General features: G+C 35.2%; 41 protein-coding genes and 1 other RNA gene (1 of these 42 running past the window's edge). 25 read left to right on the forward strand and 17 right to left on the reverse strand.

The features are described 5' to 3' along the window. Nucleotides 1–105 precede the first annotated feature (105 nt). Nucleotides 106–474: a hypothetical protein gene (locus ACRD62_RS15175; protein WP_430820956.1), complete on the reverse strand. Its 369-nt coding sequence runs from the start codon at nucleotides 472–474 to the stop codon at nucleotides 106–108. A gap of 8 nt (nucleotides 475–482) precedes the next feature. Then, complete coding sequence (locus ACRD62_RS15180) at nucleotides 483–992, reverse strand: hypothetical protein (protein ID WP_430820957.1); 510 nt, start codon at nucleotides 990–992, stop codon at nucleotides 483–485. 281 nt (nucleotides 993–1,273) lie between these two features. On the opposite strand from ACRD62_RS15180, the gene ACRD62_RS15185 reads away from it, so the two are divergent. Beyond that, nucleotides 1,274–1,465: a hypothetical protein gene (locus ACRD62_RS15185; RefSeq protein ID WP_430820958.1), complete on the forward strand. Its 192-nt coding sequence runs from the start codon at nucleotides 1,274–1,276 to the stop codon at nucleotides 1,463–1,465. Nucleotides 1,466–1,520: 55 nt separating this feature from the next. Here the strand turns inward: ACRD62_RS15185 and rocD are convergent, their stop codons facing one another. Further along, the gene (gene rocD / locus ACRD62_RS15190; protein ID WP_430820960.1) at nucleotides 1,521–2,744 is read right to left on the reverse strand and encodes an ornithine--oxo-acid transaminase; all 1,224 of its coding nucleotides are present in this window, start codon (nucleotides 2,742–2,744) and stop codon (nucleotides 1,521–1,523) included. A 293-nt stretch (nucleotides 2,745–3,037) separates the two neighbouring features. On the opposite strand from rocD, the gene ACRD62_RS15195 reads away from it, so the two are divergent. From ACRD62_RS15195 to ACRD62_RS15235, 9 genes are all read left to right on the forward strand, one after another. Further along, the gene (locus ACRD62_RS15195) at nucleotides 3,038–3,736 is read left to right on the forward strand and encodes a DUF554 domain-containing protein (protein WP_430820961.1); all 699 of its coding nucleotides are present in this window, start codon (nucleotides 3,038–3,040) and stop codon (nucleotides 3,734–3,736) included. 13 nt (nucleotides 3,737–3,749) lie between these two features. Then, nucleotides 3,750–5,186, forward strand: a complete 1,437-nt coding sequence (locus tag ACRD62_RS15200) for a RapZ C-terminal domain-containing protein (protein WP_430820962.1) — start codon at nucleotides 3,750–3,752, stop codon at nucleotides 5,184–5,186. Between the two features lie 212 nt (nucleotides 5,187–5,398). Continuing rightward, entirely contained in the window at nucleotides 5,399–6,112 is a 714-nt protein-coding gene (locus ACRD62_RS15205; protein ID WP_430820963.1) for a sugar phosphate nucleotidyltransferase, read from the forward strand. A gap of 2 nt (nucleotides 6,113–6,114) precedes the next feature. Beyond that, a complete protein-coding gene (gene nhaA, locus ACRD62_RS15210) occupies nucleotides 6,115–7,467 on the forward strand; it encodes a Na+/H+ antiporter NhaA (protein WP_430820964.1) in 1,353 nt (450 codons plus the stop codon). A gap of 90 nt (nucleotides 7,468–7,557) precedes the next feature. After that, complete coding sequence (locus ACRD62_RS15215) at nucleotides 7,558–8,337, forward strand: ABC transporter ATP-binding protein (protein ID WP_430820965.1); 780 nt, start codon at nucleotides 7,558–7,560, stop codon at nucleotides 8,335–8,337. 6 nt (nucleotides 8,338–8,343) lie between these two features. Continuing rightward, a complete protein-coding gene (locus ACRD62_RS15220; protein WP_430820966.1) occupies nucleotides 8,344–9,984 on the forward strand; it encodes a hypothetical protein in 1,641 nt (546 codons plus the stop codon). Nucleotides 9,985–10,079: 95 nt separating this feature from the next. Then, nucleotides 10,080–11,060, forward strand: coding sequence for a phosphotransferase (locus tag ACRD62_RS15225; protein ID WP_430820967.1), 981 nt, complete (start codon nucleotides 10,080–10,082; stop codon nucleotides 11,058–11,060). Further along, nucleotides 11,060–11,914, forward strand: coding sequence for an inositol monophosphatase family protein (locus tag ACRD62_RS15230; RefSeq protein ID WP_430820968.1), 855 nt, complete (start codon nucleotides 11,060–11,062; stop codon nucleotides 11,912–11,914). Before ACRD62_RS15225 ends, ACRD62_RS15230 begins: the two co-directional genes overlap by 1 nt. A 319-nt stretch (nucleotides 11,915–12,233) precedes the next feature. Continuing rightward, complete coding sequence (locus ACRD62_RS15235; RefSeq protein WP_430820969.1) at nucleotides 12,234–12,917, forward strand: porin family protein; 684 nt, start codon at nucleotides 12,234–12,236, stop codon at nucleotides 12,915–12,917. Nucleotides 12,918–12,978: 61 nt separating this feature from the next. Here ACRD62_RS15235 and ACRD62_RS15240 read toward each other — a convergent pair whose 3' ends face one another. Genes ACRD62_RS15240 through ACRD62_RS15255 form a run of 4 tightly spaced genes read right to left on the reverse strand, consistent with a single transcriptional unit; the run spans nucleotide 12,979 to nucleotide 19,232 of the window. Beyond that, nucleotides 12,979–13,539, reverse strand: a complete 561-nt coding sequence (locus ACRD62_RS15240; RefSeq protein WP_430820970.1) for a GNAT family N-acetyltransferase — start codon at nucleotides 13,537–13,539, stop codon at nucleotides 12,979–12,981. A 36-nt stretch (nucleotides 13,540–13,575) separates the two neighbouring features. Beyond that, entirely contained in the window at nucleotides 13,576–14,886 is a 1,311-nt protein-coding gene (locus ACRD62_RS15245; RefSeq protein WP_430820971.1) for a TolC family protein, read from the reverse strand. 18 nt (nucleotides 14,887–14,904) lie between these two features. After that, a complete protein-coding gene (locus ACRD62_RS15250; RefSeq protein ID WP_430820972.1) occupies nucleotides 14,905–18,093 on the reverse strand; it encodes an efflux RND transporter permease subunit in 3,189 nt (1,062 codons plus the stop codon). Between the two features lie 14 nt (nucleotides 18,094–18,107). After that, on the reverse strand, nucleotides 18,108–19,232 hold the full coding sequence (locus ACRD62_RS15255; protein WP_430820973.1) for an efflux RND transporter periplasmic adaptor subunit: 1,125 nt from the start codon (nucleotides 19,230–19,232) through the stop codon (nucleotides 18,108–18,110). Between the two features lie 149 nt (nucleotides 19,233–19,381). On the opposite strand from ACRD62_RS15255, the gene ACRD62_RS15260 reads away from it, so the two are divergent. Next, a complete protein-coding gene (locus tag ACRD62_RS15260; RefSeq protein ID WP_430820974.1) occupies nucleotides 19,382–20,290 on the forward strand; it encodes a DMT family transporter in 909 nt (302 codons plus the stop codon). Here the strand turns inward: ACRD62_RS15260 and ACRD62_RS15265 are convergent. After that, on the reverse strand, nucleotides 20,282–20,749 hold the full coding sequence (locus ACRD62_RS15265; RefSeq protein ID WP_430820975.1) for an SRPBCC family protein: 468 nt from the start codon (nucleotides 20,747–20,749) through the stop codon (nucleotides 20,282–20,284). The genes ACRD62_RS15260 and ACRD62_RS15265 overlap by 9 nt on opposite strands. Nucleotides 20,750–20,906: 157 nt before the next feature. Here ACRD62_RS15265 and ACRD62_RS15270 point away from each other — a divergent pair, with 157 nt between their 5' ends. Next, nucleotides 20,907–21,758: a restriction endonuclease gene (locus tag ACRD62_RS15270; RefSeq protein WP_430820976.1), complete on the forward strand. Its 852-nt coding sequence runs from the start codon at nucleotides 20,907–20,909 to the stop codon at nucleotides 21,756–21,758. 27 nt (nucleotides 21,759–21,785) lie between these two features. Here ACRD62_RS15270 and ACRD62_RS15275 read toward each other — a convergent pair whose 3' ends face one another. Beyond that, complete coding sequence (locus tag ACRD62_RS15275) at nucleotides 21,786–22,490, reverse strand: phosphatase PAP2 family protein (protein ID WP_430820977.1); 705 nt, start codon at nucleotides 22,488–22,490, stop codon at nucleotides 21,786–21,788. A gap of 204 nt (nucleotides 22,491–22,694) precedes the next feature. Between ACRD62_RS15275 and ACRD62_RS15280 the strand changes: the two genes are divergently transcribed. From ACRD62_RS15280 to ACRD62_RS15320, 9 genes are all read left to right on the forward strand, one after another. Continuing rightward, nucleotides 22,695–25,187 carry a DUF5686 and carboxypeptidase-like regulatory domain-containing protein gene (locus tag ACRD62_RS15280; protein ID WP_430820978.1) on the forward strand — a complete coding sequence of 831 codons (2,493 nt, stop codon included), beginning with the start codon at nucleotides 22,695–22,697 and terminating at the stop codon, nucleotides 25,185–25,187. A gap of 506 nt (nucleotides 25,188–25,693) precedes the next feature. Next, the gene (locus ACRD62_RS15285) at nucleotides 25,694–26,353 is read left to right on the forward strand and encodes a PQLLE family protein (RefSeq protein ID WP_430820979.1); all 660 of its coding nucleotides are present in this window, start codon (nucleotides 25,694–25,696) and stop codon (nucleotides 26,351–26,353) included. Between the two features lie 266 nt (nucleotides 26,354–26,619). Then, complete coding sequence (locus ACRD62_RS15290) at nucleotides 26,620–36,327, forward strand: T9SS type B sorting domain-containing protein (RefSeq protein WP_430820980.1); 9,708 nt, start codon at nucleotides 26,620–26,622, stop codon at nucleotides 36,325–36,327. Nucleotides 36,328–36,341: 14 nt separating this feature from the next. Further along, the gene (locus tag ACRD62_RS15295) at nucleotides 36,342–37,271 is read left to right on the forward strand and encodes a PorP/SprF family type IX secretion system membrane protein (RefSeq protein WP_430820981.1); all 930 of its coding nucleotides are present in this window, start codon (nucleotides 36,342–36,344) and stop codon (nucleotides 37,269–37,271) included. A gap of 14 nt (nucleotides 37,272–37,285) precedes the next feature. Continuing rightward, complete coding sequence (locus ACRD62_RS15300) at nucleotides 37,286–39,385, forward strand: OmpA family protein (RefSeq protein ID WP_430820983.1); 2,100 nt, start codon at nucleotides 37,286–37,288, stop codon at nucleotides 39,383–39,385. Between the two features lie 42 nt (nucleotides 39,386–39,427). Then, the gene (locus ACRD62_RS15305; protein ID WP_430820984.1) at nucleotides 39,428–40,057 is read left to right on the forward strand and encodes an SPOR domain-containing protein; all 630 of its coding nucleotides are present in this window, start codon (nucleotides 39,428–39,430) and stop codon (nucleotides 40,055–40,057) included. Nucleotides 40,058–40,076: 19 nt separating this feature from the next. Then, an RNA gene (gene rnpB, locus ACRD62_RS15310) (RNase P RNA component class A) lies at nucleotides 40,077–40,459 on the forward strand. Nucleotides 40,460–40,478: 19 nt separating this feature from the next. Beyond that, nucleotides 40,479–41,786 (forward strand): YihY/virulence factor BrkB family protein, encoded by a 1,308-nt coding sequence (locus ACRD62_RS15315; RefSeq protein ID WP_430820985.1) that lies wholly within the window; start codon nucleotides 40,479–40,481, stop codon nucleotides 41,784–41,786. A 379-nt stretch (nucleotides 41,787–42,165) separates the two neighbouring features. After that, nucleotides 42,166–43,533, forward strand: coding sequence for a 3'-5' exonuclease family protein (locus ACRD62_RS15320; protein WP_430820986.1), 1,368 nt, complete (start codon nucleotides 42,166–42,168; stop codon nucleotides 43,531–43,533). 71 nt (nucleotides 43,534–43,604) lie between these two features. On the opposite strand, the gene ACRD62_RS15325 is transcribed toward ACRD62_RS15320, so the two are convergent. The 3 genes from ACRD62_RS15325 to ACRD62_RS15335 are packed head-to-tail and all read right to left on the reverse strand — an operon-like array spanning nucleotide 43,605 to nucleotide 46,270. Then, a complete protein-coding gene (locus tag ACRD62_RS15325) occupies nucleotides 43,605–44,183 on the reverse strand; it encodes a DUF2179 domain-containing protein (protein ID WP_430820987.1) in 579 nt (192 codons plus the stop codon). 26 nt (nucleotides 44,184–44,209) lie between these two features. After that, nucleotides 44,210–44,632 (reverse strand): thioesterase family protein, encoded by a 423-nt coding sequence (locus ACRD62_RS15330; RefSeq protein ID WP_430820988.1) that lies wholly within the window; start codon nucleotides 44,630–44,632, stop codon nucleotides 44,210–44,212. Between the two features lie 60 nt (nucleotides 44,633–44,692). Continuing rightward, nucleotides 44,693–46,270 (reverse strand): peptide chain release factor 3, encoded by a 1,578-nt coding sequence (locus ACRD62_RS15335; RefSeq protein WP_430820989.1) that lies wholly within the window; start codon nucleotides 46,268–46,270, stop codon nucleotides 44,693–44,695. Nucleotides 46,271–46,500: 230 nt separating this feature from the next. Between ACRD62_RS15335 and ACRD62_RS15340 the strand changes: the two genes are divergently transcribed. Further along, complete coding sequence (locus ACRD62_RS15340; protein WP_430820990.1) at nucleotides 46,501–47,358, forward strand: histidinol-phosphatase; 858 nt, start codon at nucleotides 46,501–46,503, stop codon at nucleotides 47,356–47,358. A 35-nt stretch (nucleotides 47,359–47,393) separates the two neighbouring features. Here the strand turns inward: ACRD62_RS15340 and ACRD62_RS15345 are convergent, their stop codons facing one another. The 3 genes from ACRD62_RS15345 to accC are packed head-to-tail and all read right to left on the reverse strand — an operon-like array spanning nucleotide 47,394 to nucleotide 50,989. After that, a complete protein-coding gene (locus ACRD62_RS15345; protein WP_430820991.1) occupies nucleotides 47,394–48,932 on the reverse strand; it encodes an acyl-CoA carboxylase subunit beta in 1,539 nt (512 codons plus the stop codon). 20 nt (nucleotides 48,933–48,952) lie between these two features. Continuing rightward, complete coding sequence (locus ACRD62_RS15350; RefSeq protein WP_430820992.1) at nucleotides 48,953–49,465, reverse strand: biotin/lipoyl-containing protein; 513 nt, start codon at nucleotides 49,463–49,465, stop codon at nucleotides 48,953–48,955. Nucleotides 49,466–49,477: 12 nt separating this feature from the next. Continuing rightward, a complete protein-coding gene (gene accC, locus ACRD62_RS15355) occupies nucleotides 49,478–50,989 on the reverse strand; it encodes an acetyl-CoA carboxylase biotin carboxylase subunit (RefSeq protein ID WP_430820993.1) in 1,512 nt (503 codons plus the stop codon). A gap of 252 nt (nucleotides 50,990–51,241) precedes the next feature. Between accC and ACRD62_RS15360 the strand changes: the two genes are divergently transcribed. Beyond that, complete coding sequence (locus ACRD62_RS15360; RefSeq protein WP_430820994.1) at nucleotides 51,242–51,748, forward strand: ferritin; 507 nt, start codon at nucleotides 51,242–51,244, stop codon at nucleotides 51,746–51,748. A 43-nt stretch (nucleotides 51,749–51,791) separates the two neighbouring features. Here ACRD62_RS15360 and ACRD62_RS15365 read toward each other — a convergent pair whose 3' ends face one another. Beyond that, a complete protein-coding gene (locus ACRD62_RS15365; RefSeq protein WP_430820995.1) occupies nucleotides 51,792–53,600 on the reverse strand; it encodes a glycoside hydrolase family 15 protein in 1,809 nt (602 codons plus the stop codon). A 161-nt stretch (nucleotides 53,601–53,761) separates the two neighbouring features. Between ACRD62_RS15365 and ACRD62_RS15370 the strand changes: the two genes are divergently transcribed. Both ACRD62_RS15370 and ACRD62_RS15375 read left to right on the forward strand, forming a co-directional pair. After that, entirely contained in the window at nucleotides 53,762–55,975 is a 2,214-nt protein-coding gene (locus ACRD62_RS15370) for a bifunctional alpha,alpha-trehalose-phosphate synthase (UDP-forming)/trehalose-phosphatase (protein WP_430820996.1), read from the forward strand. Nucleotides 55,976–56,159: 184 nt separating this feature from the next. Further along, the gene (locus tag ACRD62_RS15375; RefSeq protein WP_430820997.1) at nucleotides 56,160–56,648 is read left to right on the forward strand and encodes a PaaI family thioesterase; all 489 of its coding nucleotides are present in this window, start codon (nucleotides 56,160–56,162) and stop codon (nucleotides 56,646–56,648) included. Nucleotides 56,649–57,190: 542 nt separating this feature from the next. Here ACRD62_RS15375 and ACRD62_RS15380 read toward each other — a convergent pair. Next, nucleotides 57,191–57,671, reverse strand: partial view of a helix-turn-helix domain-containing protein gene (locus ACRD62_RS15380; protein WP_430820998.1) — the end only. 1,574 nt of this gene lie beyond the right edge of the window; only the last 481 of its 2,055 coding nucleotides appear in the window; its start codon lies off the right edge, out of view; its stop codon occupies nucleotides 57,191–57,193.

The following is a 57,671-nucleotide window of genomic DNA, read 5'->3' on the forward strand; positions in this document are numbered from 1 at the left end:
TCCCTTTTAGGGGAGGTTTGGTGGGGTATAATGAAAGTAAAGTTACAATTTGAAAGATTCCTTATTTGCAGAATCACTTTTTGGACACCCTCTTCTTATTAATGCTTATTCTTCTTTGTGAAGCCATAAAACGGCTGCATCTTCGGTAGAAAAATGTTCACGTTTAAGCCGGTTTGTTTTGGGCATCCATGAGTAAAGCATTGTGTATGCAGTAGCTTTAGGATCTTCAACAACAAATGCTGTACGAATGGTTTTTACATTCAAGGTCATCTTTTCAGCCAGATTTGATAATTTACTTATTTCTTCCAAATGCAGGAAAACATTGGCATCACGTAAGTCATATAATATCTTAACGTTAGCCGGTAAATTATCCAACTGAGAAAAGTCTTCCAAAAAACTCACCAGATCTTTAAAATAAATATCTTTCGTTGGTGTAACATGAAGTATGCCATCAATATATGCGTATGTAATCATTGCCCAATTTATCCTTTTTTATTAAGCCAGATCTTAAATTCTGATGATGTTAAGATAGCATTTAGTATGTCAATAGTAGTTTGTCCGGGCAAATCTTTTAAAAATTTTTCAATATCCTGCTTCGAAGTCTTTGAATCCGTAATTAAAGCTTTCAGTTTCTTCGATGCTGCTCCTGTCAGTTCATCTTCAAAAGGTAACCATACAAAACTTAAATTTTTATCATTGTCTGTTTGATCGGTACTTAAATCACTAATTTCAAGTTCTTTTATGATGATGTTAAGAATGCTTTTACATTCGGTTTTAACGGGATCGGTTACACCTGATTCATCTCTAAGAACCCAACTATTGTATTCGTAATTGATTTTCTCAATAGTTTTAAGATGCGGTGAATTTATACCAAAACACGCTTCTATGACTAATGCTGTGGCTTTTTTCCATGAATTAAGATCAAAGCTTTTTTGATCTATCAAAAGCAATTGTTCTTTAAGTAGTGATAGGTATGTTTCTTTACTCGCCATATTAGCAAATTTAATTTTTTTAGGTCTAGCTTACCTAAATTTAGTATTTATATATATGATGAGGAAATAAAATGGTTGATTGTTTTTGATAATATAAGCTATATTAGAGGTAATCATAAAGTTTAATAAGGTGAAAAGCTGGGTGAGTTAATGGTAAACTTGAGTGGTCTCGATCCTGAAATTACTATAAAATTGTTTATTTAGGAGACTCATGCAACCGAAAAGAATATATAGTTCGACATAGTAAATCTGATTGTCTGGGTTCATCTGCTAAGTTGCTTTTGGAAGATGAAACAGTAAATGAAAAGGTTCTACCAATAAATATTGATGGAATTAAAATTGAAACTTGTTTTAATAGTGCAGATATTTATGGCGTAGCAGATGAACTAAGAAGTTTGGGTTTTGAAGTTAAACCGATGGGTTTACCTGTTACTCAGCGTCTGAAAGAGGGATGTGAACAACTGAATTTCTAAGAAAAATGGCACTGAATGTCAGCACCATTTTAAGAAAATTGTAACACGGAATTATTTACTCAAATTGAGCAATTGTATTTTTAATGATAGCAATAGCTTCGCGCAGTTGCTCTTCATTAATAACTAATGGAGGTGCAAACCGAATAATATGTTCATGTGTTGGTTTTGCAATCAAACCATTTTCTTTCATAGCAACACACACATCCCAAGCTGTTTTACCATTTTTAGGTTTGATTACAACAGCATTTAATAATCCTTTACCTCTAACCAACTCGATCATGTCGGATTGAATACTGCTCATTTCTTCACGGAAGATTTTGCCCAGTCGCTCTGCATTTTCAGCCAATTTTTCATCTTTAATAACTTGTAAGGCTGCAATAGCTACTTTACATCCCAAGGGGTTTCCTCCGTAGGTTGAACCATGTTCACCAGGTTTAATTACCAACATAATATCATCGTCGGCAAGAACTGCTGAAACAGGAAATACTCCACCTGAAATGGCTTTACCAAGAATTAGAATGTCCGGACGTACATCTTCATGGTCACATGCCAGTAGTTTACCGGTTCTTGCTATTCCTGTTTGTACTTCATCAGCCATGAAAAGTACATTTTTTGCCTTACACATTTCGTAGGCTTTCTTCAGGTATCCACTATCTGGGACAAATACACCTGCTTCACCCTGAATAGGTTCAACCAAAAAACCTGCTACATTAGGATCTTCCAGTTCTTTAGCCAGAGCATCCAGATCATTGTATGGAACTGTAACAAAACCTGGAGTGTACGGACCAAATCCCTTGTAAGAATCTGGATCAGTTGACATGGATATAATAGTAATGGTGCGTCCGTGGAAATTGTTGGCACATACTATTATTTTAGCCTGATTTTCAGGAATACCTTTTTTGTCGTAAGCCCATTTTCTGCAGAGTTTCAGTGCTGTCTCATCTGCTTCGGCACCTGTATTCATGGGTAATACCTTGTCATATCCAAAATAGTTGGTGATATACTCTTCAAACTCGCCTAAAACACTACTGTAGAAGGCTCGTGATGTTAGAGTTAAAGACTGTGCCTGATCAGTAAGTGCTTTAATGATTTTTGGGTGACAGTGTCCCTGGTTTACTGCAGAATACGCTGACAGAAAATCGAAATATCTTTTCCCTTCTACATCCCAAACAAATACACCTTCACCTTTTTCAAGCACAACGGGAAGTGGATGATAGTTATGTGCGCCATATTTGTCCTCCCTTTTGATATAGTCTGCAGGAGTCATGTTATTGGTCATAATCTTAGATTTTAATTCAGTTTAACTTCTTCTTAGGTAGGTAACAAATATAAATTATTAGCCGAATATTCAATGCTTTAAAAAACTGAGTTTTATCACTTATAGCTGTCTGTTTGCTAACTTTATTTTTTATTGAATGTTATAAAGGTGAGATATAAGATTTTGATGTAACATAGTTTTGATAAGCCACACATTTATTTTTGAAAATAAAATTGAATCATAAAGATTGTTGCAATTATCCTCTACCTTCAAACTATTAATTACATTTATGCGATAAAAATTTATTATTCAAGATGATTCTTCAGGGAACACTGGTAAATATAGTAGCGGTACTCATTGGAAGTACGATTGGGATGGTCGTAGGATCAAGATTACCACAACGAGTTGTGAAAAGTGTTTTTCAGGCAATAGGTCTTTTTACCATCGTAATTGGTATTGTCATGGCATTAAAAGGATCTGAAATGCTGGTGATCGTTTTTAGTCTGATAATCGGAACAATAATTGGTGAACTGTTGCGAATAGATGAAAGCACAGAACGTATGTCGGCCAAAATAAAAAGAATTCTTAAGGTAGGGAATCCTCATTTTTCTGAAGGGCTGATTACCTCATTTCTACTTTTCTGTATGGGGGCAATGACAATACTTGGAGCTATAGATGAAGGTTTGGGTAACGGCTCAGAAATTCTGTTTACAAAATCAATGATGGATGGATTTTCATCTATGGCCCTGGCTTCTGTAATGGGAGTAGGAGTGACATTTTCAATTGTTCCCATGCTCATCTATCAGGGGGGAATTACATTATTGGCCTATTGGCTTGGAGATTTTATGGCTCAGCAAATAATTTCTGAACTAACTGCTGTTGGAGGTATTTTGCTAATTGGATTAGGAATTAATATATTAGAAATAAAACAACTGAAGATAATGAATATGTTACCTGCATTATTGCTGGTAATTTTATTTACATGGATAAAAATTTCTTACTTTCCGAATTAAAGAAAAAAGCAACGTGGAGAAAAATACAAAGCTCTTATTAATTGATATGTTTGAGAAATGGGCCGGAGAAGAGGCCCGTTCGTTTATTATGTTGCCACCATCCGGCTCTTATCGCGAGTATTACAGAATTTCAGGCAGGGAAAAATCTGCTATGGGCGTATATAATTCTGATCAAAAAGAAAATATAGCGTTTATAGAGTTTTCTAATCATTTCCGTCAGCAAGGGCTTTCGGTACCTATGATTTATGGTCAGGATTTAAATCATAATGTTTACCTGCAGGAGGATCTGGGTGATATTACACTTTATGCTTTTTTGCAGGGTATAAGAAAAGGTAATGATTTTCCGGAGGATTTAACGGCTTTTTATAAAAAGACTTTGAAGAGTTTAATTCGTTTTCAGATAGATGGAAATGATGGATTGGATTATGACAACTGTTACCCGCGCAAAGCATTTGATAAGCAGTCGATGCTTTGGGATTTACATTATTTCAAATATTACTTTTTAAAACTGGCCCGTATTCCTTTTGATGAACAATTGTTAGAGGATGATTATCATCACCTGATAAAATTCCTGATGGAAGCAGATCAGGATTACTTTTTATATCGCGATTTTCAGTCGCGTAATGTTATGGTAGTGGATGATGAACCCTGGTTTATTGATTATCAAGGGGGGCGAAAAGGAGCCCTTCAATACGATGTAGCTTCACTACTTTTTGATGCTAAGGCAGATATTCCAAATGAAGTCAGAAAAGAATTGTTCGACTTTTACATTGATGAATTAAGCAAGGTTAAAACTATTGATAAGGATTTATTCAAAAAGCATTATTACGGATATGTATTGATTCGTATCATGCAAGCAATGGGTGCTTATGGTTTCAGGGGATTTTACGAAAAGAAGGAGCATTTTCTGAAAAGTATTCCTTATGCTATTGAAAATCTAAAATATTTGCTATCAATTATTGATTTTAAAGAAAAGATGCCGACGCTATTTGCGGCATTAACCAATGTGACCGAGTCGGAGGAATTAATTAATATCTCTCAGGATAAAGAAATGCTTACAGTCAGGGTTACCAGCTTTTCGTATAAAAGGGGAATTCCTGTTGATATTTCGGGTAATGGTGGTGGTTTTGTGTTTGATTGCAGAGCTATACATAATCCGGGCAGGTATCCTGAATATGCCGATAAGACAGGTAAAGATGAAGAAGTGATTGCCTTTTTCGGTAAAGAGCCAGAGATGGCAGCTTTTTTAAACGATGTTTATTCAATAGTTGATAAATCTGTAGAGAAATATATCGCTCGTGGATTTAAACATTTAATGGTAAATTTTGGTTGTACAGGTGGACAACATCGATCAGTTTTTAGTGCTGAACAATTAAGTGCACATTTACTTAACAAATACAAGGTGAAAGTTGAGTTAAAGCACGTTGAACAGGATATGAAGCGTAAATAACCAAAAAAATGTCTAAAACAAAGTGTAAGGATAAGAATGAACCTAATAAGGTCAAAGATTCTCACAAGTATCAATGTAAAAAATGTGGGGCCAGTTCAAAAAAAGAAGATAAACTGTGTAAGCCCCGCAAAATAAAAGCAGATGCTTAATTTGTGTACCTTTGATCAGTAAATTATTTTTATTGACATAGGTATTCAAAAAACAGATACTGCATGAATGCGATGATTTTTGCTGCAGGTTTAGGAACACGCCTGCAGCCTTTAACAAATAATACGCCAAAGGCATTGGTTGATTTTAGAGGTAAGCCATTGTTGTGGCACGCTATAAGTAATGTAATTGATGCTGGTGCTGAGCGAATTATAGTAAATGTGCATCATTTTGGACAGCAGGTAATAGATTATCTAAATAGTAACCAATGGGAGGCGGAAATTATTATATCAGATGAATCAGAATTATTACTTGATACCGGTGGCGGTTTGGTAAAAGCTAAGTCGTTGTTTATACCTGAAAAGCCCGTTTTGATTCAAAATGCTGATATTTTACTTTCAACTAATATTAAAAAGTTTATACATTCGCATAATAAAGCAGGAAACAGCGCAAGCTTAATGGTGAAAAAGCGGGAGACATCACGTTATTTATTATTTGACGAAGGATTTAATTTATCTGGATGGGAGAATACAGTATCCGGAGAGGTTATTAAAGTAAATGATGTAAAGGTTAAACATAAATTAGGTTTTTGTGGTGTTCATCTGATAGAACCTGACCTTATTAAAGCTATGGGAGAGGAAAGACCATTCTCTATTGTGAAAGCATACCTGAGTTTGGCTGATAAATATAAAATTGGTGGTTATCAAATAAGCGAGGGTGATAAATGGTTTGATGTAGGCACCGTTAATAAATTACATGAAGCAAATTTAAAATTCTAATCATGACGAATCAAGACTCGAAAACTAAGGCCAGTAATCCGTTTGAAGAATTTATTAGTTTTTTAACCAGTGGTAGTGCATTATTAATGTTGGCTACATTTGCTGCAATTATTTGGGCTAACATAAGTCATGAGAGTTATGACCATTTTTGGCATAGTTTGTTTACTATCGAGTCAGAAATTTTTGATATACGTTTAGGACTTCAACATTGGGTTAATGATGGTCTTATGGCTATTTTCTTTTTTGTTGTTGGTCTTGAAATTAAACGCGAATTTCTTGCCGGAGAGCTAAGTTCATTAAAGCAGGCATCATTGCCGATATTTGCCGCTATAGGTGGAATGATTATACCCATTATTTTTTATTTTTCTTTTGGTTTTGAAGGTGGAGCTGCCGATGGCTGGGGTATTCCAATGGCTACTGATATAGCTTTCTCGCTCGGTGTTTTAGCTTTATTAGGTAAACGGGTTCCTTTAGCTCTAAAGGTTTTTTTAACTGCGTTAGCTATTGTAGATGATTTAGGTGCTGTGTTGGTTATTGCTATATTTTATGGTGGAGATCTTAACTGGACTTATTTGATGATTGCCGCCGGTCTTTTAATTATTTTGGTAATTGCAAATCTCAGAAATATACAGAATTTAAAGTTATACACTTTTGTAGGATTCATCATTTGGTACTTTTTCCTAATGTCAGGAGTTGATGGCCCAGGTTCAGGAATTCACTGTACGATTGCAGGTGTGTTAATTGCCTTTACTATTCCGGCACGTCCAAAGGTAAAGGTGGATGAATTTGTTTCTAGAATTAGTTCTGGTTTGCAACGTTTTTCCAATACTGAAAGGAGTTCTAATTATCGGGTGTTGACTGATGAACAGTTATATGCTATTAATGATGTTGATTATAGTGTAAATAAGGTACAAAGCCCATTGCAACGTTTAGAGCATCAGTTTCATGGATTTATAGGAGTTTTTGTTTTGCCAGTTTTTGCCTTATCTAATGCGGGTGTGAGTTTGTTTACTCATGAGGGTGGAGAAGAGGTTTTTACTTCCTTATCGTTAGCGATTGCCTTTAGCCTGGTTTTTGGTAAAGCCATTGGTATAACACTTTTTTCATGGCTTGCTGTACGTTTAGGCTTTGCTGTAAAACCTAAGAGTTCATCTTGGTTGTCTTTTCTTGGATTAGCACTTTTAGGTGGTATTGGTTTTACCATGTCTATCTTTATAGCATCATTAGGGTTTAGTGATGCCCCGGGATTACTTAATCAGGCAAAAATTGGTATTTTTGTTGGTTCTATAATTGCTGGGTTTGCCGGGTATTTTATTCTGAAAGTTTCGCTAAAGAAGGATGAAGAAAGAGTATAAAACTTAAGAAATTATTTAAATACTGTTTAAGGGTGCTTTCATAAGTACCCTTTTTTTATCTTTATAATCTAATGGTAAATCTTAACCCTAATGAATGAATCTGTTATTGTACTAAAAGGATTACGAAAATCCTATGGTAAAGGCTCCGAACGAAAAGAAGTTTTAAAAGGGATTGATCTCGAGATTAAAGGTGGTCAGATTATTGGATATATTGGTCCAAACGGTGCCGGTAAAAGCACAACTGTCAAAATTCTTTGTGGATTATTGAAGGATTTTGAAGGTGAAATTTTAGTTAATGGTCTTGATCTCAAGCAAAATGAGATGGAGATTAAGCGAAAAATAGGCTATGTTCCCGAGACTTCTGCTCTTTATGAAACACTTACGCCCAATGAATATCTTGGTTTACTGTCTACTCTATTTGAAATTCCTGAAGATAAAACAAAAGAAAGGATAGAAAGTCTTCTTAAGTTTTTTGGTATGTCGGAGCATGCCAATCAACGAATGGATTCCTTTTCAAAAGGAATGCGTCAGAAAATCTTAATTATAGCTGGTGTTATTAATAATCCTGAAATTCTTTTTCTGGATGAGCCACTGTCTGGACTGGATGCCAATTCTGTTATCCTGGTGAAAGAGATGCTGACAAAGCTGGCTGCTCAGGGAAAAACCATTTTCTACAGTTCGCATTTAATGGATGTTGTAGAGAAAATTTCAGACCGCATTGTACTGATTAATGAAGGTGTAGTAATAGCCGACGGTACTTTTGAAGAGTTGAAGCTTGATAATTCTTCGTTGGAACAGGTTTTTGCCCGACTTACTGGTAGTACCGAAAATGTAGAAGAGACTAATGCATTATTCGAATCTCTTAATTAAACAGCAATGATTAAGAAGTTTATATTAGTACCACTCTTGAAGGTTTTAGGTGTGAATGCAGATCACTTTTTTGCTTTGTATTCAATAAAGATGAAAATGGATTTTCGTCGTACGCCTAATAGTCTGCAAACATCAGGTAAGAAGCAAACCTTTGGAAAACAGATTTTTCTTTATGGATTAATCGGTTTAATGATGCTGCCAATGATGTTTACATTAAACGACCCTATAGTTGCATATTCATTGTTTTTTGCTGTTATTATGGTTATGACCGGATCAACCATGTTGGTGGAGTTTACCAGTGTTCTCTTTGACGAAAATGAGAATTACATATTACTGTCACGTCCGGTTTCATCACGAACCTTATTAGTGACAAGGTTAGCTCATATCATGACTTATATTTCAATCATAACCTTTTCGTTAAGTATACCTGTTTCAGGTTTTGTTGTGATAAAACATGGAATTAGTGCGATACCTTTTTTAGTAAGTGTTTTTCTGGCATCTTGGTTTACCTTGATGATAGTGGTTGGTTTTTATATGTCAATGGCTAAACTCGTTAATGGTGAAAGGTTTAAGGATATTATTAATTACATTCAGATAGGGCTGACAATTGTAATAATTGGAGGTTACCAAATTTTACCAAGAATCTTTGATATTGAAGGAATAGGCGAAATTACTCTCTCTATGACCTGGTGGACATATTTAATACCACCAGTTTGGTTTGCCGGCCTGGCTGATTTATTTCGTTCTGGGTTGGATATAAATAATGTTATCCTGTCAATATTGGCATTATTGGTTTCAATTGTTGGGGCTGTTGTATTAATACGATTACTTTCTAATGATTTTGATACTGTATTAAGCCAAAATAGTGTTTTCAGTGGTAAGAAGGAGAAAATAAAAAATGTTGAAGGAAAAAGAAGTGGCTATTTGAAATGGTGGAGTAATATTGTTTGTGTTTCTCATATGGAAAAGAAAGGATGGGAATTTGCCAATAATGTTACTAAACGCGATCGTAAGTTTAAACAACAAGCCTACCCTTCTATAGCTTATGCAATTATAATAGCAGTTGTAATGTTGATACCATCAATGAAAAATATGGATAATTTCTGGGTTGAATTAGCTTCTTCTCAAAAATATCTGGGTTTAATATTTGTTGGAGTAGTGAGCATTGTAACAGTGAGCCTTCTTTCTTTTTCAAATACTCCACAGGCATCATGGATTTATAATATTCCTGAAATTAAAAATGTAAATCATCTGCATTCGGGTGCTTTGAAGTTGTTGATATTTAAGTTTTTTGTACCTGTGTATTTTTTTCTAAGTATGCTGGTGTTTTATATATGGGGTGTTAAAGAAGTTGTGTATATATTAATTGGTGCTTCCGCTAATCTATTATGGGCGGTAGCCGGGATTACCATTCAAAAACAACCTTTACCATTTTCAGTTCATTATGACTCCATGAAAAAAGGTGGTTATACTGCAAGGATGATCTTTACAATGATTATTACTGGCGCTATTATAGGTATAGTTTTTGGATTGACTTATCTACCATTTTTTGTTTCGCTGGTTGCGTTATTTATTATAATGAGTTTAATTCCTTTTTCTTACAGTAAAATCAGAAACAGGAAAAAATTACCAAGTGTTGTCACTTAGTTAATAGACAAAGTCATCACAATGGCCAAATGATTAATAATACAGGTCAATTATTGCTTTGATCTTTTTTATATTTGTTGTTAATTTGGTGGATTATGGATATTGCGTTAGAAAAGAGAATTGCCCAAAATATAGGAGCTCAAAGAATTATCCGACAAGAAGTGATCCAGAATTTATGGAGTGGTTATGGTGAAATTGTTCGCTATAAAGTTGAAGGAGCAGATAAGGAAAGTATTATAGTGAAGCATGTTAAGTTGCCTGACTCAACAAAGCATCCTAGAGGCTGGAATACTGATTTCTCACATCAACGCAAAGTGAAATCATATGAAGTTGAAACGCATTGGTACAAGTACTATAGTGTGGGATGCCGTATAGATTGCAAGGTGCCGGAGTGTTATTATAACGAAGAGTTGGAGAATGAAGTGCTGATTGTATTGGAGGATTTGGATTTCTCAGGATTTCCATTGCGAAAGCACTCAGTTAATATAAATGAAATGGAAGCATGTTTAAGCTGGCTCGCTTATTTTCATGCAACCTTTTTAAATAAGAAGCCTGAAGGATTATGGGAGGTTGGTACGTATTGGCATTTGGCAACACGTCCCGATGAACTGGAAGTGATGGATGATCCTTTGTTAAGAGAAGCAGCCCCTTTGGTGGATCAGAAATTAAATGATTGTCGCTATAGAACTTTTGTACACGGAGATGCTAAGTTGGCGAACTTTTGTTTTTCTGATACAAATGAAGTGGCGGCAGTGGATTTTCAATATGTTGGTGGTGGTTGTGGAATGAAAGATGTAGCTTACTTTATTGGAAGTTGTATTTATGAAGAAGAGTGTAAAAGATACGAACAACCTTTGCTGAATTATTATTTTAATCAATTAAAGAAAGCGTTGATCGATATAGGAAGCGAAGAAGATGTGGAGGAGCTGGAAAAGGAATGGAGAGATTTATACCCATATGCCTGGACAGACTTTCATCGTTTTTTGAAGGGCTGGAGTCCGGATCACTGGAAACTTAATAGTTATAGTGAAAAAATGGCCCGGAAAGTAATTAAAGAATTAAGAGTGACAATATAATGCAGTTAGACAAGAATCAACTTGAATATTTAAATAATATTGCTAAAGAAGCAGTTGTTGAAGCCGGTAAGATCATTCAAAGTATGGTTCACACCCATAAACGTTTGAATGATAAAAAAGGTGGGCATAGTGTGGCTTCTCAAGTATTAACTGAGGCAGATTTAAAAGCTCAGGATGTTATATTGAAGAAGCTTCAGCCAACGATTGTTGAATTTGATTTGGGATGGTTGGGTGAAGAGTCTGAGGATGATAAAAGTCGATTCAGAAAAGACTACTTCTGGTGTGTTGATCCACTGGATGGAACCTTGGCTTTCACCGAAGGATATCCTGGTTATGCTGTATCTGTTGCACTTATTTCAAAGCAAGGAGATCCGGTTTTAGGAGTTATATATATGCCCTTTACCGATACCTTGGTTTCATCATTGGAACCGTCCTTAACGGTTGCTGAAAATGCTGATAAGAAACTTTGTCTATATTGTGATAAGAGTTTTTTACGACATCCTAAATATTACTTAATCTTCCGTCAGATGGATAACTATGCAAAAAGCATCGGTTTAAGAGGATTTAAAGTGATTAGTGGAGCAGGAGCAGTTGTAAATGCCATTAGTGTATTTCAACATTCTGATGCCTGTTATTTTAAATATCCAAAACCCGGTAATGGAGGAGGAAGTATATGGGACTTTGCTGCTACTGTTGCAATTGGAAATAGTATCTCGGCATGGGTGAGTGACAGTAAAGGTCAAAAGATGGATCTTAACCGCAAGGAATCTGCCTATATGAATCATACCGGTATTTTATATGCTAGTAATAAAGAACTGGCTGAGTTCATTATCAGATTGGGCGAAGAATTATAGGTAGTTAAAAGCAGTAATTTATTTGCTTTGTATTCTAATCTGGTCTTTAATATTGGTTAATATTCATCAATTAGCATATAGATAAATTCGCTGTGGTGTTTATAAACTAACAGACTTATTTCATAAGTTAATAGCTCCTTTTTGTATTCAAACTAACTTCTTGAGCATATAGAACTGCTTTTTATCATACAATGATAAAAAGTAGTATTGTATAGTATAAATAATTGCTTTCATAGAATAAGCATGATGTTTAGCCACTAATGTTCTAAACTTCGGCTTTAAACATCATATTAATCATGATGAAATATAATTATCAACTATGAAACAATTATTAGAAATGAATTTGCTTAAAAAAAGGAATATTTGGATGATTTTGATAATCGCTTTACCAATCATCTCATCCGGACAAGAGACCGAAAAGGGCAAACTGTCTGTTAGTTTGCATGCAGGAACCGGTAATACAATTAATGGTTTCAGATCATCTGATTATAATGGTTTTTCATTTTATGGTATTACAAATCAATTTACGTATGGGTTAGATGTAAGTTATTTTTTGAGTGATAAACATCGTATAAGAATTGGCGCTGGTTACTTGCAGAAATATTACGGATCACAATGGCCCGCAAATTATGATATGAATTATACCAAAGTAACTCTTTATGGTTATGAGTTGAGTTTAAACTATGATTACAAGATTTACCAGAAAGGTAAATTTCAGTTATTCGCATCTCCCGGTTTGATTGGAGAATTTGTTGTAGAGGCAGATTATCAAAACTTTTTAGATAATGGAGATTCAAACTATAAACTGTATAATATTTATCCTCAGGATGAATATCCAACCGAAAATGTTGGTCTTAATCTATCAATGATTTCAAAATATAAACTGACAAATTGGTGTGGCTTAACGCTAACTCCTTATTATAATGTTTTCCTAAAAAGCTATACTGATTCGAATCCTTATCAACGATTTGGAGTTTCATTAGGCGCTGAATTCACATTTTGAAAATTCCTGATCAAATAAGAATACTCTTCTTAAAATCATATTTAAATACGAAAATTAAGGCTTAAGAGTAGATTTCTTCAGAATTTAAAATTGTCTGATGTACTATTGTTGTTTTACGCGGAAGTACCATGTCGAGATAAGCACCCTTGTTGTTGAAAACTCCAAGGGTGACAAATCCTATTTTTTCATAAAGCTTAATGGCTCTTTTATTACTCTTCTGAACACCACCCCATAGATATATATTCCCTTTATTCATCAAGCTATCGATATCGTTCAGAATATATTGTAAAAATTGACAACCAATACCTTTACCCTGATACTCATCAGCAATTGAAGGAGCCAAAGTGATATCATGATAATTTTCAGTAATACCGTATTTCATCAACCTGGATTTTTCATGATCGAGCCAGCCAATTTTAATGATTGAATAGCCAATCAATTTGTTTTTATATCGGGCAGTATATAATCGGTATCCTTTGTTGTTGGCCAAATTATTAATTGCTTCCAAGGTGAAAGGGTGCGGACCAAATTTCTTTTTAGTTAAGAGGCTTAATCCGCATAGATAGGCCAATAATTGTTCGTTATTTTGTTGCTGATGTATTTCAAATAATACGCCTTTCATTTGTATTGGAGATAGTTAAGAGTGTTAAATCTAAAACTATTCTCCAAATTCTGCAATAATACCTCCTGTAATTCTGATTATGTTTGTGTTAGTTTCAATAAGATTATAAACCGATTGAACTTGTCGTAAGGCTGTTTCAAGGTAGGTTCTTTGAGCATTACGATAATCAAATGATGAAATAGCACCATTACGATATTTTTCTGTTGAAATATCCATGTTAATCTGGGCCGTTTCAAGGTTTTCGGTTTGTAACTCATATAATTCTTTACGAACACTATATAAATCATAGTAATCGTATAATTGATTGGTTAAACGAGACTTCATTTCCTCAATCTGTACTTCACCTATCTGTTCCTGAATTTGAGCAATTTCAATGCTACGATTGACCTGGTTTCCGTTAAATAAATTATAGCTGAGCGAAAGATTTAAAATGGCAGAATAAGATCCACTAAATGCGGCAGCTGTTTCACTGGTATTTAGAGCGTCAGGGTAATAGTTACTTGATATTCCGGTGCTTAATGAAAGAGATGGATATCTTGCCGATTTCTCCAAAGCTAAAGCCCTGTCGAGAACCTCTAAGTTAATATATTGATTCTTAAGGGTCTGATTTTCAGTTTCCATCTTATCTTTTAGAGCAGCAAGCTCATATTCCATGGCAACAGGCTCCAGAATGCCGGTATATTCAATATCTGATTCAGGAGGAAGAGCCATTAAATAGGATAATTGTCTTTTGACAGATTTTACTGTCATTTCCTGATTCAGATAATTAGCTCTGTCGGTAAGCCAGTCTCCTTTTGCTTGTGAAACTTCATAGGTCGACCCAACTCCAAATTCAGCTTTATGCTGAATGTAATCATAACGGTCTTTTGAAAGGTTCATAACCGATTCCAGAACTTTTAACCGTTCCATTTCCAACAGAATGGTATTATAACCTAAAATGATTGCCTGTATTGTATTTTCGACTATGACAGCTGCATTGCCACCACTAATTTGTTCTAAATACTGTAATCGGCTTTTTCTGATATTAACAGCAAAACCATCAAATAATAACCAGTTAGCCATTATTGAGCCAGAAAAATATCCTGTTTCATTGGTCTCATTAAAACGGTCATTGAGTGAGTTATTCATGCCTAGGGAAAGGGTGATTGAAGGCCATCTTCCAGCATTTCCCCATGAATTCTGAATCTTCGATACTTCGTAATTCATTTCACCAACCTTAATATCAAAATTGTTGGCAAGTCCAGTTAAGATGGCATCGTTCAATGTCATCTTTTGCTGTGCAACCATCCAATTTGGAGAGAAGGTTAGAATTGCCGTTACGAAAATATATTGGATATAATTTTTCATTGTAAAAATATCGTTTATCTAATCTTGGTTGTCAGGATGTAATTCTAAATCGCGTTTGTGGTATATAATAGCAGGTTCCACTTCTTCGCGGGTAGGCCATACTCCTGTCTTGACCCATTTAATAAAACGCAGCACATCGTTTAGGGCAAAGATTGTAATAGGAAAAACAGTCAGGATAAAAAAGGTTCCGAAGAAAACCCCATAAGCCAATGCTATAGCCATTGGTATTAAAAACTGTGCCTGACGGCTTGTTTCCAGGATAATGGGATATAAACCGATTGTTGTCGTTAATGTTGTTAGAACAATAGGTCTGAAACGTGATATTCCAGCTTCATAAATTGCATTCTGAACCTTATAACCTTCCTTAATAAGAATATTGTATTTCGAGAGAAATACAACTGCATCATTAACAATTACACCTGATAGAGCAACCATACCCCAAACACTTAACATCGAAACTGGTAATCCATGAATAAAGTGTCCCCAGGCAGCACCAATAAAACCCATTGGTACCATCGAAACAATTATCAAGCCCTGACCAGCAGATCTAAAGTGAATCATGATAACAATAATGATTAAAGCAAATGCTGGCAGGAAGAATGATCTCATAGAGGACATGTTTTCCTGAGCGTTTTTTTGTTGTCCCTGATACATGAAAGTAACACCCGGACTATGAGCTAATATGCCAGGCATTATACTGTCGGTTATATAAGTCTGAATTGGGGGTACAGGAGTTGTTGGGATTACTAAATCAGCTGATACACGAATATCTTTCTTTCCGTTGAATCGATTGATGCTTACCGGTCCACGAGTAATTTCATAATCAACCAGTTCTCTTAATGGAAATTCACCCTGAGTAGTTACGATTTTTAGCTTTTCTAACTGGTTAAATTGTTCCCTATCTTGAGGTGGGTAGCGTACCCATACTCTGATTTCATCTTTCCCTTGCTGCAAACGCTGAGCTTGCGCTCCAAAAAAACTGTTTCGTACCTGGTTAAGAATCATAAAGTCAGTCAATCCCAGAAAATATGCTTTAGGTTTAAGTTTGATTTTTATTTCCTGTGCACCTAATGCATTATCATCAACAACTTCGGTTAATTCTGATATCTTTTTTAGTTCTGTTTTTAAGTTTTCCGAAGCTTTCTCCAGAGCTTGTTGATTATTGCCTAAAAGACTGATTTCAATAGGGCTTCCCCAACGATTTCGCCCTGCAACTGTAAATTTATCAGCACCCGGAACTGTTCCGATCTTCTGACGAACACGACTAGCTATATCAAAGCTGGAGATTGGGCTCTTTTCTAAATTACGCAGGTTCACTGAAACATGACCAGCATGTGTTCCTCTTTCCTGACCGCTAAATGATGATCCGGTATTCAGATATGTGTAAATAATAAAATCAGAAGTGTCTTTATATTCTTCCTTAAGTTCTTCGTTTACTTCCCATGCAACCTGCTCAAAATATACCAAAGCATCATAAGTCTGCTTTTCGCCTTCACCCGGAGTAAAGGCAACATTTATATCAAAATCGTCTGGTGGGATACTTGGGAAAAAGGTTGATTTAATTAATTCACCTGCAAATAATCCTGCCGTAATCATTACTGCAAACACTGGGAAAGCCAGAGCTGGAATTCTCCACTTTAAAATAAATGATAACAATCGGCCATACAATCTGTCGCGAAGAAATGAAACCATTTTTTCCAACTGATTACGTACCTTATTACCAAAGCTTACATGATTAGTAGTTCTTTTTAGAATATGAGGCGTACCAATATGTGCGGGTAGAACAAAGAAAGCTTCTATCAAAGAGAATCCTAGACTAAATACCACAACAAATGCCATCTCGAAGAGAAACTCCATATTTCCTTCAATCAGAAATAACGGAATAAAAGCAAGAATTGTTGTTATTACAGAAGTTGTAACCGCCGGTAGTACTTCCATTGTACCTTCAATGGCTGCCTGCATTGGGGTTTTGCCTTTTTCGAAATGACTGAAAATGTTTTCGGCAATCACAATACCATCATCAACAATAATACCGATAACGAGTATCATACCAAACAATGATATCATGTTGATTGTGATGCCATAAAGGTTTGCCATGATAAACATCGCAAGAAAGGCTGCAGGTATACCCCAGGCAACCCAAAGCGAAAGTCGAAAGCTAAGGAACAGAGCCAATACAACAACAACCAGAATTAATCCCATCATTCCGTTTTTATACAAAAGAGATATGCGGGAATTAAGCATTTCCATAAAATCGAAGGAGATGGTTAATTTGGCGTTAGGATATAACTTATTAAACTGATTTGTATATTCATTCAGGTATTCCGATATATCCGCAAGGTCTTCGGTAATTAGTTTGCTAACCATTATACTTATGGCTGGCTTACCATTAAGGTATGACTTGTTTGGAATATCCTCAAATTGTGTTTTAACTTCACCAACATCTTTGATTCGAACCAGACTACCATCTTGTTGAGCTTTAATGACAGTATTTCCGATTATTTCTGTGTTGATAGTACGATTGCGGGATCGAATATAAATCATTCGATCCTCATTCTTTAACATTCCACTCGAAACATCACGATTTGTTCTTGCAATTGTAGTGCTTATTTCATCCAATGTAATGCCATATCTAATAAGGTTTTCTTCCGATATCTCTACTGCAATTTCAGTGGCTGGTATTCCTGATAAGGTAACCTGACTCATCAATCCTGATGCCAGAAAGTCATCTTCAATCTGATAAGCCAGCTTTTTTAACTTCATCAGTTCCATGTTCCCCGACAATCCCAATCGCATTGCAGGTGTCGTGGTTCTTTGTTTGTAAACGATAGGTCGTTCTGCATCAACAGGCATGCTGGTGATACCATCAACAGCATTTTTAACTTCAGTAAGAGTTTCGTCTATGTCGAACTTACCGGTAGTCTCAATGGTTACCCTGGCGCTGTTTTCTGATGAAGTGGATGTTATTTCTTTAATACCGGCAATGCCCCGAATGGCCTCTTCTATTCTTGATGTGATACCTTCTTCCATCTCAATGGGTGAAGCACCCGGATAGGCAACAGTAACAAATATCATTTTAGATTCCCGTTCTGGAAAGAAGGCCTTACTCATTGATAAAAAACTGATTCCACCAGCCAAAATCAGAATTACTACCACGAGGTTAGCGTAGAAAGGATATTTTACAAATGATTCAACTATTTTTCTCATTTCTTGAATAAGCTTTATTTGATGGATTCAAAATCAATGTAATCTGTAATGCCCATAATGGATTCTGTAACTAATTCAGAATCTTCAGGTACACCTTTGATATACACTGTTTCATTATTGTAAAATACCTTTTCGATTTCTTGATCTACTAATTTTTTATCCTTAAGTATGTGTACATAATTACCATTATAAATAGCATCTCTAGGAATACCAAATACATTTTCGATGGGCTTGCCTTCAATTTCGGCTGATAAATACATTCCATCATACAGAGGGTGTTCAAAGCTACTTGGAATAGAAATGTAAACACTTACTGATTGTGTGGCAGAATTCATTACTTCTGCAACCCGATCAACGGTACCCGTCCAGAATAATTCACCTTCTTTATTCTTGATGTTAACCTTCATGCCTGGTTTAATTATATCAATATTTTCAGAAGCAACCGGTACTTCCAGTTCGAATAAATCAGTACGGGTAAAAGTGCCGAGTTTAGTGCCAGTATTTATAACGGATCCAACTTCAAGAGTTACTTCTTTAAGTGTTCCGTTAAATGGGGCCCGTATCGAATGTTTTTCTAGCCTTACTTCATTACTCTGAATTGAATAATAATCATTCAGGATACTTTTTGCAGCCATGAAAACCCTTTCTTTTGGGTTGGTTATTTCAGGAAGGTCTGGCAGGTTCTTATCAGATCTGATTTTTTCGAAAAAGGCTAGCCATTTGTCGTACGATTCAGGAAAATCAATTTTAATATCAGCCAAACTTGTTGCTAATTTCTGCATAAACTGACTGCGTGTTGCCTGAAGCTGAAAAATAAATTCTTCATTTTCAACTTTAGCAATCAACTCTCCTTTATTAAATGAAGTACCATCCTTGAATAACTTAGATCCGGCTACCAGTCTGCCACTGACCTCGCTGCTAATGGTTATTTCATCAAAAGCAGTGATTCTACCTGATGATTCAATGATGCCCGGAAGGTTAGAGTATTTAACTGTGAGGGTATGTATACCGCGGGTTGCTTTCTGAGGAAGTGCCACCTGAGGTGGTTTTTTTAGACTTTTAAAAAGAAAGAATAACATAACACCTAACGCAATAAAGGAAAGCGTTGATAACAAATTGATTATTTGTTTACGAGACATGGGTTTAAATTAAATGTTCTAGATTAGTGCATAAAAGTATACAAATTACATGTGTTTTTAATTTCAAATTAGTCAAAAACATGTTATTCGTCTGTTAAAAAACAGCTAAGTATAGATTTTGGTTTTAAGTAAAGTATTTACTTTGCGCCATGGAACAAATCTTTCTTTCGCATAAGGGCGAAGTGGCTGCATTATTAACAGCTGTTTGCTGGACTTTTACCTCACTGGCTTTTGAATCAGCAGGTAAAAAAGTTGGTTCGATGTCGGTGAACCTGATTAGGTTGGTTATGGCCATTTTTTTACTTGGAACCTTATCTTATATTCGATTTGATTATTTCTTTCCTTCAGGGGCAACAGCAGATCAATGGTTTTGGTTATCGATAAGTGGTTTGGTAGGATTTGTAATAGGAGATTTGCTTTTGTTTCAGGCTTTTGTTGTGATTGGAGCGCGGATTTCAATGTTAATAATGGCATTGGCACCTCCACTTGCGGCCTTGTTTGGATGGATCATTCTGGGAGAAAGATTAACAATCGGTAATATATTTGGAATGATTGTTACGATTGTTGGTATCTCATTAGTTATTTTAGGAAGACCTGTGAAAGGTAAAAAACTACAGATAAAATATTCTTTGAAAGGTATTTTACTTGCTTTTGGTGGTGCAACAGGACAAGGGTTGGGGTTGGTTCTTAGTAAATTAGGCATGGGTGATTATGATCCGGTATCAGCCACAATGATTCGGGTTATTACGGGTGTTATTGGATTTTCAATAATATTCATTTTTACAGGCCATTGGCCAAAAGTTATTAAGGCTGCTCAATATGGAGCAGCAATGGCACGCATTTCAATAGGTGCATTTTTTGGACCTTTTTTAGGAGTGTCTCTTTCGTTATGGGCAATAAAATATACAACAACAGGCGTTGCTTCGACTATAATGGCTATCGTTCCGGTTTTAATAATTCCTCCGGCCGTCTTGCTTTTTAAAGAGAAGGTTTCTTTTATGGAGATTTTTGGGTCAGTAATTGCTGTGGCTGGTGTAGTAATGTTATTTCTATGGTAAAGGTTTAATAAAAATCTGGTTTAATTTCTTTTCTCGATAATCGAAAATATTTTTTAATTGTCGTTTAATAAATAGAGTGTTAGCGATTCTTCCTAGTAATCCTAATGGTGGACAATAACTAACGATGTCTGTCATTAATATGCCACTTTCAGTCTGCTCAAGAATGTGTTGATGATGCCATAATTTATAGGGGCCAATTAGTTGTGTGTCTATAAAGTAATGCTGGTCTTCAATAGTTGTAATTTCTGTTACCCAGGTACTTTTAATAAAAGGTAAAAGGTTAACTTTATAGGATATAATCATCCCTTCGTACATTTTATCAATGCCCGCTGAAGTTATGGTGAAGTTCATACCTTCTGGTGTTATTTTACTCAAATTGGCAGGCGAAGAAATAAAATCCCAAAGTGTTTTTAAATCTGTATGAATAACTTGCTGTCTTTTAAATTGATAAAATGCCATTGTAATATGTTTAAAAAATAGATAATGAAATGGTAAAAAGGTTAACAATTGGGATTTGGTATTGTTTAATAATTAAATTAAAAAGTTAAACAAAAAATACTTTTAACTGCGATTGGCAATTGATGTGTTTTACTATCTTTATCCAAACATATTTATCATGCATACTAAACCATTAAACGACTTTTTGATACAAAAAGCTTCTGGAGATAAAGTTTATTTTGAGAGTGAAAAGTTGTTGTCCTCACTAAAGCGATCGGGAGCTTCAGATGATGTTGCTCAAGATATTCTAAATGCTGTAGGCATTATAATGCATGATGGCATATCTACTAAGGAAATTTATAATAAAGCATATGATATCCTTAGAAAGCAGGCTAAAAAAACAGCTGTTAATTATCGTTTAAAACAAGCTGTATCTGAATTAGGGCCTTCAGGTTATCCATTTGAACATTTTGTTGGTGAGTTATTCAGAGCACGTGGTTTTGAAGTTGAAGTTGGAAAACTGGTTAAGGGCTATAGTGTTACACATGAAATAGACGTATATGCTCGAAATAGTCACAAACATATTTTTGTGGAATGTAAGTTTCATAATTACCCGGGGACAAAATCTGATGTTAAAGTACCAATGTATATTCGTTCTCGTTTTGATGATATTAATAGAGCACGATCATTTGATGATCAATTACGTAATATTGAAACAGAAGGTTGGATTATAACAAATACACGTTTTACAGAAGATGCTGAAAAGTTTGGTGCCGATTATGGATTAAATTTGTTGGCATGGGATTATCCTGAAAAATCAAGTCTTAAAAAATGGATTGAAATTGAAAATCTTCATCCTGTTACTTGTTTGTCATCAATTACCCGTAAAGAAAAGATGGCTTTGTTAGGTAAAGGAATCGTGATGTGTAACGATCTATACCGAAAAGCTTCTGATAGAGAAACTTTACCTATCAAACCTCGTAATTTAAGAGCTTGTAAGCGGGAATTAAAAGATTATGTTGAAGATTAGTAAATCAAAATCAGTTTTGATTAATTGCTAAGCAACAAGTCTCATCATAACTTTGGCAGCCAAAAATAAAGTTCCGGTTGTAATTATGATTGCGAAAAAAACTAAACGTTCATCTTTTCCAAAACTTTCCGCTAAACCGGATTTTAATAACCTTTTATTGTGATGTGAAATAACAATAAATCGAGTTATTATACGTAAATAAACCTCATATACAAATAGGGCTAAAATAATCCCTAATAAAAATCCTCCTATAATATCACCAGGGAAATGAACACCCATATATATTCGTGAATATGCATTTATGCTGGCCCATGTAAAAATGAAAAAAGTATATGTTTTATTGCGGAATAAAAGAGAACTAAACATAGCCAATCCAAATGAGTTGGCTGAATGAGATGAAACAAATCCATATAATCCACCTCGTTTGCCGGCAATCAAATGAACCAGGTATTTAAGATCTTCATCGTGTGATGGTCTAAGACGTTGAAATCCTTCTTTGAAAATATTTGTTGAAATTTGATCGCATAAAATAATCAATAGTACAAAAGATAAGAGGGTGATAATACCTTTAAATCCATGGTTTTTAAATATTACATACCCAATAGTCAGGTATAACGGTACCCACACTTCTTTGCTAGTAAACATCCAGAAGAAATTATCCCAATATGCTGAAAAATGACTATTGAGAAACAATAATATGTCTTTGTCAAGCTCAAGAAGTGATTGTATCATTTTAATTAGCTGTTTAATATTTTAGCCGAAAATAGCTTTTTATTGTTAGACTATTGCAAAAATTAAGTTCATACTTAAAATTTACCGTTTTGACTTCATATCTGTCTCAATCAACCAATAGTTTCTGTAATATTGCATGCAGTTTTAATGGTTTGGACCTTAAAAAAACAAGTTAAGGTGATATTGTTAACCTAAAATACCCGAATGTTAAAAATTTATCGGATAGTCAGTCTTTTATGTCTGATTGTGTTATTCAGTTTGAACGGGTTCGGACAAGTTTCTGTTGATGGATTTGTGCTTGATTCAAAATCAGATGCTACTATACCTATGGTGAATGTATATTTTAAAGGAACCAACATTGGTACAATTTCTGATTCAACAGGATATTTTAAACTGGAACTTCTTTCATACAATGATACTATTGTTTTTTCTTCCGTAGGCTATCATAAAAAAGAAATTAAAGTCAGTAAAATTAAATCTCCTTTTGAGGTATATCTTAATCCCGACGAAATTAATTTAAATGAAATATCAGTTAAGCCTGATGATAGTTGGGTTCGTTTTCTTTTGGAAAGAATGAATGATGCCAAAACTGAAAATAATCCGGATAAGCATTTGAGCTATTCGTATGAAAAATATACCAAATGGGAATATCATATTGCTAATGTTGATAGTGCTTTGATGTATTCAGGGCCGTTTAAAAATTATAAATCTTATTTCAAAACGGCTTTTGATGGTTCAAAATACCTTCCTGTTTATCTTTCTGAACAGGTTGTACAGAATCAGTTTCAGAATAAACCGTTAAAGCAAAAATCAGTTATTGTAGCTGATAATACACAAGGGCTTGGTGTTTTGGGTGATTATGAAATAGGTGGGTATACAGCGGGATTGAATAATCAATACAATTTTTACAATAATTACATTAAGGTATTTGAAGAGAGCTTTGTTAGTCCGGCTGCATCAAATGGTTGGTTCTATTATAAGTATTACCTGGTGGACAGTGTTCAGCATGAGGGCTATAAGCATTATCAGATTTTATTCACTCCCCGTAGAAAACATGATAAAGTTTTTCGTGGCCATATGATCATTGATGATAAAGACTTCTCAATTGTGAGTGTTGATGCAGTATTGTCGTCAAAAACCAACATGAATTTTCTGAAGGAGATGAAGATTGATGTGACCTACGAAAAAATAACCGAACATCAATCCTTTTACAAAGAACAAACAGTTTATGCGTCCTTTGATTATCTCCCATTTGAAATTCCTGGACAGAATCGAAGAATGGAGCTTGAGTTTAATGAATACTCATCCTTTAAAGATGTTAAGATTAATCCGAAGGAAGAGGTAGTGTTAAGTGCCAGAAATCTCAGTTACGAATCTGTAAAACTATCGGGTTCTTATACACGTGATACAACTTATTGGAGCAAAGCAAGGCATATTCCTCTAAGTAATGCTGAAAAGGAAATTGCATTATCCATCGATTCTATTAATCAGATTCCACTAATTAAGATTCTGGATAATACAACCCGTATGATGATGACCGGTTATTATGATCTTGGTAAATTCGAACTGGGTCCATATATGAATTTTTTGCAGTTTAATAAAGTTGAAGGAGTTAGGTTTTTTGCAGGAGCACGTACCAGTAAAGAAATTAGTAAAAACTGGATGCTTTGGGGTGGATTAGGTTATGGTTTGCAAACAGAAAAGATCTCAGGATTGCTTGGTGGAGGATATAAATTTGAACATCCTAAAAGAAGGGTGATTGAAATGTATTATGACGATAGATATATCCGGATGGGAGAAAATAGGAAGATCTTGTATTTATACGAAAATATGCTCACTCCATCTGAAAATAATCTTGTTTCGGCATTTTTTGTGCGTGATCCATTTGATGAATTGTTGAGACAGAAAGAGATTGATTTCAGCTATGAACATGAATGGCGTACTGGTTTTTCATCGCAGTTTAATCTAACCTATAAATCACAGTATTCACCGGAATTTTATCCGTTTGTATACAATGGGATGCAGGTAAAGAATGTAAATGCATATGAGGCTACGATTGATTTTCGTTTTTCATTTAAGGAAAAAGTGATTGACGACGAGTTTATGCGTTTGTATTTGTCAACGGATTATCCGATTCTTCACCTTGCATTAACTACAGGACAAGCAGAATACGCTGGCCAAGTAAGCAGGTATCAAAAAATTCATACTACTATAAAGCATGGCATATATATGGGGCAAACATTATTAAATTATGCTTTTGAAGGAGGTGTTATTTTTGGAAAGGTACCTTATACAATGCTTGAATTACCAAGGGGGAATGAATCTTTTGGATATTATTTGTACGATTTCAATATGCTGAATTATCTTGAATTTGCTCATGATAAATATTTACATGCCTATTTTGAATATCACCTGAATGGTTTTCTGTTTAATCGCATGCCTTTGCTTCGAAGTTTAGGATTGAGAGAGGTTATTTCTGCTAAGACAATGATTGGAAGTTTGAGTGAGAAGCAATTTAGTGCTATAAAAATACCAGAAACGGTTTCAGGTCTTGATCAGCCATATCTGGAAGTTGGTGCTGGTTTGGAAAATATTATGCGTCTTATACGATTGGAAGCACTTTGGCGTGTTACTCCGCAATCTAAATTAAATGTTCCTCAATTCGGTCTTCGAGCTAAAATTTCGTTGAATTTATAACCTACATACTTCAGTCAAAATCGAATTGACAATAGATTAATTTCTTATATGTAATTGATTAAGGCCTGTTCTTTTGCTAGAACAGGCCTTTTTTTTAATATATATTTTTCGGAAATATGATCTAATTAATAAATACTTTAATCTGTTTTTAATATTTTATTTTCTTACTAATTTTTTACTGAATATTAATGAAAATAGATATTTCTAAAATTAGAATGAGCGTATATAATTAGTAAAGTTTTAATATATGTTATAATTGAATTTTTCTATTTATAAATATTTTAATCTAAAAATATATTTAACCTTTCTTTAGTTTAATATATTAATCTTAAATAAAAATTTAGTATCTTAACTATAAATGTAATATCACATAAAGATAATAGATTAAAATATAAAAAAATAAATTGTCTAATATTTTGAATATTAAAAATAAATTATAAATATTTGTTTCAAACTTAACTGTAGACTATTAATTTTAATAAATAGATTAAATATTATTAAAATATATGCATTATACTAAGCAAACGATAACATCATTTATTCATCAGGCAGGAATACTAGTGCATAACAGTAAAAATGTTGATGATATTAAGAATGCTGTAATGCAGTATGGTTATGATGAAAGGCGGTTGGACGATGGGGAAAAAGTTTTTTCAATGCTCAAGGAGATTTCATTTAAGCAGCATTTAGCAAAATCAGTAAAAATTGAAAAGTTTAGACAAAAGCAGAATTTGCAATCTAAAATTCATAGAGATTATATGAAGTATTTGAAGATTGCGCGTATTGTTTTTGCTGAGGATTTTAAGGCTCGTAATGTTTTGATTCTTGATGGAACCAGGGAGCGTACTTATAAAGAGTGGTATTTCCAGGTAAGTGTATTTTGTTCAATTATGCTTAAAAATGATGATGATTATTTAGGCCGTATGGCAAAATATGGAATTGAAGCATCGAAAATAGAGGAGTTACGTCAACAGTTGGTTGATTTAAATGATTTGAACGATGAGTGTTTGAAAAGCGCTGCAGAATTAAGGCAGTTAACAGCTCAGAGAAAGAAAATGGTAGTTAAGATGCAGAATTATGTGAGCGATTTTATTAAAATTGCACGTATTGCATTGGAGCACTCCCCCAAAGCTTTGCAGAGTTTAGGAGTTAATGTTAAAAACTAATATTAAAAAATAATGTGTGAGAAGCAGAATTAGTGAAACAACTTGATTGGTGCTTCGTAGAAACGTTAATACTGTTGAACAGAACATTTATTGCGACTTTTAAATGGTTTTCGGATTATCATTGCTGAAAATCATTTCTAAAATAGAAAACAGAAGTCGGAAATGAACTTTAAGACAGTAATTTTAACTAACATAAAAAGATGTTAGTATTAAATAATTAACGGCAGGTTGGGTTGTGAAGTTGGGGATTAGATAAACAAATGTTTATGAAAAATTATTTACGCTTTCGTTTAGGATTGGTCTTATTTCTGGGTTTGCTTATACAAAATAGTTTTGTGTTGGCTCAAACCGATTTGTCAGCTGGAGAAATTAGGGAAATTAACCAATACTTTGCAAATAAGTATAGTGAACTTGGTATTCCGATCCTGAAAGGTAATGACGGAACCATTCCTAGTTTGGATAATTCATATTGTTCAGATGGTGGATATGTTGATTTGGTACCACCTAGTTGGGCGCCTCAGGCTGCATCAATTGAATGGACAATTACAACATTTGTTGGTTCTCCGGAAGAACATCCTACATGGGGTGAATACATAGGGACAGGTCAGAGCACTGTTTTTAGATTTTATTTAGATAGGGTTGAAACTCTTTATTATGGTCAAAGGATATACTTTGATTATATCCAACGCAATAGCGTTGGATTGCCTGTTGGTACTGTTAATAATGATTATACATTTGTCTATCAGACTCCATCGGTGTTTAATTTTGGCGCTGATCAACAAATCTGTTCAGGTGAATCAGCAACCTTAACTCTTAGTGGTTCTGAATCCGGAATGGAATATTTCCTTATTAATAGTGGTGGAGGCCAGGTTGGTTTCCCAATTTCTGGTACGGGTAGTTCTATTAGTTTTACTGTTTCTACGGCTGATACATATACGGTTGAAGCCTATAATATAAGTGACAACAATTGTGCAAGTACTATGAACGGTTCGGCAACAGTTGTTGTAAATCCTTTACCTTCAGCATCAGCAGCTAATACCGGACCGGTATGTTTAGGTGCTGATTTTACCTTGTTAGGTGATCCTGATTTAATGTCCGATTACGAATGGACATATGGAGTTGGTAATGTTGTTGGATCTATTCAAGATGTAACATTAAGCTCAAATGATTATGGTGTAGGAACTCATACTTTCACATTAACAATTGTAGATTCAAATACTTGTGAGAATACAACTCAAACAACCGTTACCGTTAATTCAATACCAACAGTTACATTATCATATAATGCTCCTGTTTGTGTTGATGGCAATCTTACAATAACAGCTTCACCTGCTGGTGGAAGTGGTGTGTATGGTAGTTATATATGGACTAAGGATGGTGTTGTTATTCCAGGAGAAACCAACTCCACGTTGGTTATAAATCCTGCATCGTTAAGTGATGCTGGTCAATACGGAGCTGTGGTAACGGATGGAGCAGGATGTTCAAGTTCTGAAGGTTTGGTTGATGTGTCTATTCAGGAATTACCGACTCCAACCATAAATGGAAGTAGTATTTCCGGAACAACTGAGTTGTGTCAGGGAGAAACATTGATTCTTACTGGGGGAGGTGGAGCAAGTGGCGCTGTTTATGAATGGACTCTTCCTGATATGAGTACTGTTCTGGGTAATGTTTTAACCATTAATAATATTAGTGCAACTATTCCTGCTGGTGAAACTTATACGTTAAAAATAATTGAAGGTACTTGTGAAGAAACATTGGATTGGACTGTAATTGCAAATCCAACTCCTGTTGTTACTTTAAGTAGTGATCAAACAAGTGATGAATTTTGTCCGGGAACAAATGTGACTTTTACTGCCGGTGGTGCAGATGAATATATTTTCTATAAAAATGGGACAGCTGTTGGTAACATTGTTCAAGGTCGTAGTGCTACCAATACCTATTCAGATAATACATTGGTTGATGGTGATATTATTTATGTAGAAGGTTTCGATACTAATTATGCAACAGATTGTAGTGCCATAGAAAGTATTACAGTAACCGTATTTGATCCTCCAATAGTTTCGCCATCTTATGATCCTACCTGTGATGGTAGTGATTTGCAATTATATGCAAACAGAACCAATGGTACATCTTCATATTCTTTTGCCTGGTCTCACGAATCAAATGGTTTTACAAGTATAGATGAGAATCCATTAATTTTTTCTGTGGATAAGGCTACTTATGATGGTGTTTATACTGTTGTTGTTACAGATGGAAATTCTTGTACAGCCTCAGGCACAGTAAACGTGGTAATTAGCACTTTGCCTGTTCCAACAATCAATGGTGATATTGCGATAACAACTTCTGAACTTTGTGAAGGTGATGCATTAAGTCTTACCGGAGGTGGTGGCGTAACCTATTCATGGCTATTGCCAGATGCAAGTGTTAGTGCAGGTTCCGTATTAACAATACCAACAACTGTAAAATTAACGCATGAAGGTGTTTATACATTAACTGTTGATGATGGTACTTGTACCAATACATTAGATCATAATGTTGTAATTAATGAAAATCCAATTGTAACATTATCTTCAGATCAACCGGGAGATGCCTTCTGTGTTGGTACGAATGTTACATTCACAGCAGCTGGTGCCAATGAATATATATTCTATAAAAATGCAATTGGTGCGGGTAATATTGTTCAGGCTAGGAGTACAGTTAATACTTATTCAGATAATACACTGGTAAATGGTGATGTTATAATTGTTGAAGGTTTTGATACTAATTTTGCAACAGATTGTAGTGCAACAGCAAATGTAACAGTAACGGTTCATGAAGTAATTGCATCAATAAGTATATCTTCGCCGGGCTCTGTGATTTGTGCAGGTACCCCTGTTACTTTTAATGCCAGTGCAGTTAAGACACCAAATGATCCAGGAGCGGTATTTAATTATGATTTTCATAGAGTGCGGGGAGCATCAGATGTTTCCATGCAAAATGGTTCTTCAAGTACTTATACAGATAATGCATTACAGAATGGAGATGAAATATATGTAGTCATTACAGAAACAAATTCAGGTTGTAGTGATTCTTCTAATTCTGTATCGATGACGGTTAATGCAAACCCCGTTGTTAACCTAACAGTGGATGCAAATCCTGTTTGTGATGGAACTACTGTTACTTTTACAGCTACCGTAGCAAATGCATCTGCAACAGTTGTTGCAGCTAATTACGAGTTTTTTGTAAATAATGTAAGTCAACAAAGTGGAGCTAGTAATTTGTTTTCTACCAATTCGCTTGCTGACGGGGATGAAGTTTTTGTGTCGGTTACAACAACGGCTTCATGTCAGGCTAGTTCAGCTCCTGAATTAGTCATGACTATTAATCCTCTTCCAACACCTGCATTATCAGGTAATTTTACACCTTGTGTAAATAGTACTGAAACATATACAACAGATGCCGGATTTTCAAATTATGTTTGGATTGTTAGTGGTGGTTCTGTTACAGGTGGAGGAAATGGTAACGATTATGTGGATGTTCTATGGACTAATACAGGGGCTCAAAGTGTTACTGTGAGTTATGAAACAGCTGAAAGTTGTTCGCCAGCTACACCGACTGTTCAATCCATAACTGTTAATTCTCTTCCTACTATTACGGTTACAGGTGATACAGATGTTTGTATAAATGGAACTGGAACGTATACTACTCAAACAGGAATGTCAAATTATGTTTGGAATATAGTAGGTGGTACCATTCAGTCGAATGATAATAATGGAACAATAACTGTTTTATGGAATACGTTGGGTAATGGTTCAGTAAGTGTTAATTATGATAATGCAAATGGATGCTCTGCTGCTGCACCAGCATCACTTGCAACTGTTGTTCATGATTTACCTACACCTTCTATTATAGGAAGTAATGATGTTTGTTTAAATTCTATTGAACAATATTCAACGCAAGGAGGCTACGTTAATTACGATTGGAATGTAGTTGGGGGAACAATAATTCCAACAGCAAATCCTCATATCATAGATATCCAATGGACTTCTGTTGGTTTACAGAGTGTTAGTGTTAATTATGAGACTATCAATGGAAACTGTTCAGCAGTTAGTCCATATGTACTCGATGTTCAGGTAAATGATTTACCGGTGCCTGTTATTTCTGGTCCTGCTGATGTTTGTCAGAACTCGAGTGGAAATATTTATTCAACAGATTTGGGTATGACCGGCTATGTATGGTCAATATCCGGAGGAAGTATTGATTCTGGTAATGGAACTGAATCTGTATCGGTTACCTGGAATACATCTGGTGCTAATTCTATTTCAGTTACATATATAGATGGTAACGGTTGTGAACCTGTGAGTCCGACGGCTTACCCTGTAAATGTAAACGCTTTACCTGTACCAACTATTTCTGGTTCAGCTACTGTTTGTAATGGAGTAAGTGAATCTTATTCTACTGAGTCTGGAATGAGTAATTATGTATGGACAGTTGGATCAGGTGGAACAATTGCCAGTGGACAAAATACTGAAAGTATTGTGGTTGACTGGAGTGTAAACGGAACTCATACTATTTCTGTGACTTATACAGATACAAATGCCTGTGATCCGCTAGCTGCAACATCTACAACTATCAACGTTGTTGATTTGCCAACTCCGACAATAGCAGGAGATGATGTGGTTTGTGAAGATCATACAGTTATTTACACAACAGAGGGTGGAGCTTCTAATTACGATTGGCAAATAGTAGGGGGTACTATTCTTACTACCAATCCTGAAAATTCAAATTTGGTAGAAGTAATTTGGACTACTGGTGTTGGAAGACAAATAAGTGTAAATTATGAACTGGCCTCTTGTCCGGCTGCAACTCCATTTGTGTTGCCGGTAACTGTAAATGCTATACCAACCGTTTCATTAAATGGTCCAACAGAAGCATGTTTAAACACAACAGGTCATGTATATTCCACAGAATCAGGACAAAATAATTATCAATGGAATGTGTCAGGTGGTACTATTACTGCTGGTTTTGGCACTGATCAAATAACTGTTACATGGGATGTGGTTGGACAAGGTTCTGTTGAAGTTAATTATGATAACACAAGTGGATGTAATGCAGTTGCTCCAACCCAGGTTGATGTAACAGTTCACCCATTACCAGTTCCAACTATTTCAGGAAGTAATACTGTATGTAATAAATATTCAGAAGTTTATTCAACAGAATTAAGTATGACCAATTATACCTGGATAGTAACAGGTGGTACAATTATTTCTGGTGATGGTACGAATGAAATTACTGTTGAATGGAATACTGTTGGAACACAATCCATCTCAGTTAGTTACACAGATCCAAATTTATGTGATGTTGCTTCTCCAACAATTCTGGATGTAACAGTTCAAGATACACCGGTACCAACTATAACTGGTTCAGCCGATGCATGTAATAATAACACAGAGGTATATTCTACAGAAAGTGGAAATCTAAACTATGTATGGACTGTTACCGGAGGATCAATAATATCCGGTTCAGGAACAGATGCAATTACTGTTAATTGGGAGAATGATGGTTTACAGCAAATTACAGTTAACTACGAATTTGCTAATGGTTGTTCAGCCCCATCATCAACAGTTCTTGATGTTACTGTAAATCCATTATCTGGTGTGTCGTTGGTTGCATCACCTGGTTTAAGTGTTCTTGCAGGTACTCAAATAACATTTACTGCAAGCGGTACAGATGTTGTTAATTATGTTTATAAAGTAAATGGTCTTGAGGATACATCACATGATGGTTCAGATACATATTTGTGGACTCCGACCGATGTAAACGATGACCAAACTATTATAAGAGTAGTTGCTGAAACCAGCACTGGATGTAAAGATAGCACTGAGTTGATAGTGAGTGTTTTTGAAGGACTTATATCATATGATCTTATAGCGACAGCCTCTGAATATTGTGGTGATGGTAGTGAGGTAGCAACAGGTATAAGTATCTATTTGTCAGGTGCTCAAATAGGAATAACCTATGACTTAATGCAAGTTTCTGATAACTCTGTTGTTTCGAGTATCACTTACGATGGAACTAATACCATTATATGGAATGACATTATCGGAACTGAAACATATAAAGTGGAAGCATACAATGCAAGTGTGCCTGCTGATCGTCTGGAAATGAATAACCAGGTGACAATAACCAGAAACGATTTACCGACAGTATTCAATTTAAGTCCTGCTATTGTAGAAACAACTTGTACCAGTGGTTCGGATATTATCCTGGATGGATCTGAAGTAGGAGTAGAGTACTATTTATTAATTAATGGTGCAGTGCTTTCATCTTTAAGTGGAGATGGTAATCAATTGAACTTTGGACCCCAAACGGTTGTGGGAATCTATACAATTCAGGCTGTAAATACGATAACAGGTTGTATTTCAATCATGAATAATCAATATCAAATAGATGTGACTTATTCAGGAAACAACTATGAAGTTTATACAGATGCCAATACTGATCCGAGAGATGGTACATATTGCGAAGATGGATCAGGTGTTAATATCTATTTGTCAGGTGCTGATGATGGTATTGTTTATCGACTATATCTGGATGGTGTTGAAGTGAAAACAGCTGTTGGTGTAGCCGGATCTATTGTTGATTTTGGTCCACAAACTGCAGAAGGAACTTACACAGTTGCGGTTGAAGAAGGGGGGTGTTATTTCCCAATGGATGAATATGTAATTGTTACAATTCAACCTATGCCAACAGCTTTTAATCTTATCGCTCTGAATAATATACCTAGCTACTGTCCTGAAGATACGGGTGTTAAATTATTACTTGACAATCAGGAAGCTGGTGTAAGATATACCTTATTTAAGGATGGTGTTTATGCTGAAGATATTTTATCTTCAACAAGTGGTTTGCCATTAGAGTTTACTGGCGATTATACAGTAGGTACATACTCTGTAACAGCCAATGTTGAAGGTTTGACTTGTGGTGCTTCAATGGCTAATACTTTGGATATTACATTAAATGTTCTTCCGGTTGTTCTTGACTTACAAGGAGAAGATTCTTTCTGTGAAGGAGGAGGAACAGCAGAATTATATATTAATAATCCTGAAACAGATGTTGATTATGAATTAATGCTTGATAGTAATCCAACAGGTGATTTCGGAACTATTTCAGGAGCTCAGATTATATGGACTGTGAGTAGTGAAGGTTTGTATACAGTTAGAGCAGTTAAGCAAGATCCAACAACTTCTTGTTCACCAACAGTGATGAATGGATCTGTAACAGTTACAATGACAAACTTACCGGAAGATCGTACACTTACAGTCGTTGATGGTACCGACTGTACAAATGGAACTATTATAACAGTTCCGAACAGTGAAGCTGGAATTACATATGTTGTTATTAATATGGCAACAGATATGCTGGTTCCTGGATACGAAATAATTGGAGATGGTGGAAATATATCATTTGATCCAATTTTTGATGCAGACGGTTACTATAGAGTAGAGGCATACAATGGATCTTGTATGACTGTCATTGATGATACATTTAATTCACCTGTCCATGTGGCCATTGCTGGTGTTGTGGGTAAACGAGTTGTTGACTACATTCCATCAGGTCCGATATGTGTTGGTTCAGGTGGCATAACAATCAGAGTTAATTCACCAGAAGCTGATGTTGATTATGTTCTTTATCGAATTGATGGTAGTGGAAATGATGTTCTAGTAGATGTAATCAATCAGCCAAATGTGTCTGATCCAATTGAATTTAGCCAACTGTTTGCTGAAGGAACCTATAAAGTAATTGGTTTTGATGACTATCAAAATGATCCTTTGGGCTGTAGTAATGAAATGCTTAATCGTGTAACAATTTCTTACAATCCATTACCAAAAGCCTTCAGATTATATGGAGCCGAGAAATATTGTAGTGCAGATCCTGCAGTATTAACATTGGATGGTTCTGAATTTAATTACGAATACATTTTATTACGTAATGATGGTACAGGTAATGTTCCGGTTGAAACAAAATATGGTACAGGTGCTGAATTAGAGTTTGTTCCAGTAACTGTTGATGGATCATATACTGTTTATAGTATTTCACCTGATGGTTGTACGTCAAGTATGAGAGATACAGTAAGTATTTCAGCAGGTGATGATATAATTGAACAGTTAGTTTCAGGAGGTAACGTATACGAATACTGCTCATCAGAAGGCGGTGTTACGATTACTTTAGCCGATCAACAAACTGATGTACTTTATCAGGCAGTGAATGCTGATGGTGAAGTAGCTGCCGAAGTAATCGGATTAACTGCAGGTTCTCCAGTCGATCTAGGGCCTTTAACAACAGGTAAATATGCTATCTGGGGTAGTTATGGAGAATTAGGTTGTAGAACATTGATGAATAATACTGATTCTGTTGAAGTAATTGGTATTGAAGAGCCTGAGAAGAAAATAGTAACATCAGATGCCTATAGCGTTTGTGGTTCAGTTGGAACAACAATACGACTTGCTGATAGTCAGATTGGAATAGAATATTATATTGATAATGGTACTATTCAAAGTGACACGTTAATAGGTGATGGTAACGAGCTAACCTGGTTGGTTACTGAATCAGGATTAGGACAGATTACCTATCAGATAATTGCAATAGCGAATACAACGTGTAATGCGGTAATGGGTACTATAGATATCACATATAAAGACGGACCATCTGATTATACAATGTTTGCCATATCTAATGGAATAGAATCTTCTGATACTGTTCGATATTGTGCAGATGGTATTGGTGTTGAGTTGGGAGTAAATGCAACAGAAAGTGGTATTGCTTATATTCTATATCGCGATTTTACGGAAGATATCGGTTATATAAGTGGTGACGGAAGTAACAGGATTTTCTCAGGTTATTTCATGGGCGCTGAGGCTGATACAGTTGAATATTCGGTACGTGCTGTTAATATTGATACAGGATGTGAGGTGTGGTGGTCTGATACAATTCAGGTTATTGAGGATGCTTTACCAACAATATTTGACCTTGAATTACGCATGAGTAACGGTACAAATTATTTTGACTGTGCAGATATGTGTCAGGGACAGGTAAGTGTTGATACATTAATATTAAATGGATCTGAATTGGGTACGAGCTATGAATTATTAATTAATGATACTTCATTTATTCCTGCGGTGGATAGTATAGGTACAGCAAATGTAATTAAATACGGACCAAGAGATTTACCTGGATATTATACAGTACAGGCTGTGTCGGAACATGGTTGTGTATCAATGATGAACGGTATGATTCAACTTTATCAGGAACCTCTTATTGCAATCAATGATACCTTAATGCTTAAAAATGGATTACTTACCGACAGTATTGATGTTTGGGCTAATGATATTAAAGATGAAGTTTTATTGGATAAGTTAGGTACAAATATTGCCTTTGAATTAATGTATTTATCAGCAGATGGTAATTACACCCAGGATATGGCTGTAACAACTGACTATGGTAATAAGATAACCATTAATAATAGAGGTAAGCTTGAATTTAAGAAATCACCAACGTTTTATGGACGTGATACCGTTAGATACATTGTGAGAAATACTGATTATGCCGAGAGAATCGATACAGCATATGTTTATTTCTTTGTAGGTAACATAGATGTTGATGATGATAATAGTATTCTGATACCAAATGCATTCTCACCTAATAATGATGGTTTTAATGATGTATTTGAGATTGATGGAGAATTTAAGGCTGAAGTAGCAGAGTCTAAATTAGAGGTATTCAATCGTTGGGGTACTGTGGTTTACAGATCAAAAGGTAAGCAATATGATAATACTTGGGATGGCAAATCAAATGCCGGAGCAATGGTTTCGCTGGGTAATAACTTGCCGGATGGTACTTATTTCTATGTGTTTACAATCAAAATAAATAATGCTGAAGCGGGCTCAACAAAGGTTGAAACCAGAGAATATAATGGTTCAATTGAAATACGACGCTAGATTAAATGATGACCATGATGAAATACATATTTCCCATATTATTGATTTTGTGCTTTGCTGTTGGAGCAAATGGACAGGATCAGGCTCAATATAACCACTATATTGGTAATCAAGGTATATTGAACCCTGCTTATAACGGTACGCGTGATATCATAAGTGGTTTAATTGTCCATCGAAACCAATGGTTAGGAATGAAGAATGCTCCAATGAATGAAGCAATAAATATTCATGGACCCATTGAAGATACCAATTTGGGAGTTGGTGCTATCATTACTAACGATAGGATAGGTTTTACCAATACTTTCGAGTTTATGGGAGCTGCATCTTATAAAATTCAGTTGGATCGTCGTGATAAGTTTTTATCATTTGGATTACAAATGGGTGTAACATCTAATGTTTATGATGGTACAAAGGCCATTACAATAGATCCTAATGATCCGGTTTATCAGGGCAAGGAAACTAATTTTGGATTTAATGCAGGGGTAGGTGCTTATTTCTTTGCTAAAGATTATTTTGCAGGATTTTCAATACCTCGTCTTTTTAATCCTCAATTTGATCAGGATAAGTTACATTTTAAAAACACCTTTAATTATAAAAATATGCATGCCTACTGGTATGGAGGTTATATTTTTGATTGGGGTGAAGTAAAGGTAAAACCAACTGCCTTAATCAGAACGGTGATTGGTGCCCCACTTACTTTTGATGTGTCAGCCAATGTTCTGTTTGCAGAACAGGTTTGGGTAGGTTTATCCTATAGAAGTATTTCTGAAGTTGTATTCTTAACTGAATATATAATCAATCGACAATTTACAGTACGATATTCATTCGATTATTCCATATCACCATTAAATACATATGGAAAATACGGTACGCATGAAATAGGTATCCAGTTTGATTTCTCTTTCAATAAGCGTCCTGGAATGCGTTCAATCAGGTATTTCTAAATAATTACGGAATTATGAAACATACACCTGACGATAGAATAAAATTAATGTTGCCTAATTATTTTTTAGCTATGATACCTAACATTAAAACATCAGTGCTTTTGGGTTTGATGCTACTGGCACAGATGGTAAGCGCTCAACGTACCGAGCTCAAGCGTGCTGACAATTTGTATGAAAATCAGGATTATTATCAAGCCCTGGAATATTTTAATGCAGCCGTTGAGAAAGGTGATAATAGTACGGAAACGAAGCTAAAAATTGCACGATGCTACTTTAATCTGAAGGATATCCAGACTGCATTTGATATGTATTTAGGTATGGAGTCAGATATAACTAATGAGGTAGATATGGTGAATTACGCTTCTTGTTATCAGCAACAGGGTGGTTACGAAGTTGCAATTGAATGGTATAATAAAGCTAAAAAGGCTGGAGCTAATCCACTAGGTATGGATGAGTTGATCAAAGCTTGTAACTGGGCGAATGAGAATATGGTTTTTAATCAGGATGTTAGGGTAAATCCCGCTGACTTATTAATTGGTGGTCAATCGTTTGGAATTCAGTTTTACAAAGATGAAGTAGTATATTCAGGAGAGAAAGAAGAAGAATCAAAAAAGATTGATAATACAGGTAAAGGTTTTCTTAATTTATTCTCATCGAAATATATTGACGGTGAAATTCAGGAAGGTAGCAAATCTTTTTCAAGTAATCTTGAGTATGATTTTCATGTGGGTGCAACTTCCTTTACAAGTGATTTCAAGAGAATTTATTATACTAAGGTAGTTAAGATAAAAGGGGGAAGCCGAATTAAAATATTTACTTCGGAATACAATGGTAGTGATTGGGTAAACGAAAAAGAGTTAAGTGTCAATTCAAATGATTTTGACATAGGTTATCCTGCAGTATCAAATGATGATAAATATTTATTCTTTACATCAAGCCAACGTGGTGGTTTTGGTGGTCAGGATATTTATAAGGCCAAAATTAAAGCTAATGGCGATGTTGATCGTCCAGAAAATGCTGGTAGAGAGGTGAATACTTATGGTAATGAAAAATGGCCGTTTATCAGTAATGAAGGAGATTTGTATTTTGCTTCGGATGGTCATATGGGCTTTGGTGGATTAGATATCTTTAAAGCTGAATATGTTGATGGCAAGTATACCAATGTAACTAATTTAGGACAACCTATAAACAGTGGTAAGGACGATTTTGGTTTTGTATTGGATCCAACCGACAGTAAGAGAGGTTTCTTATCAAGTAACAGAATTGGTTCAGGTAGTTCTGATGGTATATTCGTAATGTTACCTATTGATTCATCTCAGGAAGAGGAAAAAGAAACTATTCCTGTCTTTGATGAAATGGCTGTAGAAGAAGAGCCCGTGGTTGAAACAACCGTTGTGGAAACTGTTACTCAACCAGAAACAGAAAATACCGAAACAGGAACTGATTTATCTGCTTATCCAAAAGCATTTGCAAGTATTTTAACATCAACTTTTAAAGGTGATCCTATTGAGGGTGCACAGGTTGTTATTAAAGATGCCAATACTGGTGAGATGGTAGCATCGGCATATACAGATGCTAACGGTAAAGTGAATATTATTATTCCGGATCAATTTAAGAATGATAACCAGGAATTTGAAATAGAATTATCAAAAGGAGAAGAGTTTAATGCCAAGAGAATGATAGTTCATATCATGGAAATTAATGACATTAATAATAATGGTTTATCTTTAACTCCTATATTTGATGATGCATCATTAAATGAGATTGGAAAATTTGTTATTCCTTACAAAGGAGACCAGATTACAGAAGAAGGGCAGCAGGTATTAGATAAGTTGGCAGCTTATTTATTAATGAATCCAAATGTTGTTGTTAAATTAAATGGTCATACAGAAGCCAGAGGTAACAAGTATAAGAATCTTGACATATCGCAAACTGCTGCAGAGGCAGCTGAAAAATACCTGATGATGAAAGGTGTTAATGATGAAAACATGATTCCACGCGGATATGGTGAAAGATATTTACTAAATAAATGTAAGCGTGGTGTATATTGCGATGAAAGTGAACATCTGAGCAACCGTCGTATTGAGGTTGTTGTATGGAAATATCTTAACTAAACTATGAACTAAATAGTCGTATAACGGCAAAATATTGTAAGAATGAAACTCAAATTATTACTAATAATAGCTGCAATAATGGTTAGCACTTCATATGGTGCTGCCGAAGATATTGCTTATTTGAGGACGAATAAAAAGATAATCAGAATGGAAAAGGCTGAATCACCTTATTGGGCCATTCAGATTATTGCATTGAAAAATCCTCCAGGAGTAGCTTCTTTCTTTCAGGCAGTTGATGTAGCTCGTGAATATGTATGCTTAGACGGTTTTGTTCGATATACTGTTGGTGAGTTTAATAACTATGAAGAGGCAAAAAGTAATCTTGCTGCAATCAAAGCAATGGGTTACGATCAGGCTTTTGTTGTTAATACTGCTCAATATAAAATGTCAGAAGATCAGCCACAGAATGATAGGTCTGGAAATACAAAAATTGATCCTAATAAAACATATACAGTTCAATTAAGTGCCTTTAGGTTTCCGGTTTATCTGAGCCATTTTGAGAACTTGGATAATGTAATGGAATTCAGAATGAAAGACAAGATCTTTAGATATTGTGTGGGTGAATTCCCGGGAACTGAAGCAAGAGAAGAATTACAGAAAATTAAAGATATGGGTTATAAAGGGGCCTTTCTGGTTGAACTGGATAAATATTTACCCTTTAAAATCGAATAATAAGTATTAATTTTGCAGCATAGCAAGCCGGTCTATCGCTGTCACGAAGGTGAAAGAGGAAAGTCTGGGCAATGCAGGGCACCGCGCTTCTGAATAGGAAGATACCTGTGAGGGTATAGTAATGTAACAGAGAATAACCGCCCCGATTCTATTGGGGTAAGGGTGAAAAGGTGAGGTAAGAGCTCACCAGTATTGATGGTGACATCAGTAGCTGTACGTCTGGCGGATTGCAAGACCATGTATATCATAACTCCTTTGGAGCAAAACGGCCCGTTTTGTTTTTCTTTTGAAATGTTATGAGGGGTAGGTCGCTAAAGTTTATTGGTGACAATAAGCATAGATAAATGATAGACGCCTTATTTATTAAGGAAACAGGACCCGGCTTACAGGCTTGCTATTTTTCTTTCAAACTACATCTCTAATGAAAAATTTACTGTCGAAAATAATTCATTATCTCAGTGAGGAAATTTGGCGTGTAAGAGCCGATGATACAACCAAAAGACAGTTTTTTCTTATTCGTACTGCCAGAATTTTATATTTAGCCATTAAAGGCTTTATCAACGATAATTGTCAGCAAAAAGCTTCTGCATTAACGTTCTATTCTTTATTATCAGTTGTTCCTGTAGCCGCAATGGTATTTGGAATTGCAAAAGGTTTTGGCTTTGATGAAAGAGTCAGGGATTTATTAGCTAATAAACTGGAAGGACAGGAAGAGGTGTTGAAATTTGTTACAGATTTCGCCCTTAATTATCTTGAAAAGACACCTGGTGGTGAGATTGCCGGAATTGGACTGGTAGTGTTATTTTGGTCAATTATGAAGGTTTTTGGCAATATCGAAAACTCCTTTAATGATATATGGGAAGTGAAACATGCCAGAAGTTTTATCCGAAAATTCAGTGATTATATTTCATTAATGCTGGTAGGTATCTTATTAATGATATCGAGTAGTGGTATGATTGTTTTTGTAACCAAACAGCTCAAAAGTTATGGTTATGAAAGCATGGTAGGTCCTAAAATGATGCTATTGTTATCTTATGTGTTAATCTGGATTGTTTTCACCTTTTTGCATCATATAATGCCCAATACAAGAGTGAAGTTTCGTTCTGCCTTATTTGGGGGGATCATATCAGGAACCTTGTTTCAACTTCTGCAGTTTGGATATATTCATTTTCAGAGTATAGTAACCAGTTATAATGCCATTTATGGTAGTTTTGCTGCGTTACCTTTATTTTTATTTTGGTTGCAGGCCAGTTGGTTAATCGTTTTATTGGGAGCCGAAATGTCTTTTGCCTATCAGAATGCCAATACATTTGAATTCGATGCTGATACAAGAAGAGTTAGTTACGAATACAAAAGATTAATAACACTTATGGTGGTGGCTGATGTTGTAAAACGGTTCGAAAAAGGAGAGAGTGCCCCATCTAACGTGCTTTTATCTGTTGAGCTTCGTTTACCTATCAGACTTATCAATGAAGTACTTTTTGAATTGGTTGATAGCAGGGTTTTTTCTGAAATTGCGGTTGATGATACCAAAGAAACTGTATATCAACCTGCTTTTGATATCAATAAATTAACAGTAATGAGAATACTGCATATGATCGAAGCCAGAGGAAGCAGGGATCTTCATTTTGAAGAAACAAAAAGTCTAAGCAGATTACAAAATATACTGGATGACTTTAATAGGAAACTGGTAGACAGTCCTGAAAATATTCTAATCAAGGATTTATAAAAAGAAAAAGCGACAATTCATCGAACTGTCGCTTTTTTATTGGGAACCACATCAACCGGGATTAATTTAAACTCCTGTAAACAGGATTTGAGTGCATACAATCATCGGTAATCCTCCGTGCCCCGAAGAGCATCCCGTAGGCGAGGCCCGCCCTTTGAAAGCATAGCGTCACTCGGTGTTCTGATAGCGTTGAGTTTAACAATCAAAACGACTGATGCGGTAAATTTTGTATCAAAGATCGTATTACAAATATAGCTATCAAAAGTGTCAAAACCAAGAAAAATAAAGGGTTTTAGTAGAATTTAGACCTTAGTGATTGAAGCTTAATTTATTAATTTTACCTTTATATTTCGATAGTAAAAAATAGAAGGAAAAACGAATGTACGTCATCGTAGATATTGAAACAACCGGTGGAAATATGAATAACGGTAAAATTACCGAAATAGCAATTTACCGGCATGATGGAGAAAAGATTGTTGATGAGTTTATTAGCCTGGTTAATCCGGAATGTTTAATTCCTCCTTTTATTTCATCTTTAACTGGTATTACCAATGAAATGGTTGAGTCGGCTCCTCCGTTTTATGCTCTGGCCAAGGATATCGTTAATATTTGCAAGGATGCTGTTTTTATAGCTCATAATGTGGGATTCGACTATAACTTTATTAAACACGAGTTTAAAAGTCTGGGTTACAATTTCGATATGCCATCCATGTGTACCGTTAAGTTATCAAGAAAATTCCTGCCTGGCCATAATTCGTATAGTTTAGGTAATTTATGTGATGATTTAGGTATTTCTATTGCTGCACGGCATAGGGCAGCTGGTGATGCATTGGCAACCGTTAAGTTATTTGAATTATTACTGGAGAAAAACAATGGATTAATTAATGCTGATGATCCTTATACTGCATTTTCTGCAGATGGTTTACATCCAAATTTAACCATTGATATTATAAAATCGCTACCTAACGAAACGGGTGTTTATTATTTACATGACGAGTTGGGAGACTTGATATATATTGGAAAAAGTACCAAGATTCGTAATCGAATTATCACTCATATGGGCAATCCCAAGACAAAGAAAGGGATTGAGATGAAAATGAAAACGGCTGATATTAGTTTTCATTTAACAGGTAGTGAATTGATTGCACTTTTGAAAGAATCGCAAGAGATAAAGGAAGAAAAGCCGAGATATAATAGAGCTCAGCGTCGAGCCCGAAACCAAATGGGCTTATATCATTATCAGGATAGAAAGGGTTACTTAAGATTTATATTAAAACCGAATACAGGTGTCGATATCCCTGATTGTACTTTTGAAAGCATGAAAGAAGGACGTGAGCAACTGTTTAAGTGGATTGATGAATACGAACTTTGCCAGCAACTTTGTGGGTTGTATGAAGGACAAAATGGTTGTTTTCAGTATCAGTTAAAAACATGTAAGGGAGCTTGTGTGGGAGAGGAATTGCCAGAACAATATAACTCCAGGGTATTGCAATTAATCTCCCGTTTATCTTATGGACATAATAATGTAGTTATTATAGATAAAGGTCGTACACCAGATGAAATTGGAGTAATTATCATTGAAAATGGAAAATATCTTGGTTATGGATATATTTATGAAGATACTGCGGTTTCGAATCCTGCAGAATTTAAAGAGCATATAATCCGGTATGACGACAACCGTGATACAAGAGTTATTATTGGCAATTATTTACGGCAAAAGAAGTATAAGAAATTAATAACTTATTAGAGTACCATGTCAAGATCTGATTCTTTATGTGGTAAAAAATTGCCTTTTTGTTAATAATAATCTATACAACTTTATTTTGCTTTTCTTAATGGAATTGGGTTGCGTTTTACAACTGATTTAATCGGAAATACACCTGAATTGGCAAATCGAATATCTTCGAGGGTGAAGAAGGCTTTAGGATTGTATTGTTTAATAATATCGGTAATTTTTACGATTTCTTTTCGTTTGGCAATGCAATAAATAACATGAACTGGACCACGACTACCTTCTGCGTCCATATAAGTAATACCATACCCTGCTGATGTTAATTTATCCATTAGTTCGCTACCCGACTTCTGAGTGATGATTCGAATATTGATATAACCCAGTGCCAGACGTTCTTCAATTTTCAAACCTACAAAATTACCCATGGCAAATCCACCGGCATAGGCAATAAAATAGAGCCAGTTATCAAGATTTTCGAAGATTTTACTCATTGCCATTAACCAGATCAGGATTTCAAAAAATCCAAGAACCGGAGCCCATAATTTCATTCCTTTTGAAACAAATACTATGCGAATGGTACCGATGGTAACATCAGCGACACGGGCCACAAAAATAAGTAATGGAATGGCTACATATGTGTAGAATGTACTGTCAGAAAATAGCATTAATAATTAGTTGATTGGGTATTGTTTTACTTAACTTCTCCTAGAAAACTCTTTCGGTCAACAATATATCTTTCATGCGCACCAATACCAATTGATATTTCTTTTGAATTAGTAACGACAATATCAAAAAAAAGCTTATTGGTATCTATAAATTTGAGGATGCTTCTGCAATAAATGGTTTCGCCTGTTTTAACCGGATGAAGATGTTTAAAGTTTACTTCGGCACTAACAGTTACCAAACCATCAAGAAGATACTCATCTGTCATTTCTGCACAGCATTGCTCTAAATAGGCAATAAGTGAAGATGTAGACACAAGCTCAATATGAGCGGTGCCCAACTTTGTGGCTAAATCTTTGTCTGAAACCTTAATCTCTTTTTCAAAAAAACTACCTTCATTAAGTTTCTTTGAGAATAGATTGTCTGTTATTTTTAGTGGCTTTGATTGCATAGTGTTGGGTTTTTGGCTACCTCAAATATAAACCATTCCTGTAAGGAAATAAAGGCCTAATTAAAATTCTGATGTAAAATGGAATTCTATGTCCTTAAAATTTTCTTGCGCCAGTTGAAGCATATAAGACGAATCAGCCATAAAAACATCTCTTCCATATTTATCTTTAGCCATGTATTGAAGCTTTCTTTTTTTGAAATCTTCCAACTGTTCTTTGTTATTACTTTTTAACCAACAGGCTTTATATAGGTTAATCGGTTCGTATCGACAGGCCGCACTATACTCGTGTAATAATCTGTATTGAATTACTTCAAATTGCAGAGCACCTACGGTTCCAATAACTTTACGACCATTAAACTGACTGGTAAACAACTGAGCTACACCTTCGTCCATTAGCTGATCGATACCTTTGGCTAACTGTTTTGACTTCATTGGGTCAGCATTTTCGATATATCTGAACAACTCTGGTGAGAAACTAGGCAGTCCTTTATAATGCAATTTTTCACCTTGCGTTACAGTATCTCCAATTTTGAAGTTACCTGTATCTGGAATACCGACAATATCGCCCGGATAAGCTTCATCAATAATTGATTTTTTATCCGCCATAAATGCAGTTGGACTCGAAAATTTCATATTCTTACCCAACCCTACATGATAATAGTTGGTGTTTCTTTCGAATTTACCCGAACATATTTTAAGGAAGGCTAAACGGTTACGGTGATTAGGATCCATATTGGCATGAATCTTAAAAACAAAACCTGAGAATTTATCTTCGTCAGCCTGAACCATTCTTTCTTCTGCTTGCGATGGCTGAGGACTGGGAGCAATTTTCAAAAAGCAATGCAATAATTCACGAACACCAAAATTATTCAAAGCACTACCAAAAAAAACAGGGGCAACGGAGGCATCGCGATATGATTCCAAATCAAATTCAGGATAGACACCTTCAACTAATTCAAGTTCTTCACGTAACATTTTCGAAGAGCTTTCTCCAATTGATTTATCTATTTGATTATCGTAGATATCCGAGATGGAAACACCTTCTTCAATAACTTGTTTTCCAGGATCAAAAAGATATAAACTTTTCTCAAAAAGATTGTATACACCTTTAAACTGAGGTCCGTTTCCAATTGGCCAGCTTAACGGACGCACATTAATCTTTAATTCTTCTTCAACTTCATCCAGCAAATCGAAAGGATCTTTACTTGGACGGTCCATTTTGTTGATGAAAACGATAACCGGAGTGTTACGCATCCTACAAACTTCCATCAGCTTACGGGTTTGTGCTTCAACTCCTTTAGCAGCATCAACCGCAATAATTACACTGTCAACAGCTGTAAGAGTTCGGAAGGTGTCTTCAGCAAAATCCTGGTGACCAGGGGTGTCAAGAATGTTTACTTTATAACCATCATATTCAAATCCCATAACAGAGGTAGCAACAGAGATACCTCTTTGCTTTTCAATTTCCATAAAATCGGAGGTTGCTGTTTTTTTAATCTTGTTCGATTTTACAGCACCGGCAACGTGAATAGCGCCTCCAAAAAGCAAAAGTTTTTCAGTTAATGTTGTTTTACCAGCATCAGGGTGACTTATGATCGCAAAGGTTCTCCTTCTTTTAATCTCTTCCTTAAATCCCATGGTCTTAATTTTTCGAGGTGCAAATTTACACAAACCATTCAAATGATCAGCTTTCTATACCTAATGTTTCAAAAAAACATTTCAATTAATATTTGTTGGAAAGAATGTTTGGAAGTTTCATTTAAAATCTGACAATAAAAGTGTTTGTTTTTCTACCATAATTGAATGATAATTTATATTTTTTCAACGTAAATTCTATTTGAAGAATGATAACCGATTAGATTGATTATATGAGATGGACGAATTACCACGGGCATAGTAAGTATTGTGATGGGCATGGGGAGATTGAGGAATATGTATTAAAAGCCATTGAGTTGAATATGGCTTGTATTGGTATTTCATCACATGCTCCGGTGCCTTTTCATTCGGTGTGGAATATGCCTGCGGATAAAATAGAGCAGTATTGTAGTGAGATTGATTATTTAAAAGTTAAATATAAGGATAAGATAAGTGTATATAAATCATTGGAGGTAGATTATATACCCGGATTATTATCTCCAACGCATGTAGGAATTAATAAACTGGATCTTGATTATACAATTGGTTCTGTGCATTATGTCAGTTGTTTTGATGATGGTACACATTGGGAAATAGATGGTCCGGCACCTGAATTTAAAGTTGGCTTTGAAGAGATATTTCATTCTGATTTTAAAAAGTTAGCTGTGGAATTTTATGCTCTTCAAAATGAAATGTTGCAGAATCATACTCCTGACATTCTTGGTCATATGGATAAGATTAAAATGCATAACGCTGATTTTAATTTGTTTGATGAAAACGAACAGTGGTATCTCGATCAGGTATATCAGACGTTAAAATTGGCTAAGGAAAAAAATGTTGTGGTTGAAATCAATACAAAAGCCTTTAAACGAAGTAACCATCTATTCCCTGGAGAGGAACATTTTCAATTTATTAAGGAAAATAATATACCCATAACCATCAATAGTGATGCGCATCTTACAAAATTTCTGACATTGGGTTTTGAAGATGTAGCAAAGATGTTACTTTCAAAAGGAATCAATACCGTTTACGAATTGATTAATGGAGAGTGGCAACCGGTGGAATTGGTTAGGGAAGGAATTTTAATATAAAAAAAGAGAGCAAGGCGAACCTTGCTCTTTATCTGTTATAATGGTATATTTCCATGTTTTTTAGGTGGATTCGACTCACTTTTATTGGCAGTCATTTCCAATGCCTGTATCAACTTAAATCGGGTTTCTTTCGGATAGATAATCTCATCGATGTAACCCAGTTCAGCAGCCCGGTATGGATTAGCAAAATTCTCACGATAATCATCCACACGTTTTGCTTTCGATTCTTCATCAGTGTCACCTCTGAAGATAATATTTACTGCACCTTCAGGACCCATTACAGCAATTTCTGCTGTTGGATAAGCCATGTTGATGTCAGCTGCCAAATGTTTTGAAGCCATCACATCGTATGCACCACCATATGCTTTACGGGTAATCACAGTTATTTTAGGTACAGTGGCCTCAGCATAAGCATAAAGTAATTTAGCACCGTGTTTGATAATTCCTCCATATTCCTGTACGGTGCCTGGTAAGAATCCTGGTACATCTACGAAAGTTACCAATGGGATGTTGAATGCATCACAAAAACGCACAAAGCGCGCACCTTTTGCTGATGAATCAATATCCAGAACACCGGCAAGGTAATTTGGTTGATTGGCTACGATACCAACTGTTTTACCATCCATTCGTCCGAAACCCGTGATGATGTTTTGAGCGTAATGAGGCATTACCTCAAAGAAATGTTGATTGTCCACCACCTTACTAAGCAAATCATGCATATCATATGGCTTATTCGGGTCTGCCGGAATAAGTGATTGCAGTTCTTCCGTTTCGCGATGTATATCGTCTGTTGATTTAACTATAGGTGGATCTTCCATATTATTGGAAGGCAAAAAGCTCAATAATTCACGAATCATCATTAATGTGTGTTCGTCATCATCTCCAACAAAATGCGCCACACCACTTTTTGAGTTGTGTGTCATTGCACCACCTAATTCTTCTTTGGTTACTTCTTCGTGTGTTACCGTTTTAATAACTTCTGGTCCGGTCACAAACATGTAACTCGAATCTTTGACCATAAAAATAAAGTCAGTAAGGGCAGGAGAGTATACGGCACCACCGGCACAAGGACCCATGATAGCAGAAATCTGAGGTATAACACCGGATGATTTTACATTCAAAAAGAAGATATCACCATAACCTGCTAAACTTTGAACTCCTTCTTGGATACGCGCTCCTCCTGAATCGTTTAACCCAATTAATGGAGCTCCCATTTTAAGAGCCAGTTTCGATATTTTTATGATTTTATCAGCATTTGTTCTACTCAAAGAACCGCCAAAAACGGTAAAGTCCTGGGCAAAAACATAAACCAAACGGCCATCTACCTTACCGTAACCAGTAATAAACCCATCACCCGGGAATTTTGTTTTTTCCATCCCAAAGTTGTTACAACGGTGTGTAACCAATTTATCCAACTCAACAAATGTACCCGGATCAAGAAAAAGATTGATGCGTTCACGTGCTGTTAGTTTACCTGCATCATGATGTTTGGCTATTCTGCTTTCGCCACCGCCAGCTTCTGCTTCACGGTTACGTTCTTCAAACTTCTTATATTTTTCGTCTAAATTTTGCATTGTTTCTAATTTACCTGGATTTACTGAGCTTCAATTTCGATTAGTGGCTGATGTCCTTCTACTGCATCACCTACTTTTACATGAATAGATTTTACTATACCATCAGAGGCACTCTTGTATTCACTTTCCATCTTCATTGCAGAAACAATAATAACGGTCTGACCTTTTTCTACAATATCACCCTCCTGAACTGGTATTTTAACAATCTTGCCAGGCATAGGAGTGGAGATGATATTACTGCCTGTTTCCATATGGCTTTTGGCTTTGGCACGATATCGGGCCACAGCATCAACAACTTCTATTTCGTAATAGTTGTTAAGGGTATTTACTTTATACTGACTGGGTTCATCACCTTCAATCATTTCCATGTTGATTGATTTGCCGTTTAGCAGAATTGAGTAGGTATCTGATTCTACTTTTTCGATGTCTAAATCATAAATACGACCGTCAATCTCAACTTTATAATTAGAGCCAACATGTTCTAATACATGAATCTTGGCAACTCTGGTATCTATTTTAAGTTCTAATGGCATCGTTGGTTGTTTTTAAAGTCTGATAACATTTTTTCTTCGACCAAATTCTTTCCATTGTGAAGTTTTATGTGTTGTATCCAGTGTATGTTCACCATCTAACTTCATTTTCTCTGTGTAGTCGAGATATGCAACTAAAAGGGCAATGTCTTCACAATAGTCTGAACAATCATCATCAGTCATCAGAAAGTCCATATTTTTTTCAATAAAATGAGTATCGTAGTTACCATCAACAAAATCTTTGGCCTCCATAATCTTCGATACAAATGGAATAGATGTTTTTACACCGGTTATTTTGTACTCATAAAGGGCCCGTTTCATGCGTTCGATTGCTTCACTCCGGGTAGGTGCCCACGAGATCAACTTAGAGATCATCGGATCATAATGAAATGGTATTTCATAACCTTCATATACATAACCATCCGTTCTAATACCCAATCCAAGAGGTTCAGAAATACTTTTTACCACACCCGGACTTGGCATAAAATTATTCTTATGATCCTCGGCATAAATACGGCACTCGATAGCATGCCCATTCTGTCTTAAATCTTCTTGTTTAAAAGGTAGTGGCAATCCATTGGCGACGTTAATCTGTGCTTTAACAAGGTCGATACCGGTAACACGTTCTGTAATGGGATGCTCAACCTGTAAACGGGTATTCATCTCAAGAAAATAAAAATTTAGATTGTTATCAACCAGAAATTCTACCGTTCCGGCACCAACGTAGTTAACCGATTTGGCTGCATCAATGGCTCTTTTACCCATTTCTTCACGAAGTTTTGGTGTCATTAATGGGGAAGGTGTTTCTTCCACTACCTTTTGGTGACGTCTTTGAACAGAACATTCGCGTTCGAATAAATGAACGTAGTTGCCATGTTGGTCAGCCATTATCTGAAATTCAATATGGTGAGGACCTTCTACATATTTTTCAATATAAACAGCGTCGTTACCAAATGCAGATCGGGCTTCTGATTTAGCCATCTCATAAGCCGAAATAACATCTTTCTCTTCTCTTACCAGCCTCATTCCTTTACCACCACCTCCGGCGCTTGCTTTTATCATTACCGGATATCCAATCTGATTGGCTATTTCCTTTAAACGCGTATTGTCAGTTATATTCTCTTCGGTGCCAGGAACAACAGGAACGCCTGATTTTATCATCAGTTCGCGGGCAGTGAGTTTATCACCCATTGTATTTATGGCATGGATTGACGGACCAATAAAAATTATCCCAGCCTTACTTACCTTGTCAGCAAACGTTGCATTTTCTGATAAAAATCCATATCCAGGATGAATGGCATCTGCTTTTGCTATTTTAGCTACTTCAATGATTTTATCTATATTAAGATAGCTTTCTGCCGAACTGGCCGGGCCAACGCAATATGCTTCATCTGCATACCTAACGTGCATTGCCTTACGATCTGCCTCGGAGAAGACAGCGACTGATAAGATTCCCATCTCACGACAGGACCTCATAACTCTAACCGCTATTTCTCCACGGTTGGCTACTAATACTTTTTTAATCATAATAGAAATAAGGGTTTCTTATCGAGCATAATTGCTCTGCTATATAAAAAATTAAACACGTTTTTGTTCTATAATGTAAATAAAGATTCAAAAGTCCTTAACTATGAAAGTCCGTTAAATGTTCAATTGAGAAGACTAAAAAATCATTTGTGTGGAATGAGTATAAATAACGAAACAGCACAACCACTCTGCAATTCAATGGTTATTAATTGTATATATTTGGATTATTAATCTGACAAAATTTTAACTGATATGCTGAATAAGAACGTTGAAGAAGCTCTGGTAAAACAAATTGAGAAAGAAGCATACTCTTCAAATTTTTACCTTGCCATGGCTGTATGGGCTGATACGAATGGATTTGAAGGAACCGCTAAATGGTTTTATGCTCAAGCTGATGAAGAACGCTTACACATGCTAAAATTCATCAAATATGTTAATGAAAGAGGAGGGAAATCTGTAATTCCTTCAATTGAACAACCTCCATATGATTATAAGGATATGAAGGAAGTTTTTGCTAAAACTCTTGAGCACGAGCAATATGTAACTCAATTAATAAACGATATCATTGCAGTATGTGTGGAAGAAAAAGATTATACAACACAAACATGGATGCAATGGTTTGTTAATGAGCAAATAGAAGAAGAAGCTTCTGTTGCTGCCATTAATGATAAATTAAGAATATTGGGCGATCATAGTTTGTATATGTTTGATAGAGATATTTTGGCTATGAGAGGCAATACTCCTGCAAGCGCAGAATAAAAAATAAGTTGTTTTAAAAAGAAAAGCCCCTTTCGGGGCTTTTTTAATGTTTGATAGTATACAGAATCTGTTCTTCTTTTGTTATTTGTTCTCCGGTTAAAATGATTGCTGTTTCAATAATTGCCAGATGGGAATATGCCTGAGGGAAATTCCCTAACATTCGGCGAGTATTAAAGTCAAGATCTTCACTAAATAAGCCAAGGTGGTTACCCGATTTTAAAAGTTCATCGAATTTACGTTTTGCCTCATCTTTTAATCCGATCTTGTACAAACTTTTAATCAACCAGAATGAACATATGGTGAATGCAGACTGAGGCTCACCAAAATCATCTTCGTTCTTATATCTAAACATCAATCCTTTATATTCAAGATCTTTTTGAATAGCTAATACGGTTTTTTGATACTTATCACTGCTGGCATGAATAAAATCATAACTTTCCATTAAAAGAACTGAAGCATCCAGGTCGTCACTACCATAGGCTTGCGTAAAGGCTTGTTTTTTCTCTGACCAAGCATTATTATGGATGTCAATTTGGATTTCCTCTTTCAGAATTTTCCATTCATTGGCATATCCGTCACATTTCAGTAAACGGGCTATTTTTTCTGCACGATCAATTGCTACCCAACAAAGAACCTTACTAAAAGTAAAGTGCTTACCTTCACTTCTTATTTCCCAGATTCCTTTGTCCGGTTCTTGCCAGTTATCTTTTACAATGGTTGCAATATTTCTTACTATGGTCCAAAGGTCCTCACTTCGTTCAAGAGTTATTGGGTACAATTTGAAATATTGTAAGATTACATCCATCAAAATACCATAAATATCATTTTGCTTCTGAACATATGCTGCATTTCCTATTCGAACTGGTTTACTTCCTTCATATCCATCCAAATGAGAAAGTTCCATTTCATGTAATTGTTTTTCACCATGAATTCCATACATGATCTGCATTTTTTCTCCTTTATCTGGCATCAGATTTACAATAAAATCAAGGTAACGCTCTACAATACGGGTATGTCCCAATTGTGTCATAATGTTTACAACCATGGAAGCATCCCTGATCCAGCAAAAGCGATAATCCCAATTACGCACCTCACCAATTGTTTCAGGAAGAGAGGTGGTTAATGCTGCAAGTATGGCACCTGATTTTTGATAGTTTAGAAGTTTAAGTGTTAATGCACTCCTCAGAATTTCATTTTCGTATTGCTTATAAGTTGTTGTTCTTTCCGACCAATTAAGCCAGTATACTTTGGTCCGTTGATGCTTTAAATATGAACGAGCTGTTGTTTGAACCAATAGTTTTTGATTGTAGCTCAAAAGAAAAAACTCATTTTGCTTAATCTTTATTTTACTGGAGTCTACAACGTTTTGTTTATCTAACGAAGTATATAAATAAATGGAATCGTATTCTCCTTCGACAGTATGTGCTTTGATGTAATCCTTGTGTATTTCTATGCTTGTTGGAAATTCGGCATACTCCAGCTGTGGATTAAAATTTACTGTAACTTCGACTTCACCTCTAATGTGTTTGATATATCTTACAACATCAGGTGGAGTATAATATTTGCCATTTTCGTTTCGATAACGAGGCATAAAATCATGTAATTCAAATTCACCGGTTGCACATACAAAACGGGTAACCAATATATTGGTTCGTGGCAGATAAAACTGTTCTGAAGAATATTCACCAACAGGTTTCAATCCAAATGATCCCCCTTTTTTCTCATCTAATATTTTTGCAAATGTAGATGGAGATGCAAAATGAGGTAAGCATAACCACTCAATCGAGCCCTTTTCCGATACCAATGCTGCACTTCTGCAATTACCAATTATTCCATAATTGAGATTTTTCATAGGCTAATAACTATTATCGAGTTTGTTTGTTGTTTAATGAAATGGTAAGCTTTATTTTGCTTCAGTACTGCGAAAAAAGGGTATTTTTATGTATTTTGCTACTTTTCGTAGTATTTGTTTATGAATAATTAGTAGATAAACTAAAAATATAATTAGAATTTATGTCCAAATTACACATTGTTGCCAATAGATTACCTTATAGTATTAAAAAAGAAAATGATGAATTTGAACTGATTGAAAGTGTTGGTGGACTTGCCACTGGAATGAAATCAGTTTATAAAGATTACGGAGGGAAATGGATTGGTTGGTCTGGCTTAAATTCAGATGACCTTAACGAAAGTGAAAGTAAGAAAATTGATAACCTACTTGGAGAAAAGAATTGTGTAACGGTTCCTCTTAGTGAAAATGAAATTATTGAATATTACGAAGGATTCAGTAATAAAACAATCTGGCCTCTTTTTCACTATTTCACTCAATATGTTGATTATTCTCCGGTAAACTGGGAAACATATAAAATAGTTAATCAACGTTTTGCTGATAAAGTTCTGGAAGTTTGTGAAGAAGGTGATACCGTTTGGGTTCATGATTACCAGTTATTGCTGGTTCCGGACATGATCAAATCAATTAAACCCGGTGTCACGGTAGGTTTCTTTTTACATATACCTTTCCCTTCATACGAGGTGTTCAGAATTTTACCTTGGCGTATGGAATTACTAAAAGGAATGCTGGGAGCTGATTTATTAGGTTTCCATATTTATGATTATGAGCGTCACTTTATTAGTTCTGTTCGTCGCTTATATGGTTGTGAAATAAATTTCAACCAAATTAATCTGGAAGACAGGGTGATTAAAGTTGATGCTTATCCAATGGGTATCGATTACGATAAATTTGTGAATGCAGCAACCGATGTAATGCATAAAAGTATTCATGAACGATCAGATCTACATAAAGAGTTAGAGAAGTATTTTCTAATGGCTCCGAACAGGAGATTAATATTATCCATTGATCGTTTAGATTACTCTAAAGGAATACCTCAAAGATTAAGAGCTTTTGGTGTTTTTTTAAGAAAATACCCTGAGTTTAGAGGTAAAGTCACTATGATTATGTTGGCTGTTCCAAGCAGAGGACATGTAGAAGAATATCAGATTCTGAAAAAGGAAGTTGATGAGTTAGTTGGAAATATAAATGGTGAGTTTGGTAAGGTTAACTATGTACCTGTTTGGTATTTCTATCGATCATTACCTTTCGAGAATTTAATTGAATTATACAGTTCTTGTGATGTTGCACTGATTACACCTTTAAGAGATGGAATGAATCTGGTTGCTAAAGAATATGTTGCATCCCGGATAACAGGTACCGGTAGTATTGTTTTAAGTGAAATGGCCGGAGTTAGTAAAGAAATGGGAGAAGCAATTACCATTAACCCAATCAACGAAGATGAAATAGCAGATGCCTTACATCGCGCATTAACAATGCCCGTGCCGGAACAAAAAGACCGAATGAAGTTGTTACAACAGCGAATTCAGAGGTATTCGGTGTTTAAATGGGCCAGTGATTTTGTTAATGACCTGAATAAGGTAAAGGAAGTTCAAAAAGAGTTTTTGGCAAAGAAAATTTCGAAAACAGTATATCAAGAACTTGATAAGAAATATGCTAAAGCAAAGAACAGAGCTATCTTTCTGGATTACGATGGAACGTTAACTGGATTTCATAAAAATCCACTGGAGGCTAAACCTAATGAAGAGTTATTCGAAATTCTGAACAGGCTGATAGCTGATGAAAAAAATACGGTTACAATTATAAGTGGTCGCGACAGATACACACTTGAAAAATGGTTCGCAAATGTGCCGATAAATTTAATTTGTGAACACGGTGTTTGGTTACGAAAATTGGGTGAAGAGTGGGAAACACTTACCAATGTAAATAATGATTGGATGCCTATGATTCGTCCTGTTCTGGAAAGGTTTGTGGATCGAACTCCGGGTTCTTTTATTGAAGAGAAAAACTATTCTTTAGTGTGGCACTATCGTAAAGCAGAACCTGAGCAAAGTGAAATTAGAGCGAATGAATTAAAAGATGAGTTGTTGGGTCTGATTGGTAACCTTAACCTAGAGATAATGGAAGGAAGTAAGGTTATTGAAGTGAAAAATGGCGGAATCAACAAAGGAATAGCAGCCCTGCAGTTTATTAAAAATAAACATTTTGATTTTATCACTGCTATCGGAGATGACTGGACAGACGAGTTTATGTTCCGCGAATTACCAAATGATACGATTAGTATTAAGGTGGGGCTAAAACGAACGGCCGCTAATTATAAATTAGAGTCGGTTGAAGCTGTAAGAGGGTTTTTAAAGAAATTAGGTCAACATAACTAATTAAAACGGATGGGTTAGCCCATCCGTTTTTGTTTATACAATAGGAGGCTCCAAAACAAATCTATTTTTTTAAGAGATTATAAACGTGTTGTATCAATAATAGGATTATCTAAAAAGATAGTCTAAGTTTGGTATTGGAAATCTAGCTGTAAATATTGTTTTAATGTTTAAAGAGTAAAGTGTAATGTCTGAAATAAGAAAACTATCTAATCCGTTTTTGAAGTCTAAAGGTGAAGATTACCAGTGTTTTGGTTGTTCTCCCAATAATACACAAGGTCTGTTAATGGAGTTTTATTCTGATGGAAAATATGTGTATGCAAATTGGAAACCTGAAAAAAGATTTGAAGGTTATAAAAATGTGGTTCATGGTGGAATACAGGCAACAATAATGGATGAAATAGCAAGCTGGACGATCTATTCTTTATTGGATACAGCTGGTGTTACTCAAAAAATGGAAGTTAATTACCACAGATCTTTATTTGCTAATAATTCAGAAGTTAAGATAAAAGCAGAAGTGAAGTCTTCTAATGAGAAGCAAGCTGTTATTTATGTAGAAATACTAAATCAGAATAATATAGTTTGTAGTAGTGCCGATGTGGTTTATTTTTTATTTCCAACTGATATTGCCAAAATCAAATATCATTATCCTGGTAAGGAAGCTTTCTGGAATTAAAAAAGCCCCGCTCTTAAGGAAAGAAATTGAACGGGGCAAGGGGAAAACAACCTGTCTGGAAAGATATTGCTAAGATATACAAAAAGAATGCATTCTTATGTTTAAGTATGCTTTCATTATGATGAAAGTCATATTTTGTTACATTAAATTGGGTGTTGCATACATTAAAGGTTCTAGAAATATACTTTGATTCTTCTAAAATTCATATTGCTGTTTCGTTTTTTAGATGTGTTAAGGCGTTGTTTATCAGAAGCTAATGATTGATATTATCGAAATTTAAAGAATGTAGTAGTCCAGATTTAATGATAAATAATGTTTCGTAAGTTTGATGGTTTAATTGAATGGCAGTTTGAGCTGTCAATATCATTTGTAAAAGGAATAAAATCTATAAGTGTATAATTATTCAATAAGTTATAAAGTGTGGTAGCTGAAATAGATTTTTAATAGTGAGAATATTAAATACATTAATGTAACGGCTAAAGGGGGAGATTGATTAACATTCTATTTTGTTGGTTTTATAAATAGAAAGGATTTATAATTTTCTAATTAATTATAGAGAATAAATCTTCTTTTTCAAGTTTAGCCTTAAGTCGTTGATGATTTTGCCAGAATTTATTCTCAATTTGGGCCATTGTCTCTTTAAATTCAGTGGTGTCTTTAATTGGTTCAAACATTGGATCTATAGGTGTAAATAGAGGAACCCATATTTGAATATTCTCTTCCTTAGCAAAAAGTTGAAGATGCTTAATGGCCTTATCAAAATTGTTCATGTAGGCATAATAAGCCGACCAATGAAGGTTTTTATAAGTTGATTGATCTTTTTCGGCGAATTCTTTAAAATCAATGATTAACTTTTCAGCATCAATGTATCGGCCTAATTTACGGTAAACATATGCTATTTCGGCATTTTTATGAATATACGATTGAGTTTGAAGGTAATTTCTAATGGTAATAAATTTATCAAAGTAAACAGCAGCATCCGACCATTTTTCATTGTAATAGCATATATTTCCCATTTCCTGA

Source organism: Carboxylicivirga caseinilyticus (genome assembly GCF_050589785.1).
Lineage (GTDB): Bacteria > Bacteroidota > Bacteroidia > Bacteroidales > Marinilabiliaceae > Carboxylicivirga > Carboxylicivirga caseinilyticus.

Bases quoted from the DNA above. Each gene is read 5' to 3' on its own strand.
- ACRD62_RS15175 (WP_430820956.1), bottom strand. From the start codon at position 474: ATGATTACATACGCATATATTGATGGCATACTTCATGTTACACCAACG.
- ACRD62_RS15180 (WP_430820957.1), bottom strand. From the start codon at position 992: ATGGCGAGTAAAGAAACATACCTATCACTACTTAAAGAACAATTGCTT.
- rocD (WP_430820960.1), bottom strand. From the start codon at position 2,744: ATGACCAATAACATGACTCCTGCAGACTATATCAAAAGGGAGGACAAA.
- ACRD62_RS15195 (WP_430820961.1), top strand. From the start codon at position 3,038: ATGATTCTTCAGGGAACACTGGTAAATATAGTAGCGGTACTCATTGGA.
- ACRD62_RS15205 (WP_430820963.1), top strand. From the start codon at position 5,399: ATGAATGCGATGATTTTTGCTGCAGGTTTAGGAACACGCCTGCAGCCT.
- nhaA (WP_430820964.1), top strand. From the start codon at position 6,115: ATGACGAATCAAGACTCGAAAACTAAGGCCAGTAATCCGTTTGAAGAA.
- ACRD62_RS15215 (WP_430820965.1), top strand. From the start codon at position 7,558: ATGAATGAATCTGTTATTGTACTAAAAGGATTACGAAAATCCTATGGT.
- ACRD62_RS15220 (WP_430820966.1), top strand. From the start codon at position 8,344: ATGATTAAGAAGTTTATATTAGTACCACTCTTGAAGGTTTTAGGTGTG.
- ACRD62_RS15225 (WP_430820967.1), top strand. From the start codon at position 10,080: ATGGATATTGCGTTAGAAAAGAGAATTGCCCAAAATATAGGAGCTCAA.
- ACRD62_RS15230 (WP_430820968.1), top strand. From the start codon at position 11,060: ATGCAGTTAGACAAGAATCAACTTGAATATTTAAATAATATTGCTAAA.
- ACRD62_RS15235 (WP_430820969.1), top strand. From the start codon at position 12,234: ATGAAACAATTATTAGAAATGAATTTGCTTAAAAAAAGGAATATTTGG.
- ACRD62_RS15240 (WP_430820970.1), bottom strand. From the start codon at position 13,539: ATGAAAGGCGTATTATTTGAAATACATCAGCAACAAAATAACGAACAA.
- ACRD62_RS15245 (WP_430820971.1), bottom strand. From the start codon at position 14,886: ATGAAAAATTATATCCAATATATTTTCGTAACGGCAATTCTAACCTTC.
- ACRD62_RS15250 (WP_430820972.1), bottom strand. From the start codon at position 18,093: ATGAGAAAAATAGTTGAATCATTTGTAAAATATCCTTTCTACGCTAAC.
- ACRD62_RS15255 (WP_430820973.1), bottom strand. From the start codon at position 19,232: ATGTCTCGTAAACAAATAATCAATTTGTTATCAACGCTTTCCTTTATT.
- ACRD62_RS15260 (WP_430820974.1), top strand. From the start codon at position 19,382: ATGGAACAAATCTTTCTTTCGCATAAGGGCGAAGTGGCTGCATTATTA.
- ACRD62_RS15265 (WP_430820975.1), bottom strand. From the start codon at position 20,749: ATGGCATTTTATCAATTTAAAAGACAGCAAGTTATTCATACAGATTTA.
- ACRD62_RS15270 (WP_430820976.1), top strand. From the start codon at position 20,907: ATGCATACTAAACCATTAAACGACTTTTTGATACAAAAAGCTTCTGGA.
- ACRD62_RS15275 (WP_430820977.1), bottom strand. From the start codon at position 22,490: ATGATACAATCACTTCTTGAGCTTGACAAAGACATATTATTGTTTCTC.
- ACRD62_RS15280 (WP_430820978.1), top strand. From the start codon at position 22,695: ATGTTAAAAATTTATCGGATAGTCAGTCTTTTATGTCTGATTGTGTTA.
- ACRD62_RS15285 (WP_430820979.1), top strand. From the start codon at position 25,694: ATGCATTATACTAAGCAAACGATAACATCATTTATTCATCAGGCAGGA.
- ACRD62_RS15290 (WP_430820980.1), top strand. From the start codon at position 26,620: ATGAAAAATTATTTACGCTTTCGTTTAGGATTGGTCTTATTTCTGGGT.
- ACRD62_RS15295 (WP_430820981.1), top strand. From the start codon at position 36,342: ATGATGAAATACATATTTCCCATATTATTGATTTTGTGCTTTGCTGTT.
- ACRD62_RS15300 (WP_430820983.1), top strand. From the start codon at position 37,286: ATGAAACATACACCTGACGATAGAATAAAATTAATGTTGCCTAATTAT.
- ACRD62_RS15305 (WP_430820984.1), top strand. From the start codon at position 39,428: ATGAAACTCAAATTATTACTAATAATAGCTGCAATAATGGTTAGCACT.
- ACRD62_RS15315 (WP_430820985.1), top strand. From the start codon at position 40,479: ATGAAAAATTTACTGTCGAAAATAATTCATTATCTCAGTGAGGAAATT.
- ACRD62_RS15320 (WP_430820986.1), top strand. From the start codon at position 42,166: ATGTACGTCATCGTAGATATTGAAACAACCGGTGGAAATATGAATAAC.
- ACRD62_RS15325 (WP_430820987.1), bottom strand. From the start codon at position 44,183: ATGCTATTTTCTGACAGTACATTCTACACATATGTAGCCATTCCATTA.
- ACRD62_RS15330 (WP_430820988.1), bottom strand. From the start codon at position 44,632: ATGCAATCAAAGCCACTAAAAATAACAGACAATCTATTCTCAAAGAAA.
- ACRD62_RS15335 (WP_430820989.1), bottom strand. From the start codon at position 46,270: ATGGGATTTAAGGAAGAGATTAAAAGAAGGAGAACCTTTGCGATCATA.
- ACRD62_RS15340 (WP_430820990.1), top strand. From the start codon at position 46,501: ATGAGATGGACGAATTACCACGGGCATAGTAAGTATTGTGATGGGCAT.
- ACRD62_RS15345 (WP_430820991.1), bottom strand. From the start codon at position 48,932: ATGCAAAATTTAGACGAAAAATATAAGAAGTTTGAAGAACGTAACCGT.
- ACRD62_RS15350 (WP_430820992.1), bottom strand. From the start codon at position 49,465: ATGCCATTAGAACTTAAAATAGATACCAGAGTTGCCAAGATTCATGTA.
- accC (WP_430820993.1), bottom strand. From the start codon at position 50,989: ATGATTAAAAAAGTATTAGTAGCCAACCGTGGAGAAATAGCGGTTAGA.
- ACRD62_RS15360 (WP_430820994.1), top strand. From the start codon at position 51,242: ATGCTGAATAAGAACGTTGAAGAAGCTCTGGTAAAACAAATTGAGAAA.
- ACRD62_RS15365 (WP_430820995.1), bottom strand. From the start codon at position 53,600: ATGAAAAATCTCAATTATGGAATAATTGGTAATTGCAGAAGTGCAGCA.
- ACRD62_RS15370 (WP_430820996.1), top strand. From the start codon at position 53,762: ATGTCCAAATTACACATTGTTGCCAATAGATTACCTTATAGTATTAAA.
- ACRD62_RS15375 (WP_430820997.1), top strand. From the start codon at position 56,160: ATGTCTGAAATAAGAAAACTATCTAATCCGTTTTTGAAGTCTAAAGGT.